This is a genomic window from Nocardia sp. CA-135953 (genome assembly GCF_050955735.1).
Lineage (GTDB): Bacteria > Actinomycetota > Actinomycetes > Mycobacteriales > Mycobacteriaceae > Nocardia.
The window spans coordinates 5,927,743-5,983,816 of the sequence record NZ_CP192082.1; the positions used below are offsets into that span (position 1 = coordinate 5,927,743).

The following is a 56,074-nucleotide window of genomic DNA, read 5'->3' on the forward strand; positions in this document are numbered from 1 at the left end:
TGCCTCCATCGACGAGGCGCTGCGGACACCCGGGCTCACGCCGCAGGCGCGCTGCAGGCTCCTCGTCGCACTGGTCCGCGAGATCGGCGGAGAGGTGCACGAACGAGCACGCGAGGCGGCCGAGGAAGCCGAAGCGCTGGCACGTGGACTGGGCGATCCCGGACTGCTCGGGCTGGCCCTGCAGGCGCGGACCTCGGTGTACGACACATCAATTCCGCTCGCCGATCGGGAACGGCTCGCCACCGAGTTGATCCGCCTCGGCGAGGACAACGATCTTCCCGCCTTCGCGCTGATCGGCCGCAACGCCGCATTCCAAGTTGCCGCGGCCCGTGGCGACGTAGACCGCGCGAACACCGAACTCGCGGCCGCGACCCTGCTGGCCGACCGCTACCAGTGGCGTCAGGCCCAAGCCGCGAACATCATGGGCCGCGCGACTATCGCCCACCTGACGGGGAATCTCGAAGCGGCGGAAGAGCATTATCAGCAGGCCCACGAATTGTTCGTGCGCCACAAAGTCTTCGATTCGGACGGCATCCAGCTGATCGCCCTCGTCACCATCCGTCTCACGCAAGGCCGGGTCGGCGAATTCGCACCGCTGCTCGCCGAAATGTTCGCCCAACTCGGAAGTTCGGGCAACGAGCTCGTCGCCGACCCGCTCGCGTTGGCGCTGCTGGCGACCGGTGACCGGCGCGGCGCACGAGCGGCGACGCTGGCGCGCCGCCCGCTGCGTACCGACTTCTTCCGCTCGCTGTTCCTCACCGTGCGCGGTATGGCCGTCGCGGGTCTCGAACAACGTGCCGAAGCAGCGCAGGTGTACCAGCAGCTGCGCACCTACACCGGCCAGATCGCCGGCGCAGACACCGGCGCGCACGCCGTGGGACCGGTCGACACCGTGCTCGGCGACCTCGCGGCGCTGCTCGGCAAGCCCGACCGGGCGGCCGAGCACTACGCCGCCGCGGAACGCATCGCCCGCCGCTGCGGATGCCGAGAGTGGATCACCGCCGTGCACAACCGCATCGGTTTACAAGTCGACTACTAGTCGCGCCCGGAAACTGGGGAGCAGATCACGCATCAGCCAGCAGAAGGAGCGCCACCATGCCGACCGACCGTCAGCTCAAGACGTTGAACACCATCCACCGCACGGTGATAAAGATCAGCGGCGGCATCCTCGGCACAACCTTCAAAGGCATGCCGACGCTCACGCTGACCACCATCGGCCGCAAGTCCGGCCGACCGCACACGGTCGTCCTCACCGCACCGATCATCGACGGCGACACGATCGTCATCGTCGCCTCCCGCGGCGGTGATCCCACCGACCCGGCATGGCTGCACAACCTGCGCGCGAACCCTGCGGTCCAGGTTTCACTCGCGCACGGTCCGAATCGGCCGATGACCGCTCGCGTCCTGTCACCGGCCGAGCGGGACAAACTGTGGCCCGACGTCATCGCCGCCCACCCCGGCTACGCCGACTATCAAAAACTGACAACCCGAACAATTCCTCTTGTCACCCTGAAGCCACTCGCCGATGAGATCGACGCACCATCGACCTGATAGCCGTCGCCCCATCCGTTCATCGGTTATGGCAATTACCACGATCGCTATGTGAACAGCAGGATGATCAAATACTCCGAACTCACCCGCGCACGGCTGGGTCTGATCGACCCCGACAATGGCACGATAATCGAGGCGGACGTTCCACTCGATGGGATCGTTGCGAAAGTCGACGAGACGCAGCGCGCCAGGCCGCGGAAAGAGCTGCCGCGGCCGCTCGCCGACACAGCCGCGGTGTGGCGGGAGCTGCTCGCTCCTCAACAGAATTCGGATGGTGCCCGGCCTCGCTGTCAGCGCGCTCCGCACGTCCCCGTCGGCGTGTATTGACAGGGGTTCTCGGTGCGGCCTCGGTACTGATCATGGCCGTCGCTGTTGGAGCGCGTTCCGTAGCCGTAGCCACTGTTGCGCTGACTGTGGTCATTACTGTTGGGATGTGTTCCCGCTCCGTAGCCGTGACCACCCCCGGGACTGTGCGAATCCCGCGGCCCGGCCGAGGCCGCGAAAAGGTGCGGCGAGGCGATCGTCACCAGCACCAGCGCGATGCTGAAAAGCGTCGCGACCACCACCCGACGCACCGTCCAGAACTTCGTCGCGATCTCCATGAGTCATCTTCCCCTCAATTAACGTACCGCTATATAACGACACATTATCCGATGGTACGTCGTATGGGAAGGAGTCGGCCCGGATTCGTGCACACCAAATCGCCCGCCAGCACCTCGAACAGACCTGATGACCTGCGACTATCAGCATTGCGGCGAGGCCTGATCGGTCAGACCGTCAGGACCATGCGGTACCGGGCCCGCCCCTGTTCCATTGCGGTGAATGCCTCGGCGGCTTGCTCCAGCGGCCACTGTTGGATACGTGTGCGCACGCCGGATCGGACCGCGAATTGCATCGTTTCCTCGATATCGCGGGCGGTGCCGGAGGCGTGGCCGGTAACGCTGAGCCCGCGGGTGATCAGCTGCATCGGGCTGATCGGCAGTGGCTCGGCGGAGACCCCGATGGTGATGAGCTCACCGCGCGGTAGTAGCGCGTCGACGGTTTCGCCCATGGCTTGTGCGTTGCCCACGGTCCCCAGGACAACGGACACGCCGCCGAGTCCCCGCAACGCCCGGCTGACCTCGCCTGCGGTCGAGTCGATGTAGTGGTGCGCACCGAGCGCGCGGGCGTCTTCGGCTTTGTCCGCGCCGCGAGCGATCGCGATGGTTTCGAAGCCCATCGCGTGAGCGAATTGCACGCCGAGGTGGCCCAGTCCGCCGACGCCCAAAATGGCGACGCGGTCGCCGGGTACCGCCCGGGTTTCGCGAAGCGCGTGGTAGGTGGTGACGCCGGCGCAACCCATCGGCGCGGCCTCGGCCAGGGAGAGCGCGTCAGGGATGCGGGCCAGCGCATTGGCCGGTACGGTCACCGACTCGGCATATCCGCCCGGGTACTGCCAGCTGGGAACCTGCATGTTCCGGCAGTGGATGAAGTCGCCGCTGCGGCATGGGACGCATTTGTTGCAATGCCCACCGAACCAGCCGACGGCGACGCGGTCACCGACGACGTAGTTGTCGACGCCTGCGCCGAGTTCGGCGATGGTGCCTGCGATCTCGTGCCCCGGTGTCAGCGGCCACGCCATGTCCGGAAATGCTCCGCCGACGAACGCACGGTCGGTACCACAGATCCCGCACGCCGAAACCGCGAGGCGCACATGGTCGCGCGGCGGTGCTTGCGTTTCGACATCGACAAGTTTCAACGCCGCACCGGCGGATTGCACGTGAACAGCCTGATGAGTAGACATCGGTATCCTCGCTTTCCCTGGAGAGCGGCGGCGTCGGGGACCTCACCAGAGCGGACCGAGGCAGCGGCGCCGGCAAAATTGTCGAACGGTAATCGGCCAACCCTTGATGCCATCTACACTGCTATCGCCTGCAACGACGGTGCCGGAAGCGCACTATCTGGTCGTGCCGCTGTGCAATGGCCGGCCGACGAGTCGTCATCCACATCCCGCGCTGCGTCGCACGCCACTGCAGAAGGCACCGGCCCAAAGCGATGCCGGTGGCAATTCTACGTCCGCCGGCCTTGCCGTCAGGTGACAATCGTCTTCGACACCGCCAGGCCGATGAACCAGCACGCGCGGTCAGTCACAATTCGGCCGCAATACCGCCGCGCCGTACCAGTGACAGATCAGCAACGCCAGCTCGACGGGAAATCACGCTGCCGCAGGACACCGTCGTACATGAACGAAATTCGCCGCGGGTGATTGTCACCGGAGGACAATGCCCACGGTAGTAAACCGGGGGTAACTCTCGCCTGGTCAGATATCAGGCTTGCAAGCCCTGAACCGGCTTGTGCGTGTGGGCTTCGATATCCGTTATGGCCGCGTGCAGCAGTTGGTGGGCCAGATCTTGCAGCGCGCGGGCACAAGCGAGTTCATCGCCGATGGCGGGGACGTTCTCGTCGGCGGGATTGGTGTGAGCGGAACCGGCCGAGGTCAATGGCTCGTCTCCGCGGCCGATCAGCTGGGCTTTTACTTTGGTCAGGCGGTCGAGTTCTTCGATGGCGATGGAGATGTTCCAAGTTTTCGACGGCATTCGCACTGCCCTCCAGTTTCAGCGGAGACTGTGTCGCTTCACCTCCAATATCGCATCATCATGGCTCGCGCACACCGTGCTCGGTTCGGCGAATTCGCCGACCATGCGAAGAAGGCTTGGGCGTCCGGTTCCCCACCAGACCTGTCGGCGTACCTGCCCTCGCTGACGGCCCATTCGCGGGCCGGATTGCGCCCGCGCTTTTTGCCTGGAAAACCACGTACGGAATACCGGAGCGATGGCAGAACTCCGCAGCGTAGGATTCACCTCGGGGCTTGTCGAAAGGCGAGGTCGGGATGCATGAAATGGCTATAACCCGGTACCTTGTCGACGCCGTCTGCGAGCATGCGCAAGGGCGCCTTGTGCACGACGTGACGGTCGAGGTCGGCGCGCTGTGCGCTGTGGTGCCCGAGTCCATGCGGTTCTGTTTCGAGCTTGCCACCGAGGGAACAATCGCCGAGGGAGCAAGGCTGGACCTGCGCATTGTCGAAGGGACGGCGCGTTGCCGGAACTGCGGGGCGCAATTCCTCCTGCCCGACCTCATCGTGCTATGCCGTTGCGGCAGCGCCGATGTCGAGATAACTGCGGGGCGGGAACTTCGAATCGTATCGATGGAGGTGAGTGAGCGATGTGCGCAACCTGCGGATGCGAGGGCGACGGGGTCGCTGTGATCACCGTCGGACATCAGGACCACGATCACCCGCACGATCATGGCCACCATGAGCATGGTCGCGGGCATGAACACGAACACCCCCACGAACACGCACTGACCACGCTGACCCTCGAACAGAAGGTGCTCGCCAAGAATGACGAGCTCGCCGCGGCGAACCGTGCGCGATTGCGTGAACGCGGGATCTTGGCGCTCAATATGACCAGTTCGCCCGGCGCGGGGAAAACGACCCTGATCGAGCGGACGATCCGCGAGCTCGACTCGGTTCCGGTGGCCGTCATCGAGGGCGATCAGGCGACCGTCCTGGACGCGCAGCGCATCGAGGCAACCGGCTGCAAGGTCGTGCAGGTGAATACCGGCGCCGGCTGCCATCTCGATGCGGACATGATGCGACGCGCTCTCGACGCGCTGGATCCGGCGCCGGGCAGCCTGCTGTTCGTGGAGAATGTGGGCAATCTCGTCTGTCCGGCATTGTTCGATCTCGGCGAGGCGGGCAAGGTCGTGATCATCTCGGCCACCGAGGGCACCGACAAGCCGTTGAAATATCCGCACATGTTTGCCGCGGCGGAGCTGGTGCTGATCAACAAAACCGATCTGCTGCCATATGTAGATTTCGATTCAGCGCGCTGCGTGGAGTACGCGCAGTCGGTGAATCCCGGCGTAAAAATCCTTCCGGTATCGGCGGCCACCGGCGATGGACTTTCTCTCTGGTACGACTGGCTCACCGCCCGGTTAACCGTCGGCATACCGATACCTTGAAAGCCCTCGGCTCTCAGACCTAGACTCATGTGATCAGAGTCATACGCGGACCAGTCGGCGTAGCTGCCCAGCGAAGTATCCGCGTGCCCCCGCTGCGGAAGGTGGCAGTCCGATGCCAACTCAGGAAGCAGTAAAAGCCGAAGACACCTTGATCCACGTCCTCTGGATCAATGCGGGACTCAGCTGTGACGGCGATTCGGTGGCCCTTACCGCCGCCTCCCAGCCGAGCATCGAAGAGATCGCACTCGGATCACTCCCGGGATTGCCGAAGATTGCCGTGCATTGGCCGCTCATCGATTTCGAATGCGGCCCGACCGGCGGCGCGGACGATTTCCTGGAGTGGTTCTTCAAGGGAGATCGGGGCGAACTCGATCCGTTCGTTCTGGTCGTCGAGGGGTCGATCCCCAACGAACAGTTGCACGAAGAGGGTTACTGGTGCGGCTTCGGCAATAATCCTGCGACCGGTCAGCCGATGACGACGAGCGAATGGCTCGATCGGCTGGCGCCCAAGGCGACCGCAGTGGTCGCCGCAGGCACTTGCGCGACATACGGCGGTATCCACGCGATGGCGGGAAACCCGACCGGCGCGATGGGTGTCCCGGACTATCTCGGCTGGGATTGGAAGAGCAAAGCGGGCATCCCGATCGTCTGCGTGCCCGGCTGCCCGATCCAGCCCGACAATCTGTCCGAAACCCTTACATATCTTCTCTATATGGCCACGGGCCAGGCGCCGATGATCCCGCTCGACGATGTGCTGCGCCCGAAGTGGTTGTTCGGCGCCACCGTGCACGAAGGTTGCGATCGAGCGGGCTATTACGAGCAGGGTGATTTCGCCGAAGAATATGGATCACCGAAATGCATTGTGAAGCTGGGCTGTTGGGGTCCGGTCGTCAAGTGCAACGTGCCCAAGCGCGGCTGGGTCAACGGCGTGGGCGGGTGCCCGAATGTGGGTGGCATCTGCATCGGCTGCACGATGCCGGGATTCCCGGACAAGTTCATGCCGTTCATGGACGAACCGCCGGGCGGCAAGATCTCCTCGACCGCTTCCGGGCTGTACGGATCGGTGATCCGCAGTCTTCGCCACATCACCGGCCGCACCGTCGACAAGGAACCGCGCTGGCGGCACAAGGGCGGGAAGCTCGAATCCGGCGCGACACGCACTTGGTAGGGAGATATTTCGATGACAGAGATCATTCCCGATCCGTCACTTCGCAAGATCGAACCCGACGCCCTGGTCGAGATGGCCTGGGATCCGATCACCCGTATCGTCGGCAGCCTCGGCATCTACACCAAGATCGACTTCAACAGTCGCGAGGTGGTCGAGTGCCACAGCACCTCGTCGATCTTCCGCGGCTATTCGATTTTCATGAAGGGCAAGGACCCGCGCGACGCGCACTTCATCACCAGCCGCATCTGCGGCATCTGCGGTGACAACCACGCGACCTGTTCGTGTTACTGCCAGAACATGGCCTACGGGGTCAAACCACCGCCCATCGGCGAGTGGATCGTCAACCTCGGCGAGGCCGCCGAGTACATGTTCGACCACAACATTTTCCAAGAAAACCTGGTCGGGGTGGACTTCTGCGAGAAGATGGTCGCCGAGACCAACCCGGGCGTGCTCGAACAAGCCGAGCGCACCGAGGCGCCGCACGCCGGTGACCACGGCTATCGCACCGTCGCCGACATCATGCGGGCGCTCAATCCGTTCACCGGCGAGTTCTATCGGGAGGCGCTGCAGGTCAGTCGGTACACGCGCGAAATGTTCTCCCTGATGGAGGGCAGGCACGTGCACCCGTCGACGCTGTATCCCGGTGGGGTCGGCACGGTCGCGACGATTCAGCTGATGACCGACTATATGTCGCGGCTGATGCGGTACGTGGAGTTCATGAAGAAGGTCGTGCCGATGCACGACGACCTGTTCGACTTCTTCTACGAGGCGCTGCCGGGCTACGAGCAGGTGGGTCTGCGTCGCACACTGCTCGGCTGCTGGGGATCGTTCCAGGATCCAGCGGTATGCAACTTCGACTACAAGGATATGGAGCAGTGGGGCCGGGGGATGTTCGTCACCCCCGGCGTCGTCGTGGACGGGAAGCTGATCACCACCTCGCTGGTCGATATCAATCTCGGCCTCCGGATCCTGTTGGGCAGTTCGTATTACGAGGACTGGACCGATCAGGAAATGTTCGTCACGACCGATCCGCTCGGCAATCCGGTCGACCGGCGTCACCCGTGGAATCAGCACACCAACCCGAGACCGCAGAAGCGCGACCTGGACGACAAGTACAGCTGGGTGATGTCCCCCCGCTGGTTCGATGGCAAGGACCATCTCGCACTCGACACCGGAGGTGGGCCCCTGGCTCGCCTGTGGACGACGGCGCTGGCCGGGCTGGTGGATAACGGTTACGTCAAATCCACCGGATCCACCGTGCAGATCAACCTGCCCAAGACCGCGTTGAAGGGCCCGGTCACCTTGGAATGGAAGATTCCGGCGCACGGCAGCAACACGATCGAACGCGACCGGGCGCGCACCTACTTCCAGGCCTACGCGGCGGCATGTGCGGTGCACTTCGCCGAGCAGGCGCTCGCTGAGATCCGAGCGGGCCATACCAAGACCTGGGAACACTTCGAGGTGCCCGACGAGGGCATCGGCTGTGGATTCACCGAGGCGGTGCGCGGTGTGCTGTCACACCACATGGTCATCCGGGACGGCAAGATCGCCAACTACCACCCGTATCCGCCGACGCCGTGGAACGCCAGTCCGCGTGACTCCTTCGGTACACCGGGGCCTTACGAGGACGCGGTCCAGGGCCAGCCGATCTTCGAGGAGAACGACCGGGAGCACTTCAAGGGCATCGACATCATGCGCACGGTGCGCAGTTTCGATCCGTGCCTGCCCTGCGGGGTGCACATGTATCTGGGCAACGGCGTCACGCTGGACAAGGTGCATTCACCTACCCAGGCGCTGACCGCGGAATGACAGGTCGCGCCGACGACGGGAGGCACAGCGTGGATAGTGGCCCGCGGCAGCGAGCCAGACCGATCGACGACAACCAGTGGCGTGGCGCGGGTGATCGGATCGACACCCTGCTGGATGCCTGTTCGGCAGGCGGCCCGGTGGCACGCGAGCGCGCCGAGCGTCTCGTGCGTGAGGTCGTCGACCTCTACGGCGCGGCACTGGGCAGGGTGATGGCCGGGCTCGACGAACGGACCGTCGACGAGCTGACCAGCGACGATCTGGTCGCGAGCCTGCTGTTGGTGCACGGCCTGCACCCGCACGACGTGCGAACGAGGGTGGCGACGGCGCTGGACAGCGTCCGCCCCTACCTCGGCTCGCACGGCGGCGATGTGACGCTCATCGATGTCGCCGACGGTGTCGTGCGGCTCGAGCTGTCCGGCAGCTGTCGCACGTGCCCTTCGTCGTCGGTGACGCTGGAACTCGCGGTGGAGGACGCGGTGCGTGCGGCCGCACCGGAAATCGAGGCCATCGAGGTGGTCGCCGCGACGGCAGAGCCGCAGGCGGGGGTGATACCGGCCGAGGCGCTGTTCGCGCGGGTACACACCGCTGATCCGCCCGCGGGCAGCTGGATCTCGGTCCCGGAGCTCGCGGACTTGGCGGCAGGCGAGGTCGGTGGGTTCACAGTGGCCGACGTGCCGGTGCTGGCCTGCCGGGTCGGCGCGGACCTGTTCGTCTATCGCGACCTCTGCGCAGCCTGTGGGCGTTCGATGGCGGGGGCCGCGCTGCACCGAAAGATGGGAGCTCCGGCCGACGCGGCGGTGCTGCGCTGTCCGGGGTGCCTGGCCCATTTCGACGTGGTGCACGCCGGAACGCGACTGGACGGCGAGGGGCATCTCGAGCCGCTGCCCGTGCTGGTGCGCTCCGGTGAGATCTCGGTTGCGGTGCCCGCGGAGGTCCGCGGATGAACCAGGGTCTGCGCGCACTGCGTCGCATCGCGACCGATCCGACCCCGCCCGCAGCGGCCGGAGAGCGGTGCGAAATGTGCGCCGAACCGGTCGGTGCACAGCACCGGCATGTGGTGGATATCGAAGGCAGGCAGCTGATGTGCGTATGCGTGGGCTGCTATCTGCTGTTCACCGATCAGCGGGCCGAACTGCGCTACCGGGCGGTGCCCGACCACTACGTCTCGTTCCCCGACTGTGCGATCGGTCAGGGCGAATGGGACGCCCTCGACATCCCGGTCGGCCTGGCGTTCTTCTTCGTCAATTCGGCGCTCGGACGCACTGTCGCGTTCTATCCGGGACCGGCCGGGGCCACCGAATCCGAACTGCCGCTGCGGGATTGGCAGTCGATGCTGGATCGCCATCCCGAACTCGACCGGCTCGCACCTGATGTCGAGGCCCTGCTGATCCGGATGCCCGAGCGCGGCGGTCCCGGCGCGGTCCTGCTGCTGCCGATCGATGCCTGCTACGAGTTCGTCGGACGGATGCGGATGCTGTGGCGCGGATTCGACGGCGGCATGGAGGCCAGGGGCTACATCGCGGAGTTCTTCACCACGATGTCGGCTCGGGCCCGGCCGGAGGTGGCGTGATGAGCCCGGCCTATGCGATGACCTTCGCGGTGCTCGAGGTGCGGCCGGAACCGTACGCGGTCGTCCCGAATCTGTCGGCGCGCATCGGCATCGCCGCGCTGGCCGAGGAGCCGGTGCACGCGATCGCGCTGCGCGCCCAGGTGCGCATCGAACCCTTCCGGCGCGGCTACTCCGACGCCGAAGGCGCGGGGCTACTCGACCTTTTCGGCCCGCGCGAACGCTGGCACGAAACACAGAAGTCGTTCACCTGGATGCACTGTGCCACCATGGTGCCCGGCTTCTCCGGCGGCGCCGAGGTGGAACTGCCGATGCCGTGCACCTACGACTTCGAGGTCACCGGATCGAAGTACCTGCACGCCCTGCGCGAGGGCACCGTGCCCCTGATCTTCCTGTTCAGCGGCACCGTATTCATCAGGGGGGAAACGGGTTTCGCGGTTCAGCAGGTGCCATGGGATCGCGAGGACAAATTCGACATGCCGGTCGCGGTATGGCGCGATCTCATGGACGCCCACTATCCGAACTCCGGCTGGGTGCGGTTACGCAGGGAGAACGTCGAAGCGCTGGCCGCCTACAAGTCGTCGCACGGATTGCTCGGATTCGACGACGCGGTCGCGAAACTTCTCACCGAGGAGTCCACGCCGTGAACGCCATGACCCGTGCCCGCGCCGTCGCCGACGCCGTGCTGTACGAGGGATATCTGCTGTACCCCTACCGGTCGGACGCCCGAAAGAACCAGTCCCGCTGGCAGTTCGGCGTGCTCGGCCCGCGCGGCGCGGTCGCGGCCGGACTCGGTGAGGACGATTCGCTGGCCGCCGAATGCCTCGTCCGCGCGTCCGGCGCCACGCAGATCACGCTCACCGCGCGGTTCCTGCAACTGCAGCGCCGAACTGTCGAACTGGACGGGACCGAGCGCGCCGAACTGATCGTCGACGGCCGCCGATGGGTCAGCTGGGACGAGGCCACTGAATGTGAAATACCCTGTGGCCCTTGGTCATTGATGGATGCGACGATGCCGATCGAAGTACCGGGCTGGCAGGCGGTCGAACCGATTCCGGGATCGACGGCGGGCACGGTGATGCGCACTCGAGCACCGATCGAGGGCACACTCGAATTGACCGTCGCCCCTGAGGGCGATTATCGACGCATCGGAATACGGTTGCGCAACAGCGGCGACGCGGCCACCAGTTCGGCCGACGCCACGGCCCGCTCGATGCTCGGCGCCCATGTGATCGCCGAACTCGACGACGGTGAGTTCGTCTCGCTGCTCGACCCCGAACCCGGCGCCGAGACCGCGGTCCAGCGCTGCACCCAGCACCGCTGTTTCCCGGTGCTGGCCGGACCGCCCGGCCACAACGGCGTTGTCCTGGTCTCGCCGATCATCCTCTACGACCATCCGGAGATCGCTGAGCAGAGCGCGGGCCAGCTGTTCGATTCCACCGAGATCGACGAAATCCTCACCCTGCGCGTGATGACGCTCACCGACGACGAAAAGGAACGGGCCCGCGCCACCGACCCGCGAGCGGCCGAGATCATCGACCGCTGTGCAGGGATGACGCCCGAAGCCATGCACGACCTGCACGGGCTGTGGCGCGAGCAAGGACCGCGCCTGGTACCCGAAGTGCCCGAAGGCATGAGCTGGTGGGATCCCGCGGCCGACGGCGCGGTGCGCCCGGATTCCGACGCGGTCCCGATCGCGGGGGTGCTGGTACGCAAGGGCAGCCGCGTTCGGCTGCGCCCGACGCGACGCGCCGACGCCCATGACCTGTTCTACGACGGCAGGGCGGCGCGCGTCACCTCGGTGCACGCCGACGTCGACGGCGAAACGCACGTCGGTGTGGTCATCGACGAAGATCCGGCGGCCGATCTGCACGAATGGTATGGCCGCTACTTGTATTTCGCTCCAGATGAGCTCGAACCGATTGTCAACGGCGACGAGTGAAAGGAATACGGTCATGCAAGCAGTAGGAGTGGTCTCCACCGCGGTGGTGGGAGTCATCGTCGTGGTCGGCGCGTATCTCGGCATACGGTCGATACCGGACCTCCGGCGTTATATGAAGATTCGCCACATGTGAGATGAGCGCTCGCGTGCTCATTGCCGGGATCGGCAATATCTTCCTCGGCGACGACGGATTCGGCCCCGAGGTGGTCGGTCGGCTGCCCACGGCGCGGGAGGAGAACCAGCGGATCGTCGACTACGGCATCCGCGGGTTGCATCTGGCCTACGACCTGCTCGAAGGGTGGGATGCGGTGGTGCTGGTGGACGCCCTGCCGAATACCGGCGAACCCGGACGCGTGCAGATCCTGCGTGCCGAACAGGAGTCGGGGGCGATGACGGCAATGGACGCGCACGCGATGAATCCCGAGGCGGTCTTCGCCGCGGTGCGCGCGCTCGGCGGTGTCGTGCCGCCGACCGTCGTCGTCGGTTGCCAGGTCGACTCGGTGGCCGAGGGAATCGGCCTCAGCCCTGCCGTCGCGGCGGCCGTCGACCCGGCGGCGGTCGAGGTCTCGCGCATCGCGGCGCAATTGCGCGCTGGACAGGAGGTGTGAGGATGTGCCTTGGCATTCCGGGGCGGGTCGTGGAGATTCCGGACGGCTACCACGAGCAGATCGCCGTGGTCGAGGTGTCCGGTGAGAAGCGCAAGGTCAATATCGGTCTGCTCGACGCGGATCAGCCTGCCGCGCCGGGTGATTGGGTGATCATCCACATGGGATTCGTCGTCGAGAAGACCGACGCCGATGGTGCGGAGCGAGCGATGGCCGGGCTGCGTCTGCTCGGCAGCGGAGAACAATCGTGACCGCCGACCGCGTTCGCCGCCGCCTGCTCGTGCGCGGCGTGGTGCAGGGCGTCGGGTTCCGGCCGTTCGTCTACACCACGGCCGTCGAGCTCGCGCTGACCGGCAGTGTCGCCAATGACACGGACGGCGTCGTCATCGAGATCGAGGGCGCCGAGGCGTCGGTGCGGGAGTTCATTCGCCGAGTGCACGACTCCCCGCCGCCGCTGGCCGCAGTCGTCTCGGTCGAGCAGAGCGCGGTCGATATCCGCGGCGGTACCGGATTCCGGATCGGGGACACCCGGCGCGGCGGCGCCGGACGCACCCTGGCCTCACCCGATGTGGCGATCTGTACGGACTGCGCGCGCGAACTGCGCGACCCCGCCGACCGCCGCTACCGCCACCCCTTCGTCAACTGCACCAACTGCGGGCCGCGATTCACCATCATCGCGGGGCTGCCCTACGACCGCGAGCGCACGTCCATGGCCGATTTCGCCATGTGCCCGCGCTGCGCACGCGAGTACGCCGACCCCGCCGATCGCAGGTTCCACGCCCAGCCCATCGCCTGCCCGGAGTGTGGGCCCACCCTGTCCTACGCCGGGTCAGGCGATTCGGCGCGACCACTCGCCGCGGCGCGCGAATTGCTGTGCGCCGGAGGCATTCTCGCGGTAAAAGGCATCGGCGGCTACCACCTCGCCTGCGACGCCGACAACGATGCGGCCGTGGCCGAATTGCGTCGCCGCAAGCGGCGCGGCAACAAGCCGTTCGCCGTCATGGTCGCCGACCTGAATGCCGCGGCGCGCATCGTGACCATCGACCCCACCGCTGCGGCCCTGCTGAGCGGTCCGCAGCGGCCGATCGTCCTGCTCCCGCGTGGCCAACGGCCCGTCGCCGACGCGGTCGCGCCAGGCAACCCCGACCTCGGCGTCATGCTCGCCTACACCCCGTTGCATCTGCTGCTGTTCGGCCTGCCCGGCGACCCGCCCGGCCCCGACGTGCTGGTCATGACCTCCGGCAATCTCGGCGGCGAACCGATCTGCTACGACGATGCCGACGCCCGCACCCGCCTGGCCGGGCTCGCCGACGCCTGGCTCGGCCACAACCGGCGCATTCTCGTCCCGTGCGACGACTCGGTGGTGCGTGTGGTGGACGGCGCCGAGCTGCCGGTGCGCCGTTCCCGCGGCTACGCGCCGCTCCCGCTGGCGCTGCCCATCCCGGTTCCGCCGACCCTGGCGGTCGGCGCCGACCTGAAGAACACCTGCGCCGTCGCCGACGACCGGTATGCCTGGCTCAGTCAGCACATCGGCGACATGGACGATCTGGCCACCTTGCAGGCATTCGACACGGCGCGATCCCACCTGGAGGAACTCACTTGCGTGCGCCCGACCCAGCTCGCCGCCGACGCGCACCCCGGCTACCGTTCCACCGCGTGGGCCCGGGCGAACGCGGCCGACCGACCGGTGCACACGGTGCAACACCATCACGCGCACCTGGCCGCGGTGATGGGCGAGCACGGGATCGATGCGAACGAGACGGTCCTCGGCATCGCCTTCGACGGCACCGGGTACGGACCCGATGGCGCGGTCTGGGGCGGTGAGGTGCTCGTCGCCGGATACAAGGGCTACCGGCGCATGGCGCATCTGTCCTATGTGCCCTTGGCGGGCGGCGACCTCAGCGTCCGCAAGCCGTATCGGATGGCCCTGTCGCATCTGCGCACCGCGGGCATCGAGTGGTTCCCCGGCATCGCCTCGGTCGACGCCTGCCCCGACGCCGAGCGGGCCGTGCTCGCGCACCAATTCGACACCGGTCTCGGCTGTGCGCCGACCTCGAGCATGGGCCGGCTGTTCGACGCGGTCGCCTCCCTGGCCGGGGTGCGGCACATCGTCGACTATGAGGCGCAGGCCGCGATCGAACTCGAGGGCCTGGCCCGCGGGGCCGGCCCGGCGGCGGGCCGATACCGATTCACTTGGCACGACGGCGATCCCGCCCGGATCGATCCTGCCCCGGTACTCGCCGAGGTCGTCGCCGACGCGGCAGGCGGCGTACCAGCTGCGGTCATCGGCGCCCGATTCCACGCCGCCGTCGCCGACCTCGTGCACGACATCGCACGGCGATTCACCGCGCCCGAGTCGGTGATCGCGCTGTCGGGCGGCGTGTTCCAGAACGCGCTGTTGTTGTCGAGCTGTACCCGTCTGCTGCGGCACGACGGATTCCGTGTCATCAGTCATCGCAGACTGCCACCGAACGACGGCGGGATCGCGTTCGGTCAGCTCCTGGTAGCCGGTGCGGTGTGAGTGAAGGAGACAAGCGATGTGTCTTGCGGTTCCCGGAAAGGTGCTCAGCGTCGACGAGCGCGACGGCACGCTGATGTCGGAGGTCGACTTCGGCGGCGTGCACAAAGACGTGTGCCTGCAATACATCCCGGACGTGGCGGTCGGCGATTACGTCGTGGTGCACGTCGGGTTCGCGATCCAACGCCTGGACGAAGAATCCGCATTGCGGACGCTGGCCGAGTTCGAACATCTCGGCGTACTGAAGGAGGAGTTCGGCGACGGTTTCGCGCTCGCGGCGAAGCAGGCCGGTGTCGACAACCCCGAAGCCCCACCACCCGGGGCGAACACCGACGCGACCGCGCCGGGCGCAACCGTCGACGACCAGGAGGCGAAGTCATGAAATACCTGGACGAATTCAGCAATCCCGAGCTGGCGCGGCACCTGCTCGACCGTATCCGCGCCACCACCAGCAAGCGCTGGTCGATCATGGAAGTGTGTGGCGGACAGACACATTCGATCATCCGCCACGGTATCGACCAGCTGTTGCCGGATCAGATCGAGATGATCCACGGGCCCGGTTGCCCGGTGTGCGTCACCCCGCTCGAGGTGATCGACAAGGCACTGGAGATCGCCGCACAGCCCGGGGTGATCTTCTGCTCCTTCGGCGACATGCTGCGGGTACCCGGCAGTCACAAGGATCTGTTCCGGGTCAAGAGTGAAGGCGGCGACGTGCGGGTGGTCTACTCGCCGCTGGATGCGCTGGAACTGGCCAAGAACAACCCGGATCGGCAGGTGGTGTTCTTCGGCATCGGATTCGAGACCACCGCGCCCGCCAACGCGATGACGGTGTACCAGGCCCAACGGCTCGGCATCGAGAATTTCTCGCTGCTGGTATCGCACGTGCTCGTCCCGCCCGCCATCGCGGCGATCATGGAGTCGCCCAGCTGCCGGGTGCAGGGATTCCTCGCCGCCGGGCACGTCTGCACGGTGATGGGCACCGGCGAATATCCGCCGCTAGCCGAGAAATACAAGGTTCCGATGGTGGTCACCGGATTCGAACCGCTGGACATCCTCGAAGGCATCCGGCGCACCGTGCTGCAGCTCGAGCAAGGACGCCACGAGGTCGAGAACGCCTATCCCCGCGCGGTCGCCGCGGCCGGCAATCCAGCCGCCAAGGCGATGCTCGAGGACGTCTTCGAGGTCACCGACCGGGCGTGGCGCGGCATCGGCGTGATCCCCCTCAGCGGCTGGCGGCTGTCGTCGCGTTACCGCGACTACGACGCCGAACAGCGTTTCTCCGTCGGCGATCTGCATACCGCCGAGTCTTCGGTGTGCCGGTCCGGTGAAGTGCTCCAAGGCTTGATCAAACCTCACGAATGCGCCGCATTCGGCAAGGAATGCACCCCGCGAAACCCGTTGGGTGCCACGATGGTTTCTTCCGAAGGCGCCTGTGCCGCGTACTACCTGTACCGGCGTCTCGATCTTCCCGCGGAGGTCGCCCATGCGTGACACCAACGGCAGTGGGGCAGCCGCATCTCCCCCGCTCGACATCGATGGCTGGGTCTGCCCCATGCCGCTGCGCGACGCGCCCAATATCGTGATGGGACACGGCGGCGGCGGTGCGATGTCGGGCGAGCTGATCGAGCACCTGTTCCTGCCCGCATTCGGCGCGGCCGCCGACACCGAGCTCGGCGATTCGGCGGTGCTCCCCCTCGGCGATGTGCGACTGGCGTTCTCCACCGATTCGTTCGTGGTCAAGCCGCTGGTGTTCCCGGGCGGCTCGATCGGTGACCTCGCCGTGAACGGCACGGTGAACGATCTGGCGATGTCCGGCGCCGAGCCGATGGTGCTCTCGACGGCGTTCATCCTCGAAGAGGGCACCGCGCTGGCCGAGATCGCCCGCATCGCCGAAGCCGTCGGCACCGCCGCGCTCGCGGCCGAGGTCCGGCTGGTCACCGGCGACACCAAGGTCGTCGACGCCGGGCACGGCGATGGCATCTTCATCAACACCGCAGGCATCGGACTGGTGCCCGAAGGCGTGGACATCCGGCCCAAGCGGGCACGGCCCGGCGATATGGTGCTGGTCAGCGGCGAGATCGGACTGCACGGAATCGCGGTACTGAGCTGCCGGGAAGGACTCGAGTTCGGCACGACACTGTGCAGCGATACCGCGCCACTGCACGGATTGGTCGCGGCCATGCTCGCCACCGGCGCCGATGTGCACGTGCTGCGCGATCCCACCCGCGGTGGCATGGGCGCCGCCCTCAACGAGATCGCCCGGGCCGCAGGTGTCGGCGTCGAACTCGACGAACGGGCGATACCGGTGCCTGTCGGGGTACGCGATGCCTGCGGTTTGCTCGGTCTCGACCCGCTGTATGTCGCCAACGAAGGCAAACTCGTCGCGTTCGTACCCCCCGCCGATGCCGATCGCGTCCTCGACGCCATGCACGCGCACCCCCTCGGCGCCCACGCGGCACTCGTGGGTCACTGCGTTGCCGAGCATCCGGGGATGGTGGTGGCCCGCACCGCCCTCGGCGGCACCCGTGTCGTCGACCTGCCCGCAGGAGAACAGCTACCGCGAATCTGTTGAACACGGCGGTGGCTCCGCCGGACGAGTGGGAAAGATGGGACCGTGGCGATGGCGACAATCACCACGAGGCTGCGAGATGCCCGGGCCGGATTAGACCGCGGCCAGCGTCGCAGCATCCTCGGCATGGCGGCGACGATCGTCATCCTGCACGTCGTGGGATGGGGGACGCTGCTTTTGCTGGTCGTGCCCGACCAGAACCTGGTGGACGGCGCGATATTCGGCGTCGGGCTCGGCGTCACGGCCTACACGCTGGGTATGCGACACGCCTTCGACGCCGACCATATCGCGGCGATCGACAACACCACCCGAAAACTGGTGGCGGACAAGCAGAAACCGATCACGGTCGGCTTCTGGTTCTCCTTGGGGCACTCCACGATCGTCTTCGTGCTCGTCGGGCTGCTGGCATCGGGGGTCACCGCGCTGGCGCGAAACCTGGAAGACCAGGACTCGCGATTGCAGCGGTGGACCGGGGTATTCGGGACATCGGTCTCGGGCACCTTCCTGATCCTCATCGGACTGCTGAACCTGGCCGCGCTGATCGGGATCTGGCAGGTCTTACGCGCTATGCGGCGCGGCGGCTACAGCGAAGCGCAACTCGAGCGCGCACTGGACTCGCGCGGCGTGCTGAACCGGATCTTGGCGCCGGTCATGCGCACGGTGCGCAAGCCGTGGCAGATGTATCCGGTGGGGCTGTTGTTCGGCCTCGGTTTCGACACCGTCACCGAAGTGGGCCTACTGGTGATCGCAGGCGGCGCGGCCGCGACCGGGCTGCCCTGGTACGCGATTCTCGTTCTGCCCGTGCTGTTCTCGGCGGGCATGTCGCTGTTCGACGCGCTGGACGGTTCGTTCATGAACTACGCCTACGGGTGGGCCTTCGCCGGACCGATCCGCAAGATCTACTACAACATGGTGGTCACCGGGCTCTCGGTCGCGGTGGCCCTGCTGATCGGTGTCCAGGAGCTCATCTCCATCCTTACCGAGAAACTCGAGGTCACCGGCGGGGTGCTCGCCTGGATCGGCGGCATCGACCTGGCCACGATGGGCTTCGTCATCGTCGGCCTCTTCGCGTTCACCTGGGCGGGCGCACTCGCGATCTGGCATTACGGTGACATCGAAAGCCGTTGGAGCGCAACGCTATCGGAGGAGCCGACCTGATGGACGGTGTGGAGATGTTCGCGCGCTACGCGTACGCGCCCAACCACCTCGGATACTGCGGGCCAGAGCACACCGCGGCGCTACGTGACCGCGATGGCGAACGCGTGCGGGTGCTGGCGCGCGGCTTCTCCGGCGCATGGCCGTACCTGCGGGCCATGTCGCGCCTGACCGGCGTCACCGATCCGCTCGACGAGCGACTGGTGGCGTCCTATTGGCTGGGTGGGGGGATCGGCGGCGAACTCGACGGTCCCGAATTCCTGGCCGAGTTGCTGGGACTCATCGCCCCGATCGCGGGTGTGTACTGGTCCCATCTGGGGCCCGCCCTCGCTCCGGAGGCGGCCGCGAACCACAGCTTCCACGTCTTCGGTGTCTACCCGTGGACCAGGCTGCTGCCCGTCGCCGGCGGCGACCAGCCCTTGGAAATCCTCGACAACTGCCGCATCACCGCCGCGACGGTACTGGATCGCCACCGCGACGACCTCACGGTCGGGATCAGCCGGTTGCACTGGGACGGCACACGCCTGTCACTGTCGGAAACGACACGGCGAACCATTCCGGTGTGGACCGACGGCTACGCCGCGCTCCCTGACGCGGAGCCGGGAGACGAAATCGCGTTGCACTGGGGACAACCGTGCGGGCGGTTGACCGCCGAGCAGGTCGACGACCTCACCGAAAGCACGGAACGTCAACTGCGCGTGACGAATCGACGTTTGGCGGCCACCGACGGCCAATAGCACAGCGGGTCAGTTCGGCTGAGGACTTTTCCGAAGGATGGTCATCACTCCGAGGCGGCATTCGGCGCGGTGATGATCTCGAGTACCGCTGCGACCAGTGGGCCGTCGGGGTCGCAGAGCGGCGGCAGCGCTCCGCGATTCGACAAGAGAGATCCGAGAGTGAGGTCTACCAGTTCGGCGCCGACCTGTGCGGCGGATCTGCGCCCTTCCGGCTCGAACCACGTCCACGCCCACTGCGCGGAACCGAAGATGAGCAGGCTCAGGATGCTGGTATCGACAGCACGGAACTCACCCGAGGCAATGCCCGCATCGACCACGTTGTGCAGGATTCCGATGTAAGCCCTGCGCAGCGTGCGCCCCTCGGAAGCTTCATCCTGCTGCGCGAACCGCGCGACCTCACGCTGGAATGCGACGGTCCGATTCCGATCGTGCACCTGATAGAGCATGGCCGCGTGCAACAGCCCGGCAAGCTGCTCGGCCGGCGTGGCGAACTTCGACACAATCCGCTCGGCCTCGTCGATCCGCTGCCGCATGTAGGAGGCATGCAGAGCTTCCAACAACCGCGCCTTCGTGCCGTAGTGGTGCACGATCAGGCCCTGAGAGATGCCCAATTCGCTTGCGACACCACTGAAGCTGGTTCCGTCGTAGCCCTTCTCGGCGACATGGCGCGTGAAAATATCGAGAATCGCACCCGACTTGCCCGGTCCCGTCGCACGCTCACCCACGGATCCCACCCCTCCTTCGGCCAAATTTCCGGAAAACTCCCAGCACCCGCCGACTGCTCCACCCGTCGTTGACTGAGTACGCAGTCAGTATTAGCATTATGCGCCGAGACGCAGCGCCGCACTCGCCGCATCCAACCATTCATCTCGAAGTAGTCGAGCAACAACCTATGATCCAGCACGCCCACACCGCCGAGGCCGTCATCGAACGAGCCTCCGAACAGTTCCATGACCGGCCTCCGCGATAGCGCCGCGCGCATCGCCCGAGGCCGAGACCACTACGTCGGCATCTGCCACAGATGGTGGTCAGCAGCGCGGTGAGCACTATGGACGCGGACATAGCGGCACCGGGGGACAGTGCGATCGATGCGGCATCGGTGCTTTCGCCGGATCAACTGTTGGCCGCGATCGCGGGCCGTCTCACCGAGCCGTTCCCGATGATCGCGTGGGCGAGAGAACTCGGCGATCTGCACGCCGCCCTGATTTCGGCGGTTTTGAATCCGCAACGGCATGCACCCGAAGTCACCGAGACGGCCCTGCATGCGGAAATCGCGAAGGTCATCGCCAAGATCAACTCTTGGGCCGCGTCCTACGTCCGTCACAGCCGATGCGCCCGCCGCCACACCCACACCTTCGGTGAGGTGATCAGTCATGTCGCGAAGACCTATGCCGAGGCATGGTGGACGGTGCTGCACGCCGACTGCGAGGAGCTCCGGCACTCGGCATGGGTCCATCTCAGCGAGGTCCGTGACGGCTACGAGCACCTCATCGGCGATATCCGGGCAGGTCGCGTCCAACTCCCACTCGGCTGGCGCGGCATCCGACACACCCGACAGACCGACACCGACGACGCGGCGCTCCAAGCCGAGGAGTAACAGGGCGGCCGAACATCGGCGCAGCGTGCGGGAATCGCAGTAACGTGCCGCCTGATCACCTCTGTCCGAGCAACACGACGCCGACAGCACGGTCCGAAGCGCTGGCGTGCGCAGAGAGGGATATCTGCCTCCGGTTGTCTGCTCAGGTCTCTCGCATTCGAACCCGGTAATGCATTTCGACAGCGGCGCCGGCCGGGCCGGCTCACGAGATCTCCCGTAGCGCCGCGACCGGGCAGGAGTCAACCCACCGGGGTATACGCGGGTTCCCAGGGTCAGCGCGAGAAGCTGATGTCGGGCAGCACCTTTCGCACCCAGCTGGTGACCACCAGGCCGCATGACCGGTCAGGCGCAATAGCACTGGCAACAGGACCGGTCGGATCATTACGACTTTCCTGTACACACCCGATCGGTCGGTCGTCGTGCCAGCCCACACGCTGATGGATCGTGGAGTGATCGTCCCGGACGAGTTGCGCGCCCGAATGGACGCGGTCCGGGAGCAGTTCAACCGGGAGTGACTCGACGGCTTCAGCCCAGCTGAGCAGACCCGGACCCGCAACACAACTCCACAGCAGCGGCACGATCCCACACCGGATTCGGTAGCCACGCACCAGTTTCGCCGTCGACAACCGCTCCCGACGGGATGTCGTGCGAACGACGGATATTCGGCGAACTGTCGGCTCGGCATCGTTGACAGCGGATGTTCGACAACGAACTGTGGGAGGAAAAATGTTGGGCAAGGCGGGAATTCGACATTCCGGTGCGCGGAGTGCGGTCGCGGCTGTGGTGCTGGCGGCGGCGGTGGTCCTCGCGGGTTCGGCGGGTGTGTCCGCGAATCCGGGAACGGGCAGTGCGGGGAGCAGCGACGGGGGCAGCAGTGGCGGGGGTAGTGGTAGCAGCGGCAGCAGTGGCGGCGGCCAGTCCGCACCGCCGCAGACGCAGCGCTGCAACCAATCGACCAAATCCGGCGGTGCGGGGGTCACCGACACGATGCATCAACTCGGCAGGAGCGGCCCGACATCGTTCGTGCTGGTCTATGAGACCTACAGCATCCCGGATCTGATCGAGGTGTTCTACGAAGGATCCCTGATCCGCAGCACGGGGTATGTCGGCGACAATATCAACGAAGGAACCGGGTCGGTGGTGGTCAATGTCCCGCCGGGAAGCGCGACGGCCGTGCTGGTTCGCGTCACCGGTCCGAATGGGACCGATTGGGACTACACCGTCAAATGCCCTACGTAACCCAGTGATCCGCGGATGGGGCGCGTCGCCACCCGCGCGCCCCATCCGCTCAGCAAGATCTTGCCCAGCACACCGTTCGGTTTGGCTGATTTTGCCCGGGGGGATCGAGCCCGAGCCATTCTGTGCCGATCGCCTCGAGTAGCCGCGTAACTACGCAGCAACCATGTTTCGATGGGTGGGAGAACATTTGCAGGACAAGGTGATTGCGCCGCAGGCAACGGTCGGGGACCGAACATCCTGTCCCCACCCGAGTTCGGCGAGAGGAAGCATCCGTGCTCACCTTCACTGGTCATACGCCCATGCCGCGAACAGCGCACAACTTCGTTCCGTCGCTCAGTCCGCGCGAGCGCGAAGTGCTGCGAGCCTGGATCCTCAGCGATTCCAAAACCGAAGTGTGCCAACAGCTCTACATCTCCGCGGGTACGGTCAACACCCACCTCGCACGCATCCGCGACAAGTACCATGCGGCCGGCCGACCGGCGTCGACCAAGGCCGCATTGCTGGCGCGCGCACTGCAGGACGGGCACATCGGCCTGAACGAGCTCTGAGCTATTCACCAGCAAGAATGATACAGATAGCAACTATTGCATAGTGCGCTGGTACAGTCTCGGACTCGTGACGGCCCGCTCTCGACCCGTAATGGACTGATCGCCGATGCCGAAGGCGTGGAAGCGAGTTCGGTGTCACGCGACCGTGTCACCAGCCGGATCCGGGTCACCTCCCCCGGCGGCGGACGTATCGTCTTCGCTCAACTCGGCTGGCCGGTTATCGAGTTACCCTGAACGGCACCGATATTCCGTTCACGACGGTGTCGGACACCTTCCTCGCAGTCGACATCCCGCGAATACCGACAACGCGGAATTGCTCCTGTCCTGGCGGCCACCCGAGTGGAAGATCAGCAGTGCGACGGCACTTGCCGGGCTGGCCGCCTTGCAATGTGCTCATGTCCGGCCCACGCGTCGATTCCCGAACGAAGTGCCCGGTCCCGATGAACCCGAGCGCGAGCCGGAACTGGTTGCCGCACGCGGCTGACTAGAGCGGATACGCCTGCAGCCCCTTGGCGGCCCCGCCCTCCTCCCCAGCGGTGGTGAACGCGGTCAGCGCTCGCACCAGCCTCTGCCGCTGAGCGGCGGGCATGGCTTGTACGACGCGGGCGATTTCCGCGCGACGGCGCGCGGTCACCTCGGCAACGACGTGACGCCCGTGCGCGGTGAGATCGACGATCTGCTCGCGACGAGACTGCGGATTGGGTTGCCGGGTAAGCAATTCCGCGGATACGAGTCGCTCGACCATCCTGGTCGCGGTCGAAGGCCGCACATCCAGTTGCTGCGCCAGGGTGGCCAGATTGCTCGGGCCTTGCGTTGCGAGGATCACCAGGGTACGGAACTGAGGCAGCGTGATCGTGTCGTCGACGTGCGCGATCGAGCGGGCCGAGATGGCCATGAGCAGGCGGGACGCGGTCAGCAATGCGTCGGTGACCTCGTCGACCGAGTCCGATGGTGTCGAGCGGGCTGACGTCGCCATCATTCTCCTCCGTCGGTGCGACGTAAGGACCTTACCCGCTAGCTCAATCTTGCTTATAGCAACTATTGCACAGTGCCATCATTGGAGTTGGATCGGACATACGCCCAGCCTCGCCGAACGGACCCCCGAACTGGCCACCCTGCGGGCCGCGGGCGGCTCGGTGTGCCGACTCACCGCCGCGCCGGCCATCGAAAATCTCACCGCCACACTGCTCGCGGTGCCGCTCGGGCGGCCGCGGGCATTGCCACCGCCTGGGTCGTCCTGCGCTCGTTCGCCAGCGATATTTTCGATATAGACCTCGTCATCGGCGCGATACCGCCACTGCTGGCGGTCGCCGCGGTAGTCGCCGCCGCGGCGCTGTCGCAGCTGCCCGCGGGCCGGCTCGTGCACGCATCGACGTCGCCCGAGTGGTCCGCGAGCGGGCACGGTAACCTGCGAGGCCGATGTTTCGATCAGCGAAGAAGATGGGCACCTCAGATGGCTGATTTCGCCGGGCGGTTGAACAAGCTATTCGAAACCGTGCATCCCCCGGGCCGCCGCTCGCATACCAACGCCGAAGTCGCCGCCGCGTTGACGAACTCCGGCCAACCGATCTCGAAACCCTATCTGTCCCAATTGCGTTCGGGACAGCGCGCCAACCCTTCCAACGAGACCATGGCCGCCCTCGCCAAGTTCTTCAAGGTCAAACCGGACTACTTCGTCAACGAAGTCTATGCCGCCAAAATCGACCACGACCTGGAACTGCTGTCTCAACTCCAGGGCTACCACCTGCGCCGACTATCGAGCCGGGCTTTCGACCTTTCCGAGGAGTCGCAGAATCTGCTCGCCACCATGGCGGAGAAGCTTCGGGCGAGCGAAGGACTACCGGTCGTCGCGCCGTCGGACACCGGTGACTCAGGAGCCGACCAGGCATAACGCGGTGCCCAGTGGTCGGCTCGATGGATAGTCGGCGAAGGTGCAGGCGACCAGACTCGATCTCAGATACCAGGCGTCGGTAGCGTTTTCAGGATCTAGTCCGGTCAATTCGGCGATTCTGACGAGGCGGCGGACGGCACTGGTCGAGACGCCGAGTCTGCGGACGGTCGGTTGCTGTCGAATCCTTTGCGATCACTGCTGTAACCGTCACCAGGCATGGTGATACCCCGCCCCCGAAACTATGAAACGAAATTATTTTAGGTCACACAAAAGGAGGGTGATCAGGAAAGCTCTCGCTGAGCTCAGAGAACAACGGGCCACCATCTTTGTGCAGCCTCCAGAACCCCACGGACACCAACTCGACAATATCGAGAAATTCGTGCTCGATCACGAACTTCACGAGAAATTCTGCCGTGCAGGTCTTCCAATCCGCGAACTTGAAAGCTACGCCCGGTTTAATGCCGTCGTAAATAGAAATATCTTTACAGTCGTTGTACCCCGACGGCATATCGGTCAGATCGCACCATCGTGCATCTAGATATCGGATGAACCATTCCCCGCTGAAACATACGAGCTGATCAACGAGATCGGCATTCTCTGAGAGGGTCACGGCTTCGATATCCGGAAACAGCTCCGCGATCACGTCGTTGATCTGAATCGCCTCGTCTGATTCGAAATCCCATGGTTCCGACGGCAGTGCGGGCAGTTCGGCACGGTTGAGAAGTTTCCGGACCTGGGCCGCCCTTCGCTGCGGTTCAACCCATGTAGCCCATGCGTTCGGCTTGACATCCACGACCAAATCCAGGCCCAATTGTTCATCATTCCCCACGCTGATACCCTCCGCTTCCGTCGCTTCTCATTTCCTCTGCGCTTCTCATTTCCTCTGTCCGAGTCAAGATTCCGCTGACGCTCATGGGATTCGGAACCCGCACGTCAGTGTCTCACCTCACGGTGACAGGTAAAGCCGCTCGCACGGCAGGCGCGGGTAGCCGCTGGTGTCGCCGAGATCGACCGCGACAGCATCGGCGTAGTGCTGCGCCTGGTGCTCTTGTATGAAGTTCAGCGCGGCGGTGAGGCATGCGGTGAAGTCGAATCGTGCACCGTGGAGGAACACGCTCAGGTGGACGTCTGGATCGTCAGGCAGCGGGGAAAGGCCGTGTGGCACAGGCGCTTGCAAGCTCACGATTCCTCCGTATCGCGGACACTGGTCGGCTCAATCGTGATCGCGTCGGCCTTGTCCAGCTCAGCGTTCGCGCCGGACACCCATCCGTCCTCGTCTACCAGCACAATCGAGCCATCCGCGTGCTGGTAGATCGGAGCACTGTCGGTGGGTGCTATGTCGAGCTTGAAATGGGTTTCCTCAGGGAAGAGCGCGAGCAGTTTCCGCACGCTCGGGGCTATTCAGCCCCACCATCTCAATTCAGCCCACCATCTCAATTCAGCTGAGCACCGACCCGGGCCATCGGCGGGGCCCAGCCGGGCCGCTGCGGGCTGCCTTGCCTCGGCGGTGTCGGCGTGTTCGTCGCTGTTCGTTTGGCCCCGCTCAATGCTTGGTCGGTGAGAACCGTTTCGGAGATGTGGCCACGAGCCACGCGGAGCAACTCTTGGTCGGCCGGATCAGCCAATACATCGTTGACGCTGCTCAAGATACGGTCCGCCTGCCTGCTTCCGATCTCCCCCAGCATGCGCTGGGCGGCGAGGGCGTCGTTCGCGAATGGACCACCGTGCAATGGGCGGCCCACCGTGAGCGTGCCACCACCAGAGACTGTTTGGAGATCCTGGGCCACGTCCTCGGTGGGTGTGCGCAGGTATGCAGCGACGAATCGGTCCTCGTCCCCGGTAAGGGTGACGCCTGCGGGCGCCGAGCGCCGATACCGGAATGCGGCGGCCTGCAAGGTGGCGAGATCCGCCGCGACTTCGCCGGTAGAACTGCCACCCTCGAGGAGTCGAAGCGACGAGTCCTGGACGCGTTGGACTGCGGCCACCACGCGGCCGAGATGGTTATTGCCGAGCGTCCAGCCCTTGGCGTTGTCATCGACGATCGACGACGAGCGAATGGCGTTGAACATGATGTCCTCGTCGGTGAATCCGGCGGCGAGCAATGCCGCCGGTGCATCGGTGATCTTCCCGCCGATATCCACCAGACCCTGTATCGCCGCGGCCGCACCGCGAACGGTATTGATGCCGCCATTCGGCGCGGCAAGCGCGGCCTCCCTGGCCGCCCTCCCGAACACCGGCCGGTGCACGTACGCCTGGGCGTAGTAGCCCTCGGGGCCACCCATTCCCGGCGCGCCCCAGAATCCCCATTGCCCCAATTGCGCCGCCCGCTCGGTGCGCGCGTGCGGTCGCAGCGGTGACCGGGTCCGGCCCCAGAGCCATTCGGTCGCAGGCGAATTGCTGACGGTGCTGAACGCGGCAAGAGCAGGCAGCATACCCATTCGCATGGAATGGCCCGCGCCGGCCGCGCCCATGCCGAGGGCCGTCGCGCTGCCACCCGAACCGCGTGCGCCACCACCGCTGCCCTGCACGGCCAGTGCGAACCGATTCGCGATCCACTCATTGCCGCGGTCCAGGCTTTTGCCGAGGCGTCTGAGCTGAAGGATCGCCACGATTTCGAAGATCGCGCCGATGATGAACACCACCATGACCTGATCACCGGCGAGCTTGAACAGGTCCCCCAGGATCAGCACATAGACGCCGAGAAAGATGGTGTAGGCGGTCATGCGTGCCGCGGCGACGAAGCTGTCGACGACATTGCGGATCAGGAAGGTCTGCGTGGGTCCGTACACGAATCCGCCTGCGGCGAAACCGAAGATCGACATCAATCCGTGGTAGATCGTGTCGAGTGCGGCCCGGATCACCTTGATCGCGAGCACGGCTCCGAAGGCGAGCAGGATCGCCCCGGCCAGCAGCAGCAACAAGCCGGTGCCGATCTGCTCGAAATTCGGATTCTCCATCGATTCCTTGGCCGAACTGTCCCCGCAGGCGCCGATCCCCTTTTTCACCCGGTCTTCGCTGCGCGCCGCGACACCTGCCGACCACGCGGCACGGCATGAGGCCTGCTCGTCGACCACATGCCCGAAGTTCCAGACCTGCAGCGGACGACGAGCGAAGTTGTCGGTCAGCGTGCCCTGCATGGTCGCGACCATGTGGTGCGGATCGACATTGTTGTCGCCGTTCAGCCCGGCCGCCACCGAAATGCCGAGATCGCGACCCTTCGCGAGCAGGCCGTCCGACGACAGCACATCGGCCAGGGGCTCGGCAAGGAATATCGGTCCAAGCAATCCGACCATGATCATGGTCACCACTTGCAGGGTGGCTTTGGAGTAGAGGCCGCGCACGACGAACCACGCGACGAAGAATGCGCCGATCGTCGCGGCGGTCACCAGCATGATCGGCGTCGCGATCTGTCCGGTCAGGCTGTGCGCCACACCGAGCAGTGCTTTCGAGAAGAGGTTCAGCCACTCGAAACTCAGCGCGTAACCGATCAGCCAGATCGCCGTGATCACAATGATTTTCCAGCCCGCGAATTCCAGGCCGATCACCAGGGATATCGCGGTATTTCCCGGACTCAGTACGCCGCCGTGGTCGGTGGCGAAGATATAGCCGGCGGCCTCGACGCCCGAGGAATCGGCGACATGAGTCCAGCCGAGTGCGGTACCTACCGACGATCCGGCGGACCGGGTACCGCTTTCGGGCGTAGCCGAGGCGGTAGCGCCGAGTAGACCAGGAAAGACGACCAGAACGAAGACAGTGAGCAGGACCCCGACTGTCCAGCGCCGCCGCCGCGTCGCGCGTATCCACGCACGACACCTTCGCAGCACTGCGGGCAACCGCCATCGGTCCGGATCCCAGTAATCCGATCTCCAGTTGTTCACGACCACAACCTGATTCGTTTCCGCGCACCCCCGAATCGCAGGCACGGCATGGCAAGACGAGCATCGAAGCGAACAAACCCTCGGAGCCGCTCAACAGTCTCCGGAAACGACAACTTCAAACGCTAACCACGCGCCGTGAACGACCACCCTCTGATCAGTGAACGGAACACTGCGAAAATATCGGAGCGCGTTGGCTTTTCGTCTCCATACCGACTGCGGCTGTTCACCGTTTGTTCGCCCTGCGCGGTCGCGGAACATTCGCGCTGCCCGACGCATTATCGGGCGCGGATGCCACCGTAACATTGCCTATGGCCATGCTCGATCGAGCGCTGAGTAACCACGAAAGTGGCTGTAGCCCACCGTTTTCCAGAAACAGCGAGCAAACCTACCGGTATGTCCCCACGCGGACTGCTAGTCCGATCGAGGAAGCGTGACGATTGCCCACCCATCGCTGCGACCGCGAGTACGTGCCATCGCGAAAATCATCGGATCTCCCGATGTATACCGACCCTCAAAGTGGATCAGGGTTGGCATAGCGAGACTTCGGTGCCTCGATGATCACTTCCGGTTCGGCCGAGGGCCCGAGCGGCGGACGCTCGGCAACTACCTCGAATTGGCCGGTGTGATGTTGGCGGATGCGAGCTATTCGCAACACTTTTCGGCGCGCGAGGAACCAGCCGCCGACCAAGGCCGGCCCCAGGAAGACGAGCATTGCGAGTACGGCGATCCGCTGGATCATATCGCCGGTGCAGACCATCAGGGCGACCACGGTGGCCAGGAAGAACAGGGTCGCCACATCGGTGTAGGGGGCGCCGGGTAGGCGGGAGGCCGGGCGCCAGGCCAAGCCGCGGCGCCATTCTCGCCAGAGTCGGAGGTGACAGAGCACAACCGCGGTCCACGACACGATTGTGCCGAGCGCGGACACGTTCAGCACGATCTCGAATGCCTTGTCCGGCACCACCGCATCGAGTCCGACGCCGACCAGGGCGATCGCGCCGGTAGCGAGAATGCCGACGTAGGGCACACCCGTCCGCGACATACGCGCCGCCATGCCGGGTGCGCTGCCGTTCATCGACATCGAACGCAGAATCCGGCCGGTCGAGTACAACCCGGCATTGAGGCTGGAGAACGCGGCGGTGAGCACGACCAGGTTCATGATCGAACCGGCAGCCGGCACACCGATTTTCGCGAAGAACGTGACGAACGGGCTTTCGCCCGCCCGAAAAACCGTATAGGGCAACAGCAGTCCGAGCAGGACCAGCGAACCGACGTAGAACAGTCCGATACGGGCGATCACGGAGTTGATCGATCGCGGCATGATCGTCTCCGGACGCTCCGCCTCACCCGCTGCGATGCCGACCAGTTCGACTGCGGCGTAGGCGAATACGACACCGGTGGTCACCGTTACCAGCGGCAACAGACCGGTCGGGAACAACCCGCCGTGCTGACTCAGCACCCCGACACCGGTCTGCGCACCCTGAATCTTGAAGCGACCGGCCAGAAAGATCGTGCCGACGATCAGAAAGCCCACCAGGGCAACGACTTTGATCAGCGCGACCCAGAACTCCAGTTCGCCGAACCAGCGCACGGAGATCAGATTGGTACTCACCACCGCGATCAGGGCGATGAGCGCGATCACCCAGTGCGGGACGACCTCGAACGCACCCCAGTAGTGCACATAGGTGGCGATCGCGGTGATATCGACGATCCCGGTCATGCACCAGTGGAAGAAGTAGGTCCACCCGACCGCGAAAGCCAGCTTCTCCCCGTAGAACTCCCGCGCATAGGAGACGAAGGATCCGGCGGAGGGACGATGCAGCACCAGTTCGCCGAGCGCGCGCAGGATGAAGAAGACGAATACGCCGCACACCGCATACACCAGGAACAATCCCGGTCCGGCGCTGGCGAGCCGCCCACCGGCACCGAGAAATAGCCCGGTGCCGATCACCCCGCCGATCGCGATCATCTGCACTTGGCGCGCGCGCAGCGATCTGCGATAGCCGACGTCCTCGGCATGCAGCGCATCTGCGAGCGCCGATAATTCAACTGGTCCCCGAACTGCGATCACGACCAGGCCTTCCAGTAAGGGAAGTCATGTCGCGGAAGAATGTACCGTTATTTAGCGGTACATTCAACGAGTTTGTTCGAAGATTCAACGGGTATTCTGGCGGCCCCATCGGCAAGATCCGGTCCGGGACTCCCCGCCGAGCGGGTTCGTGAGCTCGCAGCCGTCTCCGCGCGAGCTACCTTGCAGCCAGAACAGTCAGTCCCAACTCTGCACCGCGTCGTAGCGTCGGCGCATCTGGCGGCGACGGTAGAACACCTCGTCCACCGATAGCGTCGTGGTGGTTACGGGTGCCAGGCGGATGTTCAGGCCGAGTTCCCTGATGCGGTGCTCCAAATCGATGCGGCGCTCCGGTGGCAGGTTGGACCACATCGTTTCGAAGCGGCCGCGAACCGGGGCCTCGGCGCCGGCGATCAGGTCCAACAGCAGCGGCCAGTCGTGGGCGTCGGTGGCGATGCCGGGAAGTGCGGACACCATCGCATCGTTCATCTGCGCGAGCAGAGCTATCACCCGGCGCTGGATCCCGGCGTCGGCATGGGCCATCAGGCTGAAAAGTCCACGCCACAGGTCGGATTCGATGCGGCCCTCCAGGCTGCCGACGAGTCCGGCCAGCGCCGCGTCGTTCGCGATGATCGGATTCGCGGCCAGGGCCCCCAGTGCCCATTTACTCAGCCTGCCGATGAAGGTCAACAGCTCCGGTGCCGCACCGGCCCGGAGATAGCTCGCGATGAGATTGCCGATCATTTCGGTCGAGCCGATGCTGAACAGGACATCGCCGATCGACGCGGTCAGCTCGGCCTCACAGCGCGCGAATGTCGACAGCGCGGCCAACTGCAGCCCGGTAGACCCTATGAGCACGGTATGCAGCATGCGCGGGATCCGCTGCCGCGGCCCGGCCAGCAGTTGACGAATGATGGCGCTGACGCCTGCGGCGGAATAGGCATAGGCGGCGGAGAAGATCAGGCCCTCGTCATCGAGCACGCCCTGTTCGAAGGCCGCGACCAGTGTCGGTGTGGCGAAGGCGTCGAGGAACGGCCCGGCGGTGATGTAGTCCTTGCGGGCCAACATTTCGTTGAGGATGCGCACAACGGGTTCCGGCGGCGCCACCTCGGCGAGTTGGCCGACGGTGCGCGGATCCATATACGGCGCACAGTCGGCCACATACGCGGGCGCGAGCATGGCAACCGTCTCGGCCGCCTTCTTCGGGTGATCGACACCGACCGCACCCGCGGCCCGGCCCGTCATCATCGGCGGCACTAGGCGCTGCACCAGCGGCATCGAGATGCGCAGCGGAATGATCGGCACCAGTTTGCTGATCCGCTCGAACATCTCGTTGTGTTGGTCGAAGATCAGGCCCGCCAGCCGATCCTGGAGTTCGTGCAGATTCTCACTGCCCAACCGCTCCAGATGCGCGAGTTGCTCCACGGGAGCGTGCAAAGTCCGTGACAGCAGGACGATCTGGGCGCCGGTTACCAGATCACTCATCAGCCGAGCCGGCTCCCGAACATGATCTTTTTCGTCACCGCCCGGAACGGCCGAGGCAGTGCACCGACCATCTCGTCGATGGCCTCGATGAGCGCTGCGGTCTCGAGTTGTTTGGCCGCGCGGAACATCTCCAGCAGTTCCGCGGCCTCCTTTTCGGTGATCAGCCCGGTTGCCGCCAGCGGCCCGCGTAGTTCGTGTTCTAGGTCGGTCCTGGCGGTCATACGGCTACCCGTTTCTTCATCTATCGCAACGTCGATCACTCGTGAAAGCTCCGAGCATAGGTGCCTCGGCGACCCGGCGGGGCAGTGCGTAAAGAATTCGTTATCCAAAGATCTTCATAACTTTTTTGAAAGGGTTGACTTCCTTTTTATTTGTGCCGCAAGACAACTCGGGTTTTATTCTCAGTCACGGGAAGTTGCGCGATCGACTGTGCGCACACATCTGTTTGTATCCAGGCATGATGGATTGACGTCGGCGCACCCGGGTCCATTCCTGCCTCGGGAGCCGCACATGGCGACATCCGGCCTGACGCGCCGCTCGTTCCTCGGCGCGGCGGGCAGCGGTACCCTCGCGCTCACCACCGCCTGTTTACCACCGATGTCAGCGGACAGGCCGTCAAGATTCAGGCGCGGCCGGGCTTCCGGGCCGACCAGGGCGAAGGGACAAGCACGCCACGGACACACGAAGACCCCAGCCGTAGCTGGGGTCTCCCGTGGTCACGCCGACCGTTGTGCGAGTCGAAACCTCTGCACCCCGGCCTCGATTACCGAGCCTGCCACACTTGCCGGGAATCGTCGCGGCGAGCCCGGCACTCAGCGGAACACCGCCGCGCGCTTGCATCTGTAAGTCCGGTCGAATCACGCTCGACCAGGCGATTTCCTACGACCAAAGCCCCTCCGAGATAACGAAACGGCAACATCGTGATCATCCCGTGTCCAAACTGTTCGACTCGGAATGTAGGGCTCATGACGGAATCCCCAGCGGGTCTTGCAGCCGCCGGACCGTTTTCGTGTTCGCGAACGAGGACCGCCGGACTCGGACTACCGTGGCAGCAATGACCGATCGACCTGCTGGAGGCCCTTTGCGCAGCATCGCCCGCGTACTGCTCATCATCTCGGCACTCGTCGGCATGGCCACGGCGACCGTTCCCGCCGCATTCGGCGCACCGATCAGCGATGACGTCACTGCCGCGAAGCTCGATGAGCTGCTGGCGGTGCGGGCTGCCTCGCCGGGTGCGAGCAAGGGTGAGCTGATCGAGCGGTTGTCGGGACGCCTGCTCGGAACGCCTTATGGCGCGGATATGCTCATCGGCTCGTCGGACCAGCCCGAACAGCTCGTCATCGATCTGCGGCGGGTGGATTGCTTCACCTACCTCGACTATGTGGAGGCGCTCAGCAGGTCCACCGATCGCGACCAGTTCGTCGCGAATCTGATCGCGACCCGCTACACCGGCGGCCGCGTCGAGTTCCAGCAGCGCAAGCACTTCTTCAGCGATTGGTCGCATACCGCGCGCATCGCGGCCACCGATATCACCGGCACGTTGAGCCCGGCCGCGGTGACCGTCGCCAAGCACCTCAACGCGAAAGCCGGTGGCGGAACATATCTTCCGGGACTGCCGGTGGTCGATCGCGATATCACCTACATCCCTGGCGCCGCGGTAGACGAGAGCGTCATCGGTGGACTCCGCACCGGTGACTACATCGGCGCATACGCCGACCAGCCGGGACTCGATGTCACCCATGTCGGCATCTTCGTCATGACACCGAGCGGCCCGGTCTTCCGCAACGCGTCCTCACTCGCCGCCGACAACAAGGTGGTCGACTCCCCCTTCGCCGAGTACGTGCGCACGACGCCCGGCATCATGGTGCTCCGCGCGCTGTAATCGAACGGAGCCGGCCAACGCGACAGTGGGCGAGCGGGTTTCGGCGGCGACGGCGCGAATCCGTCGGATCACGGCGTGGTCGTCGATCGCCACACACGACTCGTGCGTTGCCCCGCATGGCACCGCCGAGTCGAATCGCCCGCCCCATGATCCGCTCTCGCGGTATGCCGTTCGTTCCGCCTCGCTTCTGCCGACCATCGGTGGCCGGCTCCGACCCCAACTGTGCTCGGGGTGGCACGGTCCTCGACAGAGCCGGGATGCCCTATATCCAGGGACGTTCGGTTCTACCGCACAGGTCAACTGGTCCGGGGCGTGATCAGCCCGAGGTCGGCATCGTAGCGGCGGTACAGCAGGTTCCCGCGGCGGCTGACGGGATCGATGAAGAAGAGGAATGGCAGGCCGACGGTACACAGGCGGTCGACGGCCGCGGTCTCGGACAACTCCGGAATCCTTGGATCGGCTGCTGATGGGTCGTCGCCCGGCGAACGGAGCAGCTCGACGCCTGCGGAATCGCCACGGTAGACGATCGCGTCAGCGCCGGTCTCGGCATCGACGAACAGGTGCGCGTCGTAGTCCATCGCGTCGAGCACCGCGGCCGCCGCGGCCGGTGTGCCCACCAGCAGCGAACAATTCTTGCGACGGGTGATCGTGCCATGCCCGGATGCCGCGAGTAGTCGCCGTATCGGCTCCCGCGCCGGCGCCGCCGCCCGTCGCTTTGTCGTCAACCGCTCGATCAGACGGTCCAGCCGCTGCACGACCGGCAGCACCATGCCCGCCCCTGGAGTGATCGTCTGCACGCGCGCCGGTGTACCGCGCACGCACAGATTCACCTGCACCAACTGCGGCCCACTCGGGCAGTTCGCGACGACGACCCGCACCCGGGCACCACTGTCGATCCCATTTCGGGTAAGCAATCGCCCGACCGCGCCGGCCACGCGTTCGAGTTCCAACTCCGCGATCGGTCCACGCGGAAATACGGCGATGTCGGGGAAGGCCGCAGTGGACCACTTCCCTGACGAACTCATGATGACCTCGCAATTGGATTGTTCGAGCTCCGACCCTCCGGACTCGATGGCAGCATCCGCGACGTCCACGACGGCAGGGCCGAAAGTCACTGCCACACCTGACCTTCGGCACCCGGTGCTCGGCCCGACCCGACGGGTGACCATCGACCTTCGAGAACCCCCGCCGCCCCCGCCCCGACATCCTCACCATGCAGTAACTCGATAATGCGCTGGTCGTGGGGCCTTCTCGACATCTGCCTCGCTGCCTACGCATGGCGTTCGACCGTCCAAATGCGCATGTCGGCGGGGCTACGCTGGAGGGAGCAGCGGAGGTGTTGCGATGACGAGTGTGTTCCTGGTCGACGACCATCAGATCGTGCGTCGCGGTGTGAAGGATCTGATCGACTCCGAGCCCGATCTCGAAGTCGTCGGCGAGGCGGGCACGGCTTCGCAGGCGTTGGCGCGCATCCCCGCGCTGCGCCCGCAGGTCGCGGTTCTGGACGTGCGCCTGCCCGATGGCAATGGCATCGAACTGTGTCGCGAACTGCTGAATCAGCATCCTGAGCTGCGGTGTCTGATACTCACCTCGTTCACCGACGAGCAGGCCATGCTCGATGCCATTCTGGCCGGGGCCAGCGGGTATGTGGTCAAGGACATCGACACGGTGGAGCTGGTCGAGGCCATTCGCGAGGTCGGCGCGGGTAAGTCGCTGCTCGACAATCGCGCGGCCGCTGCCCTCATGGCGAAGCTGCGCGAGGAGGCCGAGGCCAAGACGGGACCGCTGGCCGGTCTCAGCGAACAGGAACAGACGCTGCTGAATCTGCTGGGTGAGGGGCTGACGAATCGGCAGATCGCGAGCCGGATGTTCCTGGCGGAAAAAACCGTGAAGAACTACGTGTCCCGGTTGCTGACCAAACTCGGGGTCGAACGCCGCACCCAAGCAGCGGTGCTGGCCTCCAAACTCAACGCGCACACCATGCAGCAGAAGTGAGCGATTTGTGGTTTCGCTCGGCGTGACATGGGGTAAGAAGTCCGGGCAGAATACAAATCATGGCAGACGAGTCGACCGACTCCGGTCAGCCACCGGTGACGGAAACTTTGTCTCAACTGCGACTTCGTGAACTTCTCGGCGAAGTCCAGGACCGCATCGCCCAAATGGTCGGCGTCCGCGACCAGATGGACCGCCTGATCGAGGCCATGCTGGTCGTCACCGCCGGATTGGACCTGGACAACACGCTGCGCTCGATCGTGCACACCGCCATCGAGTTGGTCGACGCCGGATACGGCGCGCTCGGCGTGCGCGAAACCGATAACACCAGCAACGAGCTCGCCGAATTCGTCTACGAGGGCATCAACGACCGCACCCGGATCATGATCGGCGATCTGCCGCGCGGTCACGGAGTCCTCGGCCTGCTCTTCGAACAACCGAAACCCATTCGGCTGCGGGATCTTTCGAAGCATCCCTCGTCGGTCGGCTTCCCCGCCCACCACCCGCCGATGCACACCTTCCTCGGCGTACCGGTGAAGGTTCGCGACGAGATCTTCGGCAACCTGTACCTGACCGAGAAGGCCGGTGGGCAGGAATTCACCGACGACGACGAGGTCGTGGTGCGGGCGCTGGCCGCCGCCGCGGGTATCGCCATCGCCAACGCCCGCCTGTACGAACAGTCCCGAATCCGCCAGCAATGGCTGGAAGCCAACCGCGATGTGGCCACCGAACTACTCGCCGGCGGCGAATCGAACGAAGTGCTGGAGTTGGTCACCGACCGGGCACTGCAGCTGACCCAATCGGCGTGCAGCTTCCTCTCACTGCCCGAAGATCCGGATATTCCGCCCGACGAAGTGACCGATCTGGTCGTGGTCGCCGCGGCCGGTGTCGATGCGCAAAAGCTGACCGGACAGCGCATTCCGATAAACGAATCGCACTCGGGCATCGCATTTCGGGAGAACCGGGTCCTTTCGGTCGATCGGCTCCAATACAGCCTGCGGTTCGGCAACTCGACCGAATTCGGTCCGGCGCTGGTGCTGCCACTGCGGGCCGAACGGACGGTTATCGGTGTGCTCACGGTCCTGCGTCCACCAGCGGCCGGGCCGATCGACATCGCAGTGCAGGCGATGATGGCGGACTTCTCCGTCCAAGCCGCGCTGGCACTGCAACTTGCCCGAAGCCAGCGCCGCAGCCGCGAACTCGACGTGCTCTCCGACCGCGACCGGATCGCGCGTGACCTGCACGACCATGTCATCCAACGCCTGTTCGCGGTCGGTCTCTCGCTGCAGGGCACTGTCCAGCGGGTCCGCGTGCCCGAGGTCAGATCTCGGCTCACGGAAACCATTCAGGACGTCCAGTCGATCGTGCAGGAAATCCGGCATTCGATCTTCGATCTGCACGAGAGCACCACCGCGGATTCTCCGACGCTACGCAAACGGCTGCACGGCATCGTCGCCGACATGATCGGCGAAAGCGGGTTGCGCACCACGATTCGCCTCGCCGGTCCGGTCTCGGTGCTGACACCGCCGCTGTCGGAGGATGTCGAAGCGGTGCTGCGCGAGGCGGTGAGCAATGCGGTGCGGCACGCGTCGGCGACGGCGGTATCGGTGCGGCTCCGGGTGCGCGACGATGTCACCATCGAGGTGACCGATGACGGTGTCGGCGTGCCCGACGACCTGGCACGGATGAGCGGATTGGCGAATCTGGCGACACGCGCCGAGCAGGCGGGCGGCAGTTTCAGCGTGATCAAGGGCGAGCACGGGGGCACGACGTTGCGCTGGTCGGCACCGTTGCCCTGAACGTGTGAACCTGAACCATGTGAACCTGAACCGTGTCACCCAGGCGGGGCCGTCCGGGTGCTGCGCCATCCGAACACCATGCAGACATGAGCGGCCTTTGTGCCCTGCGGTTGGTGACCAATGCCAGGCGTGTGCGACCACCTCGAATTCCTAACCTACGGGTAGCCGCAATCTCGGAACCCGAAGGGACTTCCCATGACCGCCCAGCACCGCGATGAATCTCACCGGCTGGCGTCGGCCGAAGTAGTGGTCGGAACCGACGGCTCCGAGGCGGCAGATCTCGCCGTCCGCTGGGCCGCCGAGACCGCCTCCCAGCGGGGCAGGCGGCTGCGCATCGTGCACGGTCTCGACCTTGCGGCGGCGGGGTCGGTCTACGGGATGTACGACGTGATCATGCCCCCGGTGATCAACGCGATCCGCCGCGAAGGCGCGGACGTGCTGCGCGCCGCACGCCGACTCGCCCATCAGGTCGATCCGGGCCTGACCGTGGAAACCGAACTCTCCGAAGCCAATCCGGCACACCTGTTGATCGAGCTGTCCGAGGCGGCGCATCTGGTCGCGATCGGCACGGCGGGTTCCGGCGGCAGCCTGAACTATCTCGGATCGACGCTGCTCGCGGTCGCCAGCCATGGACGCGGTGCGATCGTGGTCGTGCGTCACACCGGCACCGAACAGCAGACTCGGCGGGTCGGCCCGGTTGTGCTCGGTATCGACGGCGGACCGGGAAGCACGGCCGCCGTCGGGGCCGCGTTCGCCGAAGCCAGCGAACGCAGAACCCGACTCGTCGCCGTCCACGCTTGGAGCGACCTGTATTTCGATCGCGTCGCCGGCCTCCCCTACGGTGTCTGCGATCACGACGCCGAGACCACCGGGCAGGCGATCCTGGCCGAGCAGCTCACCGGCTGGCAAGAGAAGTACCCGGACGTGCAGGTCGTCCGCAAGGTGTATCTGTCGGGTCCGCGGCAGGCACTGCGCGAATGGTCGCGATCGGCCCAACTGCTCGTGGTCGGCAGCCGAGGGCGCGGCGGATTCCGCGGACTGCTGCTCGGCTCCACCAGCGATGCACTGGTCCAGACCGCGCACTGCCCGGTCATGGTCGTCCGCCCCTGATAACCGGCCACCCCAGCCGGCGCTTCAGCAAGCTCCGGCACTGACCGGTCCGCAAGCGCGCGCAGTGAGTTCACAGGCTGCGTTAATCGGGACGCACGATGGTGTTCACATCCTGTTTACGATGTCGGGATGTTGATTCAGGACGCGCAGGAGAGATCGGTTGCACCCCCGGGGGAAGTGGGCACTGCGCGTCCGTGGCGAACTCGATTGATCTGGGGCAGTATCGCGGGCGCGGTCGCGGTGTTGATCGCTGGGCAGTTGATGGCCGTGCATATCAATGCGCTCGGGCCGCTGACCAGTCTTTCTTGGGACTACGTCGGGCGGCCCAAGTCGGCGACCACGCCGTGGGCCGGGTTTCTGCTGGCGCTGATCGGCGTCTCCTGGAATGTGCGGGTACGTGCGCTGGCGGCCGCGGTCGGCATCGATGTGGTCTTCGTGATCATTCGCGCGATCGAGGGGCGGTTGTTCACGGTCGGGAACGGTCCGACGATTGTGCTCACCGCGCTGGCGGTGATCGCCGCGGTGCGCTGGACCGGCGCGCGACGCGAAACCGCGCTGCGCACAATCGCTCTCGGTGCGCTGCTGATTCTGGCGACGAAGGTCGGCGAGATCTGGCTGGACATCACCGCATGGGCCTGCCCGACCGTCCTGGATCCCTATGCGGAACTGGCCGATCACGCGCTCGGCAATCCGTCGTGGCTCATCGGACAGGTACTCGGCGCGGCAGGACCGGTGCCGCTGGGTGTGGTGCGTTGGGTGTATTTCGAACTGCCGGTCGCGGCCATTGTGGTCGCGGCGTGGCAGCTGCGCGGCGTCACCGCGGGTATGTGGCCACGGCACTATCTGGTACGCACATTCCTGACGCTCGGTGTGGTCGGCCCGCTGTTCTATGTGGTCTTCCCGGTCGTCGGGCCGGTGCTCGCGTTCGGCCCGGAGGGCCACGGTTTCGAACTCGCCGATATCTGGCCGAATGTCGTTGCGGCACTGCCGTCCTCGGTCGATTCGATGCCCTTCGACGGCATCACACCGCGTAACTGCATGCCGTCACTGCATACGGCGTGGGCGCTGTCGCTGTTCATCCACTCCCGGCGCGGACCGCTCTGGTTGCGCTGGGGAGGTACGTTCTGGCTGGTCTGCACCCTCGTCGCGACGCTCGGTCTCGGTGCCCACTACGGCGTCGATCTCGTCGCGGGCGCGGCACTGTGCCTGACCGTCGAATCCGTGCTGCGCGATCCGGACCGGGACTGGGATCGCGGCCGCGCCCAGGTGGTGGCCTTCGGTATCGCGACCTTCGCGGGGGTGCTGCTGTGCGTGCGGTTCCTCGCGCTGCCGATGGCGAACTACCCGTTCCCGTTCGGCGTCGCGATTGTGGGCGTCTTCGCCGCGCTGGCATTCACCTTCCATCAGACCTGGTTCGCCGCTAATGACTCGGCAGCGCTCGAGCCGCTGAGTCCTGCGCAGCGTGCCGATGATGGCACCGCCCGGCCGTCGACCGTGCCAGACTGACGGCGTGAGTGAGCAGGAAGGCACCGAGAAGACCCGCCCACCGACTCGCGATCGCGGCGACGCGATCGGCAAGGGACTCATCTGGCTGGCCAAATGGTCACTGTGCATTGTGGCGATCGCGGCGGGCGCGTGGGTGCTCGGCACCGTCATCGCCGCGCTCTGGGTAGTGCTGCTGCCGATCGCGCTGGCGCTGATCGTCGCGACAATACTGTGGCCGCCGACCCGCTGGCTCACCGCGCACGGCTTTCGGCCCGGCGCCGCGGCAACGGTCACCCTGCTCGGATTCATCGGAGTCCTCGCCGGTGTCATCGCCCTGATCGTCCCGTCGGTCGTGGACCAGGCCCCGGAGCTGGCCGATAAATCCACCGAGGGTGTCAACAAGGTGCGCGATTGGCTGCACGGTCCGCCGCTGCGCATACGCGACGAACAGTTGCAAGCCGCGGTGGACGCGATCACGCAGCGGCTGAAGTCCAGTTCGGAACAGATCGCCTCGGGCGTCTTCACCGGCGTGACCACCGCGACCTCCACGCTGGTGACGCTGTTTCTGGTGCTGGTACTGGCGTTTTTCTTCGTCAAGGACGGTCCACGGCTGTTGCCGTGGGTGCATGCCGTGCTCGGCAGTCGCGGCGGCAGGCACCTCGAGGAGGTGCTGGATCGCATCTGGTCCACCCTCGGCGGATTCATCCGCGTACAGGCGCTGGTAAGTCTGATCGACGCGGTGTTCATCGGCGCCGGACTGGTGATCCTGCACGTCCCACTGGCATTCGTGCTGGCGGTGATCACCTTCATCGGCGGCTTCGTGCCGATGGTCGGCGCGTTCGTCGCCGGGGCGCTGGCGGTGCTCGTCGCGCTGGTGGGCAATGGCGTCACCACCGCGCTGATCGTGCTCGGCATCATCATCGCCGTCCAACAGTTGGAAGGCAATGTGCTGCAACCGGTCCTGCAGGCCCGCAGCATGAAATTGCATGCCGTGGTGGTCCTGGTCGCGATCACCGCGGGCGGCTCCCTCTACGGCATTGTCGGCGCCTTCCTCGCGGTACCGGTAGCGGCGGTCCTCGCCGTGGTAGCCCGCTACCTCGGCGAGCAGATCGACGTCGTCACCGCACCCCCCGACGAATCTCCCGAACCCGAGCCCGCGCCGGAATAACCGCATCCGGTGGTCGTGCTGTGAGCTATTCGGAGTACTTGTAGAAACCCTCTCCGGTGGCGATGCCGAGCTTGCCCTTGTCGATGTAGTTGGTCTTGAGCCAGGCCGCGAGCTGCTGTCCCTCTTCGCCGCCGTTGACCAGGATGTTGTAAGGGGTGGTCAGTCCGATGACGTCGAGCATCTGGAATGGGCCGACCGGTGCGCCGGTGCCGATCCGCCAGGTCTTGTCGACCGCCTCCGGTTCGGCGAATCCGCCCGCGCCGAGCGCCATGGCCGCATTGAGCAGCGGCACGAGCAGCGAATTGAGGACGTAACCCGCCTTCTCCTTGTGCAACTCGATCGGCTCCATGCCGATCCCGGCGGCGAACTCGACGACCGCCCGAAAGACCTGCGGATCGGTCTCGGGCGTACCCATCACCTCGGCGGTGTTGTGTCGCCACACCTGATTCGCGAAGTGCAGCGCGAGGAATTTGTCGGGGCGGCCGGTGTAGTCCTTGATATCGCTGGGCAGCAGGGTGGACGAATTGGTGGCGAAGATCGTCTTCGCCGGTGCGAGTTCGCCCAGCTGCCGGTAGGTCTGCTCCTTGATGGTGAGCACCTCGGGCACCGCCTCGATCACGAGGTCGGCATCCTGCACGGCCGCGGCCAGATCCGTCGTCGCGACGATGCCCGCCTCGGTCGTCTCGGCCTTGGTATCACCGCCCGGCACTTCGATGCGATAGGTCGCCGCGAGCTTGGCGAAACGGTCGCGAGCACCCGCGACGGTCTCGTCGCTGATGTCGTAGGCGATGACATCGAATCCGTGAAATGCGGTCTGGAATGCGATCTGCGATCCCAGTACCCCGGTTCCGAGGACGGTCACCTTGCGGATGGTCATCTGCTATCTCCTTGCTTCGGGGGCACGGTCCGCCCCGGATGTACGCGCCGAGGTGTCGGCAGCGTTCGAAGCCGGCCGCACCCTCGAAGAAACCTACGCGCTGTGCACAGATCCGTGGACCACCGATCTCGACCCCGAATTCGCTACTGCGCTAAGTGGATACGAGATTCCCTTCGATCTCGCCGAGCGGTGCGATCGCGGGCGGTGTGCTGGTCGGCCTGCTGGGCGTGGGCGCGGGTGCGGCGAGCGCCGATCCGGGCAGGATCAGCGTCCGGGTATCGAGCAGCAACAGCAGGGCCACGGTCAGCAGCGCGGGGATCAGCGCCAGGACCGGCAGCGGCATGATCAGCAGCCCCAGGCCATGGCTTCTGGTTCTTCGGCCAGTGGATTCCGCTGCCCTGATCTCGACTCGATGCGAAAGGCCCTGTGTCCGTTGGCATGGGGCCTTCGTCGGCTTGTCCGCCCACAGCGTAATGCCAGGCCGGATCGGCCAGCGCGGCCGTACGCTCTCCCTATGACCGAGCTGCACTCGATCCAGGGCGGACGCGACAACCGACCTCGCCACACCGAGGAACCGCTGTGGCGCGAGGTGCTCGGCGAACGGCTGCGCACGCTGCGGCGTGAGCAACGCGAGACCCTCGTCGAAACCGCAAGTCGCGCGGGTATTTCGCCGCAGTACCTCTCGGAGGTGGAGCGTGGCCGCAAGGAACCGTCGAGCGAGATGATCGCGGCGCTGGCCGGTGCGCTCGGCACCACCCTGTTCGGTCTCACCGAGCAGGTGGCCGACGAATTACGCACTCATCGTCGGCTCACCTCCGTCCGGCAGGGCACGCCGCGAGCCAGTGCTGGACCTACCCTCATGGCACTGGCCGCTTGATCAGTCGGCGCGGGCACCCAGCACGTTGTCGACCAGGCCGTAGTCGACGGCCGCCTGGGCGGTGAAGACGCGGTCGCGGTCGGTGTCGTGACGCAGTCGCTCAGCTGGTTGGCCAGTGTGCCGCGACAGGATCGACTCGATTTCGGCGCGCATTCGCACCAGCTCGTCGGCCTGCAGGATCAGATCGGGAATCGCTCCCTGACCGCGGGCGGCAGGCTGATGCAGGACGACCCGGGCGTGCGGCAGCAAGGAGCGGCGACCGGGTTCCCCACCGGCCAGCAGTACCGCGCCGACGGCGATGGCCTGGCCGACGCAGGTCGTCGCCACCGGGGCCTTGATGAATTGCATGGTGTCGTACACCGCGAGCATCGCGGACAGATCGCCGCCCTCGCAGTTGATGTACAGATTGATCTCCTGCTCCGGACTCTCCGATTCCAGGTGCAACAGCTGGGCGATGAGCGCATTGGCCACGCCGGAATCGATCGGGGTCCCGAGGTAGACGATCCGCTCGGCGAGCAGGTGGGAGTAGATATCGGTGATCCGCTCGCCGCCGCGCGGATGCTGAGCGATCACATTGGGAATGGTGTACGTCATGCCGAAATTCCGATCCGCTGGCGCTGGGGCACGATTTCCCCGAACGAGCCGACAATGTGGTCGATGAAGCCGTATTCCTTGGCCTGTGCCGCGCTGAACCAGCGGTCGTGCAGCGAATCCTCGTAGATGCGGTCGTACGGCTGGCCGGTGTCCCCCGCGATGATGCCGAGCACGGTCTCCACGGTGTAGCGCAGGTCATCGGCCTGCACCTCGACGTCGACGGCACTGCCGCCGATTCCGGCCGAGCCCTGATGCATCAGCACCCTGGCGTGCGGCAGGGCGAACCGCCGACCCGGCGTACCCGCCGACAGAAGGAATTGCCCTGCGCTGCAAGCCAATCCGAGTGCCAGGGTGGAGACCTCGCAGGGCACCAGCCGCATCACATCGCGAATGGCGAGCATTGCCGGAACCGAACCACCCGGGGAATGGATCCACAAAGAGATCCCGGAATCGGCATCCTCGGCCGCCGAGGTGAGCAGTTGCGTCATCAGCAACGTGCCGTTGTCGTCGTCGAGCGGTCCGTCCAGCACCAGAATCCGCCTGCTGAGCAGCTGCTCCCTGGCGCGCCAACTGAACAACGGTGTCTTGTCATCGTGAGCCATGACTCCACCGTGCCGCGCGCCTACCCGAAAATCTCGCCACGCTGCCGACAGCAGATCTGCTCAGAGCAGCGTCAGTCGTGCGAATGCGCGTGGATGCGCGCCTGCACCTCGGGCCGCCGCAGCGGCGGCACGTTCTTGGGCGGAACCTTCCGCTCGGGCAATTGTTCGAGCAGCCGCATGGTCGCGGCCGCGATATCGGCGACCGCGGCATCGACCGCAGGGCGCGTAGCTGCGGAAATACTGGAAAGCCCGCCGACCTTGCGGACGTACTGCAATGCCGCGGCATGCACTTCTTCCGGGGTGGCGGCGGGTTCGAGCCCACGCAGGGCAGTGATATTTCGGCACATATCCCGAGGCTAGCTCGGGTCGGCATGAGTTTTAAGGGGCGAGGCCCGCGCGCGCAGGTGCGAAACCGATGTGCCGATCGCACGGAACCGAGGTTTGCGCGCCACCTTTCTCCGATCAGGGAACAGATGCGCACAGTCGTTATGTCGTATCGAGTGGCCGGGTCTGACACTTTTCCGGTGTCGACGGTCGCGTGGTTGGCCGTGCTCGGTCCGCGCCATTGTGGGCCTCGTCCTCGTCGACGGTGCCGGGCAACCCCGCAATTCGTTTGGACCTTCACGTTCGAAGGTCGGCATGTAATGCCGATACCCGTTGGGGAGACGGCCGATCCGGTGCCGTAGAGCACCGTGGCGCGGTGCCTGAAATCCCAGCCGACAACCATTTTCGGCGTCCGTTTGCATCTGGTGATGCCGGGTAGTTGCCAAATATGGGCAGGCGTGACGGTTTGGCACCGTGGTGGATCGAGGCACCGGCAGCGGCGATTACCGGTGTGGTGCGCACCGGGGTATCGACGGCCGTCGGACTAGGCGTACAACTCGTCGAAGCGCCGTTTCATGCGGCGCAAGCCGTGGCCGATGCCGCCGCTTCGGTCGTCGATACCGCCGCCGCCGGAGTCGACGAATTGGCTCCCCAACCGGAGAGTCCGCTGGGCGATGACCTGCTCGATCTCGTCGACCCGCATGAGCGGCGGGCCAACCGTCGGGTCGCCCTGCGCGAGGACAAGGCGACGATCGAGGTGCGCGGACTGAGCTCCGAGCGCGGCGCTGCCCTGGCGCGGACATTGGACGAGCGGCTCGGCAAGTTGCGTGGTGTGCGGTGGTCGCATGTCAATGCGGTGACCGGTCGGGTGGTCGCCACGCTGCGCGAAGGCGCGACCGGATTGCCGGAACTGCTCGAGGTCATCGAGGGGATCGAGGCCGACAGCAATGTCGCCGAAATGGACTGGAGTCGCACCGTCGAGTACCCGGAGGACCGGGAACCGTTGCTGGCGGCGGGAATTCAGGTGGCGAGCGAGGTTTTCGCCATTGCGGTGTGCACGGTCGGCGCGCGGTTACCGTTCGGTGGGCCTGCGCGCGCGGTGCGGGCGGCGGCCACTTTCTTCGACACCCAACCACGACTGCGCACAATGCTCGAATCCCGATTCGGGCGCTCCCGCACCGATATGGCCCTCACCGTCGTCACCGCGATCGGAACGGCATTCGGCGAGAACGCCGCCGACGGCATTACGAATCTGCTGGCCGATACGGCCCAGCGCACCTTCCTGCTCGGTGAGGCCATCGCCCAGCGCTTGGAATGGCGCAACTGGGAGTCCGACCTGGTGTGCCGCGAACACCCCGACGTAACCGAACCCCTACCGCCCTACACCCGCCCCACCGGCCTGCCACCCGGCCCGATCGAGCGCGTCGGCGACGAAACAGCGGCCGGATCGCTGATCGGCACCGCCGCATTCGTCGGCCTCGGCCGCATAGGCGACGCCGCCGATGCCCTCGGCCTCGGCGCACCGAAAGCTGCCCGGGCCTCCCGCGAGGCCTTCGCCGCGAGCGTCGACATGGTCCTCGCGCGGGCAGGGGTACTCACACTGCATCGAGGTGCGTGGCGTCGTTTGGACCGGCTGACCACGCTGGTAATCGACGGCGAAGCTCTGCTCACCTCGCGACGGCTGGTACTCGACGTCGAGTCGGCCGATGCCGAATGGTCGACCGGGAAGGTCTGGAGCGCAGCACAGCGACTGATGTGGTCGTCGGAGGGTGACGATGAAGCCCCGACCGAGGACCGGGAGGCCGCGACACAGGGGGACGCGGGCGGCACGACCGGGAGGAACAACCAAGCCTCGAGTGAGGGCAACAAGAAAGCCGCCACCAACGGCCACAAGCGGGCCGCAACCGGAGGCAAGGCGCGAGCCACCACCGGGAGCGACGAACAAGCCGCCGCCCGGACTGACGGGGAGGCCACGCCCCGGGGCGCCGCAACCGACGGCCACAAGAAGGGCTCGGCCGAGGGCGACAAGCAGGACGCCACCGTGGACAACGCCGCGGGCGACAAGCAGGCCGTTACTGTGGGGGACGAAGAGAAAACAGAGGACCAGTCGCTGCAACTGGTGCATCCCAACTCTGGGGCTCGGGACCGGGGTGCCACCATTCGGCCGGTCTGGCGCGAATTGCGCGATGGGGACCGCACGATCGGGCGGGTGTTGCTCGGGCGGGAGCTCGATTCGAGCGCGCATGATGTGTTGACTGCGGCGCGGCGGGCCGGGTTGCGCGTGGTGCTTGTCGCGCATGAGGATGCGCACGAATTGCGTTCGCTTGCCGATGAATTCGTCTCGGCGACATCATCGGTGAGCAAGCTGGTCGAGCGACTGCAGCAGGACGGGCAGGTTGTCGGAGTGCTGAGCCCGCGCGCCCATAAGGCGTTGGCCCGAGCTGATGTGGCGCTCGGGTTGTTCACTGCCGATCACTGCGAACCGCCGTGGGCGGCGGACGCCATCTGCCGGGATCTGGGGCAGGTGCAGCGCGTACTCGCGACTGTCGCGCCCGCTCGGGAGGTCAGCGATCGTGGCCGCACCCTGGCCTTGTCGGCGTGTGCGCTCGGTGGGTTGCTGCTCGCCGTCACTCCGACCAGGAACGCCCGGACGACACCGATGGTCGCCGCACAGCTGACCGCCCTGATAACCGGGGCGCGCAAGGGCATCCGAGCCGCCGCGTCCGCACCGCCCGCCACAATCGCACCCCTATTACCTTGGCACGCACTGGAATCCAACGAAGTACTCGGACGCCTACCGCAACCTCCGGCGCTCGACGAGCGCGCGATTCCGGCCCGAGCCGAACAGAGCTTGCTCACAAGAACTTTCGCACCGATGACGACCTACGCCCGCCATCTGCGCCACGAACTGGATGATCCGCTGACACCGATCCTCAGCGTCGGCGCCGTCGCCACCGCCATACTCGGCGAGCCGTCCGATGCCATACTTCTCGCCTCCGTGCTGACCGTGAATGCGGTGATCTCGGCTGGTCAGCGCCAGCGTGCCGAGAGCGAATTGCAGGACCTGCTCGAAGGCGAACAACTCACCGGTCGCCTGATCGACCGCGATGCGATCGACGAGGCCGACCCGACCACAGAATCCGTGCCCGCGGACGCTCTCGCCATCGGCGACATCCTGGTCGTCCGCGCGGGCGATGTGGTGCCCGCCGATGCCCGATTACTGCGCGTGGACGAACTCGAAATGGATGAGTCCGGTCTGACCGGCGAATCGGTGACGGTCGAAAAGAATCTCGCCGCCACACCCGGCGTGGCACTCGGCGAACGCACCTGCATGATCTTCGCGGGCAGCACCGTCGTGAACGGGTCGGGTCTGGCAGTCGTGGTCGCGGTCGGCCCCGACACCCAAGCCGGTCGCGCGGCCGCGGGCGCGGTGCCGCCGGACAAGGGCGGCGTACAGGCCCAACTGCGGCAGCTCACCAATCATGCCCTACCGCTCACCCTTTCGGGCGGGGCCCTGGTCACCGCGCTGGGCAGCCTACGCGGCCGGATGCTGCGCGATGCGATCTCCGACGGCGTCGCCGTCGCGGTGGCCGCGGTGCCGGAGGGATTGCCCCTGGTCGCCACCGTGGCACAGCTGGCGGCCGCGCGTCGGCTGTCGCGCTACGGCGTGCTGGTCCGCGCCAGCCGCACCGTCGAGGCACTCGGCCGCGTCGACACCCTGTGCTTCGACAAGACCGGCACCCTCACCGAGGGACGGCTGCGGCTCACCATGCTGGCCGACCTGGACAACCAGTGGTCACCAGACGACGAATCCGACGATGCGCGCCGACTGCTGCGCGCCGCCGCCCGCGCCTGCCCGGATCCGGACGCCGGACCGGTGCTGCACGCCACCGACCGCGCCGTACTGGATGCCGCCGAAAACCTCGGCGACGATGCGCACCCGTGGGATCAGATCGAGGAGATCCCATTCGAATCCAATCGTGGCTACGCCGCGGTGCTCGGCCAAACGACGCGCAAGCTGCGCCTGATCGTGAAGGGCGCGCCCGAAGTCGTACTCCCCCGCTGCACCAAAGCACTTACCGCGGAACAGATCTCCGAAGACGTGCACAAGCGCGCGCGGGCGGTCATCGATGATCTCGCCGAACAGGGCCTGCGCGTACTCGTCGTCGCCCGCCGCGACCTCTCCGACGAGCCCGATGATGTCGAACGTGCCGTGGACGAACTCACGCTGCTCGGCTTCATCGGCATCGCCGACACCCCGCGACCCCAGACGCTGCCGCTGGTAACAGCCTTGCAGGACAACGATATCGGCGTGCGGATGATCACCGGCGATCATCCGGTCACGGCGGCGGCGGTGGCCCGCCAACTCGGCATCACCGTGGATACCGTCACCACCGGCGCCGATCTGGATCGGCTCGACGATACCGAGCAAGCCGAGCTCATCGAACGCAGCACCGTCTTCGCCAGGGTCGATCCGGAGCAGAAAGTGCGCATCGTGGCCGCGCTGCGTCGCAACGGACACGTAGTCGGCATGACCGGCGACGGCAGCAATGACGCCGCCGCGATCCGCAGCGCGGACATCGGAATCGGTTTGGCCGCACGCGGATCCGCGGCCGCCCGCAATGCGGCGGATCTGGTGCTCACCGATCCGGATCCGTTCGCCCTGCTGCACGCCCTGGTAGAAGGACGCGGCATGTGGCAGCGCATTACCGACGCGGTGGGCGTGCTGGTCGGGGGCAATGCCGGCGAGATCGCCTTCACCGTCTACGGCACGGTGGTCGGCGGACAGGCGCCACTGGGCACCAGGCAATTCCTGCTGGTGAACATGCTCACCGATATGTTTCCCGCACTGGCCCTGGCTCTTTCACCGGACCGCGACAGCCCGGATCCGCACGATGTGGAGCACGGTGCCGAGCAGCGCGCACGGCAATTGGCGGAGATTCCGCCTGCCCATCTCGGTCCCGACCTCACCCGCACGATCGCAGTACGCGGCGTTGCCACGGCGGCGGGTGCATGCACGGCGTGGACGCTCGGCCGCTACACCGGAACCCGACGCCGCGCGGCCACCATCGGACTGGTCGCGCTCATCGGTACCCAACTAGGCCAGACACTCGTCTCCGGCCACCGCAGTCCCCTGGTCTGGGTCACCACCGCAGCCAGCGGCGTGGTTCTCGGCGCGGTCGTCATGGTCCCGGGGCTGTCCGCTTATTTCGGTTGCACGCCACTGGGTCCCGTCGGCTGGACCATCGCCACAACCTCCGCCGCCGCAGCGACCGCGGGCTCGACCGTCCTTCCGCGCCTACTGCCCGGCACTCACGAAGGCTGACCTCGCCGGGCTACCGCGTCCACTACAACCACCCACTGGCAATCAGTCCGGCAACAGCTGCCGTGCCGAAGACCAGCCAAGCGGCGTAATCGCCCACCAGCCGACGACTTCCGCCGCCGCCGCGATGCGTCCACTCATCGGTCGTCGTCTCGACGCCAGTCCCGCACCGCATCGCGCGCCCGGTCGAATACCGCCAGCGGCGGGCCGGCCAGCAGATTCGCCAGCGCGGATTCCCCGGTCTTCGGATGCGGCCGGGTCGGTGCGACCGCTTCGGCGGCCCGCACCGAACCCGCCATTCGCTCCAACTGATGCACCGAAAATTGTTGGCGCAAAAGGGCGAATTCCTCGTTCTCCTCGCGGTTGGCATGGTCGATCACCGCATCGGCGAATTCGGCCAGCTTGCCATCGAAGTCCGGGTGATCGACACCGAGGTTGTATAGGTCGGCGAGCGCACGCTTGGCGTGGTTCTCCTCGTCCGTGCGGTCTCCGACCATCTTGTCCGCCCCGAAACGGGCACGGGCGGCGACGGGATGCACGGCCTCCTCTTCGGCGCTCTCGTGCACCGCGAGCAACCGGACCAGTTCCTTGAACAGCTCCGCCTTATTGCCCTGCCCGGATTCCAGTTGGGCGAAAAGCTCTTTGATCTGCTTGTGCTGTGCCGTCAGCAGATCGACGACGTCCTCGGTCGATGGCAAGGTCATGACGAACTCCGATGCGGCACGAATTCCTGCGCCTTGGTCTTGACGCCCTGCCACATCAGATGCCAGCCATCCGGATCGCCGCGCATAACCGCCTCCGCGGTGTCCTTCATCTGCTCATAGGTCGCATGCGGCGGAATCGGCGGCACCTCGGGATCGCAGCGCACATCGATCAGCACCGGCCGATCCGCGCTCAGCGCCAGGCTCCATGCGTCGGCGAGCTGATCCGGATCGTCGATCGCGACCGACGGCAAACCCATACAGCGCGCGAGATCGGCGTAGGAGGTCTCCGGAAGTATCTGCGACTCTTCGAATTTCGGTGCGCCACCCATGGAACGCAGCTCCCAGGTGACCTGATTCAGATCATTGTTGTGGAAGACGCACACGATCAGCCGGGGATCACTCCACTGCCGGTAATAGCGTGCGATGGTGAGCAGTTCGGCCATTCCGTTCATCTGCATGGCGCCGTCGCCGACCAATGCGATCGCCGGTCGTTCCGGATGCGCGAACTTGGCGCCGATGGCATAGGGCACGCCGGGCCCCATGGTCGCCAGGGTGCCCGAGAGCGAGCCGCGCGTACCGATGCGGAATCGCAGGCAGCGGGCATACCAGTTGGTGGACGAGCCGGAGTCCGCGGTGACGATCGCATTATCCGGAAGCTGTTTCGACAGTTCCCAAACCACGCGCATCGGATTGACCGGTTTGGCCTGCAACATCGCCTGCCGCTCGACCGTCTCCCACCAGCGGACCACATCCTGCTCGATCTTCTCCCGCCAGGATCGGTCCTCCTTGCGGCGCAGTAGCGGAACGAGTTCGGCCAGTGTGGCTTTCGCGTCACCGACCAGATTCACCTCGGTCGGATAGCGCATGCCGATCAAGGTGCCGTCGATATCGATCTGCACGGCACGCGCCTGACCGAACTCCGGCATGAACTGGGTGTAGGGGAAATTCGACCCGACGATGACCAAAGTGTCGCAGTCGCGCATCATCTCATAACTCGGCCTGCTGCCGAGCAGCCCGATCGGCCCGGTGACGAACGGCAGATCATCCGGCAGCACATCCTTGCCGAGCAGTGCCTTCGCCACACCCGCACCGGTGAGTTCCGCGAGTTCGACCACCTCGCGCGCGGCCGAGCGTGCGCCCTGGCCGACGAGCACCGCGACCTTGGATCCGGCCTCGATGATCTCGGCGGCGCGTTCGATCTCGTTGTATGGCGCGACCACCGTCGCGGTCAGCGCATGCGGTGGGCTGGACGGCACCTGCTTGAACTCGTGTTCGGGCGGCTCGTAGGGCTCTTCCTGCAGATCGGCGGGGATGATCACCGCGGTGGGCGCATGCCGGGTCATCGCCGTTCGGAACGCCCGGTCCAGCGCGTTGGGCAATTGGCTCGAGACATTTACCTCGACCAGATAGTCGCTCGCAACATCCTTGAACAGACTCTGCAGGTCGACTTCCTGCTGATAGCTGCCACCCATGGCGCTGCGCGCGGTCTGACCGACGATCGCCACGACCGGGACATGGTCTAGTTTGGCGTCGTAGAGGCCGTTCAGCAGATGGATCGCACCGGGTCCCGAGGTGGCCGTGCAGACGCCGACCTTCCCACTGAACTTGGCGAACCCGGTGGCTTGGAAGGCCGCCATCTCTTCGTGCCTGGCCTGCACGAACTGTGGTTTGTTGTTCGCGCGACCGAAAGCGGCGACAAGGCCGTTGATGCCGTCGCCGGGGTATCCGAACACTTGGTCGACGCCCCACTCGCGTAGTCGCTGCAGGACGTAGTCACCAACCTGTTGCTTCATGAGGATCTCCTGTTGGTATCCGGGTTGGTCAGACCGGTGATACCCAGCGAATGGGCGGACAATCAGCGGGTGTGCCGCGCACCGGAGTGGGTAGCCGCACTGTGCCTGGACACGACGTCTCGATAGCCTGCGCCGAAGACGAACTCATGCCGGCCATCCGCAAGCGCGAGCCCGGAACCCTGGTCCTGGCAGACGGTTTCAGCTGCCGAACCCGAATCGAGCACCTGGATCCGCAAGCCCGGCCTCGGCACGCGGCACAAATCCTCGCCGAGGCGATCCGCGACAACGGAATCAGTCGGTGTCGAACAGCCGATCGGCGGGCGCGAGTTGGCCGATGGTGTTCGAGATCTGGGCGACCAGAGCCCAGGGGCGCTGGGCATCGGTGGTGGCCTTGCCGCTGGTGAGGATCGCACCGGAGAGTCCGCGGGTGGGATCGGCCCAGCCGTATTGGGTCGTCAGGCCGCTGCGGCCGAAGTGCGACTGGGTGTTACGCCCGAACTTCGAGCGACGAGCGCCGAGTTCGAAGCCCGCGGTGCTGACTCGTCCGGCCAGACCGGGTAGGCGACGTGCCGGGCGGATCGCTTCGCGGAGGGTGTCGGGCTCGACGATTCGGACGCCGTCGAGTTCGCCACCACGAGTGAGGATTTCGTAGAAGCGGGACAGCTCGTAGGCGGTGGTGACGATATTTCCCGACGGCAGTTCGGCGGTGAGGAAATCCCGATTCGCGGATTTGGCGGTCGCACCGTCCATCCGGCCGCCGAGGGCCTTGCGCGCCAAAAGTATCGACATGCGCGACGGTGGCGGGCCGGTCTTCACGCTTGGCACGACCTTGTCGACGTCCTCGGGCCGGACCCCGAAGTTGTTCCAGCGGAAGCCCAACGGTTCGAGCACCTGTTCGGCGAGATGTTCGCGCATCCGCTTCCCGGTGGCCCGCCGCACCAGCAGCCGTTGGATCAAACCGCTGGTCAATGCGTGGTAGACCCGGAACCGCCCCCGCGGCCAACTCGGCACCAGATCAGCCAACCCCTGTACGGCCAACTCCTCGTCGAGCACCAGCTCGACGCCCTTGTGCGGCGGCGTAATGAACGGCACTCCGGCCGAATGCGACAGCACATCGCCGATGGTGATCGCATCCTTGCCGTGCGCCGCGAACTCCGGAATGTATTCGCACACTGGATCATTCAGCGCGAACGCACCCTGTTCGATGAGCATGAACATCAGCGTCGCGGCCACACCCTTGGCCGTGGAGAACCCGCAGAACAGCGTCTCCGGCGTCGCGAGCACCTGCTCCGCATCCGGACCGTCTTTCGGTGCATTCCCCCAGCCGTGCCCGATCGCCCGATTCAGCACGATTTTTCCATTGCGCCGCAGACAGGTCTGAATCGCGGGCGTCGTCCCCATCCGGTACCACGCCTGCACCGACGCCCACAGCGCCGCGACGTCGTCGTCGGTCAACCCGGCATCGGCCGGATCGTCCTCGTGCCCGACCGTCGTCACCGCGTCCAGATCATCGGCGACGGTCACCAACGTGCCAGGAGCCACCTTCACCCGGCCAGCATATCGACGCTGGTCTTCCCCCGATCGAGCCCACGCCCTGGTTTCCCGAAACGAGCCGGGGTACTCGACGGACAGGAGGTGTGACATGCCGAAGGAATGGAGCAATAAGCAGGAACGGCAGTACGAGCACATCGAGGACTCGGCGGAGGATCGGGGCGAGAGCGAGCAGCGGGCGAAGGAAATCGCTGCGCGGACGGTCAACAAGAATCGCGCTCGAGCCGGGCAGTCGAAGACCGCAAGCCGTTCCTCGATAAAGGACAAGTCGCCACAGCAGCGCGGTGGGCAACGCTCGGGCCGCGGTGGTCCGAAGGGTCCGACCCGCGACCAGCTGTACAACGAGGCCAAGAAGCGCAATATCAAAGGCCGCTCGAAGATGAGCAAGGGCCAGCTCGAGCGGGCATTGGGTAGGGGCTGAGGATATGGCCGCGCCGGGCGCCGACCGGCTCAACGAGGACAGCCGCAAGGCGGTTTCGGTGGCGGTCGGCGCGATCGCCGAACGCCGGCGTCGACCGGATGCGGGCATCGACTTCGGCGCGCACGGCGTTCGATGACCGTGCGCACCGGCGCAATACACAGGCGTGGTTGAGCCGGGGGCTCGAGACATTGGCCAGCGGGTTGCGTCGGCATTAGGCGATTAGCCGACCGAACCGCGGGTATGGCGCACATATGGTCCCGACGATCGACCAACTGCTGCACGCGCTCACCCGGGCGGTGAACACGCTGGCGGATGCCGGTATCCGCTTCGCGGTCGCGGGGGGTTGCGCGGTGTACGCGCGCGGCGGGCCCGCCTCGGAGCACGACGTCGACATCTTCATCAAACCCGCCGACCTGTCGCAGGCCCGCGGTGTGCTGGCTCGCGGCGGATTGCGGGTCGCCGATCCGCCCGAGGACTGGCTGACCAAGGTCTATGACGGCGGCGTCCTCATCGACCTGATCTACCGGCCGAACAACCGTGCCGTCACCGACGAATTGCTCGATCGCGCCGACATGATGCGTGTCGGCCCGACAATGGCGCCGGTGATCAGCGCGACCGACCTGATGATCGACAAATTACTGGTCTTCGATGCGCACCGACTCGACCTGAGCCCATTGCTGACGATCGCACGCGATCTGCGCGAACAAGTGGATTGGGAGCGGGTGCGCAAGGAAACCGACATTTCGCCCTACGCCCGGGCCTTCCTCGGATTGCTGGACGATCTCGGAGTAATCGAACCGAAACGGGTGGTGTGAATGGATCGACCGCAATATCTGGTCGCGCACCTACGCCGGGCGCTGGCCGAGGATCCGCGCACCGCCGAGCTCGGGGTGCAGGTGACGATCCGCGGCGATGTCGTCGTCCTCGGCGGCGAGGTGAGCAGTATCGAACGCAAGCTGCAGATGGAAAAGGTAGTGCGCGAACAGCTTCCGCGCGCCCACATCCACAACGACGTGCACGTCACGCCGCCCTGCGCACCGGGAGCCGCCGAGGCGCTGGCGGACTGAGACCGGAAGGAGTGTGGCATGCGGATCGCGGCAATCGGTGACATCCATCTCGGCGCCGAGTCGGGCGGCGAACTCCGCCCGGCACTCGCGGAACTGCACGACCGCGCCGATGTGCTGCTGCTGGCCGGTGACCTCACGCGGCACGGCACGATCGAGGAAGGCCGCGTCGTCGCCGCGGA

Annotated in this window: 60 protein-coding genes (2 of these 60 running past the window's edge); 37 read left to right on the forward strand and 23 right to left on the reverse strand. The window is 65.7% G+C overall.

From position 1 onward, the window contains the following. Both ACQPXH_RS27070 and ACQPXH_RS27075 read left to right on the forward strand, forming a co-directional pair. Positions 1–1,039, forward strand: the 3' portion of a protein-coding gene (locus ACQPXH_RS27070; RefSeq protein WP_433599291.1) for a BTAD domain-containing putative transcriptional regulator. It extends 2,246 nt beyond the left edge of the window; the window shows 1,039 of its 3,285 coding nt (coding positions 2,247–3,285); its start codon lies beyond the left edge, outside the window; it ends in the stop codon at positions 1,037–1,039. 56 nt (positions 1,040–1,095) lie between these two features. Continuing rightward, entirely contained in the window at positions 1,096–1,551 is a 456-nt protein-coding gene (locus ACQPXH_RS27075; protein ID WP_433599292.1) for a nitroreductase/quinone reductase family protein, read from the forward strand. Positions 1,552–1,841: 290 nt separating this feature from the next. Here the strand turns inward: ACQPXH_RS27075 and ACQPXH_RS27080 are convergent, their stop codons facing one another. From ACQPXH_RS27080 to ACQPXH_RS27090, 3 genes are all read right to left on the reverse strand, one after another. After that, positions 1,842–2,153, reverse strand: a complete 312-nt coding sequence (locus ACQPXH_RS27080) for a hypothetical protein (RefSeq protein WP_433599293.1) — start codon at positions 2,151–2,153, stop codon at positions 1,842–1,844. Positions 2,154–2,320: 167 nt separating this feature from the next. Further along, positions 2,321–3,334, reverse strand: coding sequence for an alcohol dehydrogenase catalytic domain-containing protein (locus ACQPXH_RS27085; protein ID WP_433599294.1), 1,014 nt, complete (start codon positions 3,332–3,334; stop codon positions 2,321–2,323). Between the two features lie 523 nt (positions 3,335–3,857). Next, positions 3,858–4,127: a DUF1876 domain-containing protein gene (locus ACQPXH_RS27090; RefSeq protein WP_433599295.1), complete on the reverse strand. Its 270-nt coding sequence runs from the start codon at positions 4,125–4,127 to the stop codon at positions 3,858–3,860. A 293-nt stretch (positions 4,128–4,420) separates the two neighbouring features. On the opposite strand from ACQPXH_RS27090, the gene ACQPXH_RS27095 reads away from it, so the two are divergent. The 17 genes from ACQPXH_RS27095 to ACQPXH_RS27175 all read left to right on the forward strand — a co-directional run bounded on the left by ACQPXH_RS27095 (position 4,421) and on the right by ACQPXH_RS27175 (position 19,623). Further along, entirely contained in the window at positions 4,421–4,795 is a 375-nt protein-coding gene (locus ACQPXH_RS27095) for a hydrogenase maturation nickel metallochaperone HypA (RefSeq protein WP_433603594.1), read from the forward strand. Then, complete coding sequence (hypB, locus tag ACQPXH_RS27100; protein ID WP_433599296.1) at positions 4,753–5,553, forward strand: hydrogenase nickel incorporation protein HypB; 801 nt, start codon at positions 4,753–4,755, stop codon at positions 5,551–5,553. Before ACQPXH_RS27095 ends, hypB begins: the two co-directional genes overlap by 43 nt. Positions 5,554–5,665: 112 nt before the next feature. Continuing rightward, positions 5,666–6,721, forward strand: a complete 1,056-nt coding sequence (locus ACQPXH_RS27105; protein ID WP_433599297.1) for a hydrogenase expression protein HypE — start codon at positions 5,666–5,668, stop codon at positions 6,719–6,721. A 12-nt stretch (positions 6,722–6,733) separates the two neighbouring features. After that, complete coding sequence (locus tag ACQPXH_RS27110) at positions 6,734–8,530, forward strand: nickel-dependent hydrogenase large subunit (RefSeq protein ID WP_433599298.1); 1,797 nt, start codon at positions 6,734–6,736, stop codon at positions 8,528–8,530. A 29-nt stretch (positions 8,531–8,559) separates the two neighbouring features. Further along, entirely contained in the window at positions 8,560–9,474 is a 915-nt protein-coding gene (locus ACQPXH_RS27115; RefSeq protein ID WP_433599299.1) for a NifU family protein, read from the forward strand. Next, on the forward strand, positions 9,471–10,100 hold the full coding sequence (locus ACQPXH_RS27120; protein ID WP_433599300.1) for a DUF5947 family protein: 630 nt from the start codon (positions 9,471–9,473) through the stop codon (positions 10,098–10,100). Before ACQPXH_RS27115 ends, ACQPXH_RS27120 begins: the two co-directional genes overlap by 4 nt. Beyond that, complete coding sequence (locus ACQPXH_RS27125; RefSeq protein ID WP_433599301.1) at positions 10,100–10,744, forward strand: DUF6084 family protein; 645 nt, start codon at positions 10,100–10,102, stop codon at positions 10,742–10,744. Before ACQPXH_RS27120 ends, ACQPXH_RS27125 begins: the two co-directional genes overlap by 1 nt. A 5-nt stretch (positions 10,745–10,749) precedes the next feature. Continuing rightward, positions 10,750–12,039, forward strand: a complete 1,290-nt coding sequence (locus ACQPXH_RS27130) for a hypothetical protein (protein WP_433603595.1) — start codon at positions 10,750–10,752, stop codon at positions 12,037–12,039. Between the two features lie 13 nt (positions 12,040–12,052). Continuing rightward, positions 12,053–12,172, forward strand: a complete 120-nt coding sequence (locus ACQPXH_RS27135) for a DUF6893 family small protein (RefSeq protein ID WP_433599302.1) — start codon at positions 12,053–12,055, stop codon at positions 12,170–12,172. A gap of 1 nt (position 12,173) precedes the next feature. Beyond that, positions 12,174–12,647, forward strand: a complete 474-nt coding sequence (locus tag ACQPXH_RS27140; RefSeq protein ID WP_433599303.1) for a hydrogenase maturation protease — start codon at positions 12,174–12,176, stop codon at positions 12,645–12,647. A gap of 2 nt (positions 12,648–12,649) precedes the next feature. Then, positions 12,650–12,895, forward strand: coding sequence for a HypC/HybG/HupF family hydrogenase formation chaperone (locus ACQPXH_RS27145; RefSeq protein WP_433599304.1), 246 nt, complete (start codon positions 12,650–12,652; stop codon positions 12,893–12,895). After that, a complete protein-coding gene (hypF, locus tag ACQPXH_RS27150) occupies positions 12,892–15,165 on the forward strand; it encodes a carbamoyltransferase HypF (protein ID WP_433599305.1) in 2,274 nt (757 codons plus the stop codon). The genes ACQPXH_RS27145 and hypF overlap by 4 nt, the downstream gene beginning before the upstream one ends. A gap of 16 nt (positions 15,166–15,181) precedes the next feature. Further along, positions 15,182–15,544 (forward strand): HypC/HybG/HupF family hydrogenase formation chaperone, encoded by a 363-nt coding sequence (locus ACQPXH_RS27155; RefSeq protein WP_433599306.1) that lies wholly within the window; start codon positions 15,182–15,184, stop codon positions 15,542–15,544. After that, positions 15,541–16,653, forward strand: a complete 1,113-nt coding sequence (gene hypD, locus ACQPXH_RS27160) for a hydrogenase formation protein HypD (RefSeq protein WP_433599307.1) — start codon at positions 15,541–15,543, stop codon at positions 16,651–16,653. The genes ACQPXH_RS27155 and hypD overlap by 4 nt, the downstream gene beginning before the upstream one ends. Further along, positions 16,646–17,734 carry a hydrogenase expression/formation protein HypE gene (gene hypE, locus ACQPXH_RS27165; protein WP_433599308.1) on the forward strand — a complete coding sequence of 363 codons (1,089 nt, stop codon included), beginning with the start codon at positions 16,646–16,648 and terminating at the stop codon, positions 17,732–17,734. Before hypD ends, hypE begins: the two co-directional genes overlap by 8 nt. A gap of 48 nt (positions 17,735–17,782) precedes the next feature. Continuing rightward, positions 17,783–18,889 (forward strand): HoxN/HupN/NixA family nickel/cobalt transporter, encoded by a 1,107-nt coding sequence (locus tag ACQPXH_RS27170; protein ID WP_433603596.1) that lies wholly within the window; start codon positions 17,783–17,785, stop codon positions 18,887–18,889. After that, positions 18,889–19,623 carry a DUF6390 family protein gene (locus ACQPXH_RS27175; protein WP_433599309.1) on the forward strand — a complete coding sequence of 245 codons (735 nt, stop codon included), beginning with the start codon at positions 18,889–18,891 and terminating at the stop codon, positions 19,621–19,623. Before ACQPXH_RS27170 ends, ACQPXH_RS27175 begins: the two co-directional genes overlap by 1 nt. Before the next feature lie 44 nt (positions 19,624–19,667). Here ACQPXH_RS27175 and ACQPXH_RS27180 read toward each other — a convergent pair whose 3' ends face one another. After that, the gene (locus ACQPXH_RS27180; protein WP_433599310.1) at positions 19,668–20,348 is read right to left on the reverse strand and encodes a TetR/AcrR family transcriptional regulator; all 681 of its coding nucleotides are present in this window, start codon (positions 20,346–20,348) and stop codon (positions 19,668–19,670) included. Positions 20,349–20,671: 323 nt separating this feature from the next. Here ACQPXH_RS27180 and ACQPXH_RS27185 point away from each other — a divergent pair, with 323 nt between their 5' ends. From ACQPXH_RS27185 to ACQPXH_RS27195, 3 genes are all read left to right on the forward strand, one after another. Beyond that, on the forward strand, positions 20,672–21,220 hold the full coding sequence (locus ACQPXH_RS27185) for a hypothetical protein (RefSeq protein WP_433599311.1): 549 nt from the start codon (positions 20,672–20,674) through the stop codon (positions 21,218–21,220). Between the two features lie 726 nt (positions 21,221–21,946). Continuing rightward, complete coding sequence (locus tag ACQPXH_RS27190) at positions 21,947–22,459, forward strand: hypothetical protein (protein WP_433599312.1); 513 nt, start codon at positions 21,947–21,949, stop codon at positions 22,457–22,459. A 272-nt stretch (positions 22,460–22,731) separates the two neighbouring features. Beyond that, positions 22,732–23,007, forward strand: a complete 276-nt coding sequence (locus ACQPXH_RS27195) for a response regulator transcription factor (RefSeq protein ID WP_433599313.1) — start codon at positions 22,732–22,734, stop codon at positions 23,005–23,007. 484 nt (positions 23,008–23,491) lie between these two features. Here ACQPXH_RS27195 and ACQPXH_RS27200 read toward each other — a convergent pair whose 3' ends face one another. Then, positions 23,492–23,986: a MarR family winged helix-turn-helix transcriptional regulator gene (locus ACQPXH_RS27200; RefSeq protein WP_433599314.1), complete on the reverse strand. Its 495-nt coding sequence runs from the start codon at positions 23,984–23,986 to the stop codon at positions 23,492–23,494. A gap of 75 nt (positions 23,987–24,061) precedes the next feature. Beyond that, complete coding sequence (locus ACQPXH_RS27205) at positions 24,062–24,373, reverse strand: hypothetical protein (RefSeq protein WP_433599315.1); 312 nt, start codon at positions 24,371–24,373, stop codon at positions 24,062–24,064. Between the two features lie 87 nt (positions 24,374–24,460). Between ACQPXH_RS27205 and ACQPXH_RS27210 the strand changes: the two genes are divergently transcribed. Continuing rightward, positions 24,461–24,898 carry a helix-turn-helix domain-containing protein gene (locus ACQPXH_RS27210; RefSeq protein WP_433599316.1) on the forward strand — a complete coding sequence of 146 codons (438 nt, stop codon included), beginning with the start codon at positions 24,461–24,463 and terminating at the stop codon, positions 24,896–24,898. A gap of 262 nt (positions 24,899–25,160) precedes the next feature. Here the strand turns inward: ACQPXH_RS27210 and ACQPXH_RS27215 are convergent, their stop codons facing one another. The 7 genes from ACQPXH_RS27215 to ACQPXH_RS27245 form a co-directional block, all read right to left on the reverse strand. Then, positions 25,161–25,727, reverse strand: coding sequence for a hypothetical protein (locus ACQPXH_RS27215; protein WP_433599317.1), 567 nt, complete (start codon positions 25,725–25,727; stop codon positions 25,161–25,163). 117 nt (positions 25,728–25,844) lie between these two features. Continuing rightward, positions 25,845–26,081, reverse strand: coding sequence for a hypothetical protein (locus ACQPXH_RS27220; protein ID WP_433599318.1), 237 nt, complete (start codon positions 26,079–26,081; stop codon positions 25,845–25,847). Beyond that, positions 26,078–26,287, reverse strand: coding sequence for a hypothetical protein (locus ACQPXH_RS27225; protein WP_433599319.1), 210 nt, complete (start codon positions 26,285–26,287; stop codon positions 26,078–26,080). Before ACQPXH_RS27225 ends, ACQPXH_RS27220 begins: the two co-directional genes overlap by 4 nt. Before the next feature lie 44 nt (positions 26,288–26,331). Then, a complete protein-coding gene (locus ACQPXH_RS27230) occupies positions 26,332–28,776 on the reverse strand; it encodes a hypothetical protein (RefSeq protein ID WP_433599320.1) in 2,445 nt (814 codons plus the stop codon). A gap of 511 nt (positions 28,777–29,287) precedes the next feature. Continuing rightward, complete coding sequence (locus ACQPXH_RS27235; protein WP_433599321.1) at positions 29,288–30,844, reverse strand: amino acid permease; 1,557 nt, start codon at positions 30,842–30,844, stop codon at positions 29,288–29,290. A 195-nt stretch (positions 30,845–31,039) separates the two neighbouring features. Further along, positions 31,040–32,326 carry a hypothetical protein gene (locus tag ACQPXH_RS27240; RefSeq protein WP_433599322.1) on the reverse strand — a complete coding sequence of 429 codons (1,287 nt, stop codon included), beginning with the start codon at positions 32,324–32,326 and terminating at the stop codon, positions 31,040–31,042. Further along, positions 32,326–32,547: a hypothetical protein gene (locus ACQPXH_RS27245; RefSeq protein WP_433599323.1), complete on the reverse strand. Its 222-nt coding sequence runs from the start codon at positions 32,545–32,547 to the stop codon at positions 32,326–32,328. Before ACQPXH_RS27245 ends, ACQPXH_RS27240 begins: the two co-directional genes overlap by 1 nt. Positions 32,548–32,836: 289 nt before the next feature. On the opposite strand from ACQPXH_RS27245, the gene ACQPXH_RS27250 reads away from it, so the two are divergent. Beyond that, positions 32,837–33,172 carry a twin-arginine translocation signal domain-containing protein gene (locus ACQPXH_RS27250; RefSeq protein WP_433599324.1) on the forward strand — a complete coding sequence of 112 codons (336 nt, stop codon included), beginning with the start codon at positions 32,837–32,839 and terminating at the stop codon, positions 33,170–33,172. Between the two features lie 208 nt (positions 33,173–33,380). Next, entirely contained in the window at positions 33,381–34,208 is an 828-nt protein-coding gene (locus ACQPXH_RS27255; protein ID WP_433599325.1) for a DUF1460 domain-containing protein, read from the forward strand. 296 nt (positions 34,209–34,504) lie between these two features. Here ACQPXH_RS27255 and ACQPXH_RS27260 read toward each other — a convergent pair whose 3' ends face one another. Beyond that, the gene (locus ACQPXH_RS27260) at positions 34,505–35,233 is read right to left on the reverse strand and encodes a sigma 54 modulation/S30EA ribosomal C-terminal domain-containing protein (RefSeq protein ID WP_433599326.1); all 729 of its coding nucleotides are present in this window, start codon (positions 35,231–35,233) and stop codon (positions 34,505–34,507) included. Positions 35,234–35,552: 319 nt separating this feature from the next. On the opposite strand from ACQPXH_RS27260, the gene ACQPXH_RS27265 reads away from it, so the two are divergent. The 5 genes from ACQPXH_RS27265 (at position 35,553) to ACQPXH_RS27285 (ending at position 41,762) form a co-directional block, all read left to right on the forward strand. Then, positions 35,553–36,203, forward strand: a complete 651-nt coding sequence (locus tag ACQPXH_RS27265) for a response regulator (RefSeq protein WP_433599327.1) — start codon at positions 35,553–35,555, stop codon at positions 36,201–36,203. 59 nt (positions 36,204–36,262) lie between these two features. Further along, positions 36,263–37,999 (forward strand): sensor histidine kinase, encoded by a 1,737-nt coding sequence (locus ACQPXH_RS27270; protein ID WP_433599328.1) that lies wholly within the window; start codon positions 36,263–36,265, stop codon positions 37,997–37,999. Between the two features lie 195 nt (positions 38,000–38,194). After that, a complete protein-coding gene (locus tag ACQPXH_RS27275) occupies positions 38,195–39,109 on the forward strand; it encodes a universal stress protein (RefSeq protein WP_433599329.1) in 915 nt (304 codons plus the stop codon). Between the two features lie 129 nt (positions 39,110–39,238). After that, complete coding sequence (locus ACQPXH_RS27280; RefSeq protein ID WP_433599330.1) at positions 39,239–40,615, forward strand: DUF5933 domain-containing protein; 1,377 nt, start codon at positions 39,239–39,241, stop codon at positions 40,613–40,615. Further along, entirely contained in the window at positions 40,581–41,762 is a 1,182-nt protein-coding gene (locus ACQPXH_RS27285; RefSeq protein WP_433603597.1) for an AI-2E family transporter, read from the forward strand. Before ACQPXH_RS27280 ends, ACQPXH_RS27285 begins: the two co-directional genes overlap by 35 nt. A gap of 25 nt (positions 41,763–41,787) precedes the next feature. Here the strand turns inward: ACQPXH_RS27285 and ACQPXH_RS27290 are convergent, their stop codons facing one another. Beyond that, positions 41,788–42,639 carry a 3-hydroxyacyl-CoA dehydrogenase gene (locus tag ACQPXH_RS27290; protein ID WP_433599331.1) on the reverse strand — a complete coding sequence of 284 codons (852 nt, stop codon included), beginning with the start codon at positions 42,637–42,639 and terminating at the stop codon, positions 41,788–41,790. A 151-nt stretch (positions 42,640–42,790) separates the two neighbouring features. Next, on the reverse strand, positions 42,791–42,982 hold the full coding sequence (locus ACQPXH_RS27295) for a hypothetical protein (protein ID WP_433599332.1): 192 nt from the start codon (positions 42,980–42,982) through the stop codon (positions 42,791–42,793). A 171-nt stretch (positions 42,983–43,153) separates the two neighbouring features. Here ACQPXH_RS27295 and ACQPXH_RS27300 point away from each other — a divergent pair, with 171 nt between their 5' ends. Further along, positions 43,154–43,516 (forward strand): helix-turn-helix domain-containing protein, encoded by a 363-nt coding sequence (locus tag ACQPXH_RS27300; protein ID WP_433599333.1) that lies wholly within the window; start codon positions 43,154–43,156, stop codon positions 43,514–43,516. On the opposite strand, the gene ACQPXH_RS27305 is transcribed toward ACQPXH_RS27300, so the two are convergent. From ACQPXH_RS27305 to ACQPXH_RS27315, 3 genes are all read right to left on the reverse strand, one after another. Next, positions 43,517–44,110 (reverse strand): ClpP family protease, encoded by a 594-nt coding sequence (locus ACQPXH_RS27305; RefSeq protein WP_063043076.1) that lies wholly within the window; start codon positions 44,108–44,110, stop codon positions 43,517–43,519. Further along, positions 44,107–44,712, reverse strand: coding sequence for a ClpP family protease (locus tag ACQPXH_RS27310; protein ID WP_433599334.1), 606 nt, complete (start codon positions 44,710–44,712; stop codon positions 44,107–44,109). The genes ACQPXH_RS27305 and ACQPXH_RS27310 overlap by 4 nt, the downstream gene beginning before the upstream one ends. A gap of 71 nt (positions 44,713–44,783) precedes the next feature. Further along, positions 44,784–45,059 carry a DUF2277 domain-containing protein gene (locus ACQPXH_RS27315; protein ID WP_063043074.1) on the reverse strand — a complete coding sequence of 92 codons (276 nt, stop codon included), beginning with the start codon at positions 45,057–45,059 and terminating at the stop codon, positions 44,784–44,786. Positions 45,060–45,484: 425 nt separating this feature from the next. On the opposite strand from ACQPXH_RS27315, the gene ACQPXH_RS27320 reads away from it, so the two are divergent. After that, entirely contained in the window at positions 45,485–50,362 is a 4,878-nt protein-coding gene (locus tag ACQPXH_RS27320; RefSeq protein WP_433599335.1) for an HAD-IC family P-type ATPase, read from the forward strand. 134 nt (positions 50,363–50,496) lie between these two features. Here the strand turns inward: ACQPXH_RS27320 and ACQPXH_RS27325 are convergent, their stop codons facing one another. The 4 genes from ACQPXH_RS27325 to ACQPXH_RS27340 form a co-directional block, all read right to left on the reverse strand. Then, positions 50,497–51,063: a hemerythrin domain-containing protein gene (locus ACQPXH_RS27325; RefSeq protein ID WP_433599336.1), complete on the reverse strand. Its 567-nt coding sequence runs from the start codon at positions 51,061–51,063 to the stop codon at positions 50,497–50,499. Continuing rightward, a complete protein-coding gene (locus ACQPXH_RS27330; protein ID WP_433599337.1) occupies positions 51,060–52,856 on the reverse strand; it encodes a thiamine pyrophosphate-requiring protein in 1,797 nt (598 codons plus the stop codon). Before ACQPXH_RS27330 ends, ACQPXH_RS27325 begins: the two co-directional genes overlap by 4 nt. 62 nt (positions 52,857–52,918) lie before the next feature. Further along, positions 52,919–53,107 carry a hypothetical protein gene (locus ACQPXH_RS27335; protein ID WP_433599338.1) on the reverse strand — a complete coding sequence of 63 codons (189 nt, stop codon included), beginning with the start codon at positions 53,105–53,107 and terminating at the stop codon, positions 52,919–52,921. A 40-nt stretch (positions 53,108–53,147) separates the two neighbouring features. Next, complete coding sequence (locus tag ACQPXH_RS27340; protein ID WP_433599339.1) at positions 53,148–54,404, reverse strand: serine hydrolase domain-containing protein; 1,257 nt, start codon at positions 54,402–54,404, stop codon at positions 53,148–53,150. A gap of 94 nt (positions 54,405–54,498) precedes the next feature. Here ACQPXH_RS27340 and ACQPXH_RS27345 point away from each other — a divergent pair, with 94 nt between their 5' ends. The 5 genes from ACQPXH_RS27345 to ACQPXH_RS27365 all read left to right on the forward strand — a co-directional run. Continuing rightward, entirely contained in the window at positions 54,499–54,828 is a 330-nt protein-coding gene (locus ACQPXH_RS27345; protein ID WP_433599340.1) for a plasmid stabilization protein, read from the forward strand. 4 nt (positions 54,829–54,832) lie between these two features. Further along, positions 54,833–54,964 (forward strand): hypothetical protein, encoded by a 132-nt coding sequence (locus ACQPXH_RS27350; protein WP_433599341.1) that lies wholly within the window; start codon positions 54,833–54,835, stop codon positions 54,962–54,964. Between the two features lie 115 nt (positions 54,965–55,079). Next, positions 55,080–55,643: a nucleotidyltransferase family protein gene (locus ACQPXH_RS27355; RefSeq protein WP_433599342.1), complete on the forward strand. Its 564-nt coding sequence runs from the start codon at positions 55,080–55,082 to the stop codon at positions 55,641–55,643. Further along, complete coding sequence (locus ACQPXH_RS27360) at positions 55,644–55,895, forward strand: BON domain-containing protein (protein WP_063043059.1); 252 nt, start codon at positions 55,644–55,646, stop codon at positions 55,893–55,895. A gap of 18 nt (positions 55,896–55,913) precedes the next feature. After that, positions 55,914–56,074, forward strand: partial view of a metallophosphoesterase family protein gene (locus ACQPXH_RS27365; protein ID WP_433599343.1) — the 5' portion only. Its footprint extends 562 nt past the window's final position; only the first 161 of its 723 coding nucleotides appear in the window; it begins with the start codon at positions 55,914–55,916; the stop codon falls past the right edge of the window.

Coding starts and splice junctions, on each gene's coding strand:
- ACQPXH_RS27075 (WP_433599292.1), top strand. CDS start 1,096: ATGCCGACCGACCGTCAGCTCAAGACGTTGAACACCATCCACCGCACG.
- ACQPXH_RS27080 (WP_433599293.1), bottom strand. CDS start 2,153: ATGGAGATCGCGACGAAGTTCTGGACGGTGCGTCGGGTGGTGGTCGCG.
- ACQPXH_RS27085 (WP_433599294.1), bottom strand. CDS start 3,334: ATGTCTACTCATCAGGCTGTTCACGTGCAATCCGCCGGTGCGGCGTTG.
- ACQPXH_RS27090 (WP_433599295.1), bottom strand. CDS start 4,127: ATGCCGTCGAAAACTTGGAACATCTCCATCGCCATCGAAGAACTCGAC.
- ACQPXH_RS27095 (WP_433603594.1), top strand. CDS start 4,421: ATGCATGAAATGGCTATAACCCGGTACCTTGTCGACGCCGTCTGCGAG.
- hypB (WP_433599296.1), top strand. CDS start 4,753: ATGTGCGCAACCTGCGGATGCGAGGGCGACGGGGTCGCTGTGATCACC.
- ACQPXH_RS27105 (WP_433599297.1), top strand. CDS start 5,666: ATGCCAACTCAGGAAGCAGTAAAAGCCGAAGACACCTTGATCCACGTC.
- ACQPXH_RS27110 (WP_433599298.1), top strand. CDS start 6,734: ATGACAGAGATCATTCCCGATCCGTCACTTCGCAAGATCGAACCCGAC.
- ACQPXH_RS27120 (WP_433599300.1), top strand. CDS start 9,471: ATGAACCAGGGTCTGCGCGCACTGCGTCGCATCGCGACCGATCCGACC.
- ACQPXH_RS27125 (WP_433599301.1), top strand. CDS start 10,100: ATGAGCCCGGCCTATGCGATGACCTTCGCGGTGCTCGAGGTGCGGCCG.
- ACQPXH_RS27130 (WP_433603595.1), top strand. CDS start 10,750: ATGACCCGTGCCCGCGCCGTCGCCGACGCCGTGCTGTACGAGGGATAT.
- ACQPXH_RS27135 (WP_433599302.1), top strand. CDS start 12,053: ATGCAAGCAGTAGGAGTGGTCTCCACCGCGGTGGTGGGAGTCATCGTC.
- ACQPXH_RS27140 (WP_433599303.1), top strand. CDS start 12,174: ATGAGCGCTCGCGTGCTCATTGCCGGGATCGGCAATATCTTCCTCGGC.
- ACQPXH_RS27145 (WP_433599304.1), top strand. CDS start 12,650: ATGTGCCTTGGCATTCCGGGGCGGGTCGTGGAGATTCCGGACGGCTAC.
- ACQPXH_RS27155 (WP_433599306.1), top strand. CDS start 15,182: ATGTGTCTTGCGGTTCCCGGAAAGGTGCTCAGCGTCGACGAGCGCGAC.
- hypD (WP_433599307.1), top strand. CDS start 15,541: ATGAAATACCTGGACGAATTCAGCAATCCCGAGCTGGCGCGGCACCTG.
- hypE (WP_433599308.1), top strand. CDS start 16,646: ATGCGTGACACCAACGGCAGTGGGGCAGCCGCATCTCCCCCGCTCGAC.
- ACQPXH_RS27170 (WP_433603596.1), top strand. CDS start 17,783: ATGGCGACAATCACCACGAGGCTGCGAGATGCCCGGGCCGGATTAGAC.
- ACQPXH_RS27175 (WP_433599309.1), top strand. CDS start 18,889: ATGGACGGTGTGGAGATGTTCGCGCGCTACGCGTACGCGCCCAACCAC.
- ACQPXH_RS27185 (WP_433599311.1), top strand. CDS start 20,672: ATGGACGCGGACATAGCGGCACCGGGGGACAGTGCGATCGATGCGGCA.
- ACQPXH_RS27190 (WP_433599312.1), top strand. CDS start 21,947: ATGTTGGGCAAGGCGGGAATTCGACATTCCGGTGCGCGGAGTGCGGTC.
- ACQPXH_RS27200 (WP_433599314.1), bottom strand. CDS start 23,986: ATGATGGCGACGTCAGCCCGCTCGACACCATCGGACTCGGTCGACGAG.
- ACQPXH_RS27210 (WP_433599316.1), top strand. CDS start 24,461: ATGGCTGATTTCGCCGGGCGGTTGAACAAGCTATTCGAAACCGTGCAT.
- ACQPXH_RS27240 (WP_433599322.1), bottom strand. CDS start 32,326: ATGAGTGATCTGGTAACCGGCGCCCAGATCGTCCTGCTGTCACGGACT.
- ACQPXH_RS27245 (WP_433599323.1), bottom strand. CDS start 32,547: ATGACCGCCAGGACCGACCTAGAACACGAACTACGCGGGCCGCTGGCG.
- ACQPXH_RS27250 (WP_433599324.1), top strand. CDS start 32,837: ATGGCGACATCCGGCCTGACGCGCCGCTCGTTCCTCGGCGCGGCGGGC.
- ACQPXH_RS27255 (WP_433599325.1), top strand. CDS start 33,381: ATGACCGATCGACCTGCTGGAGGCCCTTTGCGCAGCATCGCCCGCGTA.
- ACQPXH_RS27260 (WP_433599326.1), bottom strand. CDS start 35,233: ATGAGTTCGTCAGGGAAGTGGTCCACTGCGGCCTTCCCCGACATCGCC.
- ACQPXH_RS27265 (WP_433599327.1), top strand. CDS start 35,553: ATGACGAGTGTGTTCCTGGTCGACGACCATCAGATCGTGCGTCGCGGT.
- ACQPXH_RS27270 (WP_433599328.1), top strand. CDS start 36,263: ATGGCAGACGAGTCGACCGACTCCGGTCAGCCACCGGTGACGGAAACT.
- ACQPXH_RS27275 (WP_433599329.1), top strand. CDS start 38,195: ATGACCGCCCAGCACCGCGATGAATCTCACCGGCTGGCGTCGGCCGAA.
- ACQPXH_RS27280 (WP_433599330.1), top strand. CDS start 39,239: ATGTTGATTCAGGACGCGCAGGAGAGATCGGTTGCACCCCCGGGGGAA.
- ACQPXH_RS27285 (WP_433603597.1), top strand. CDS start 40,581: ATGGCACCGCCCGGCCGTCGACCGTGCCAGACTGACGGCGTGAGTGAG.
- ACQPXH_RS27290 (WP_433599331.1), bottom strand. CDS start 42,639: ATGACCATCCGCAAGGTGACCGTCCTCGGAACCGGGGTACTGGGATCG.
- ACQPXH_RS27295 (WP_433599332.1), bottom strand. CDS start 42,982: ATGCCGCTGCCGGTCCTGGCGCTGATCCCCGCGCTGCTGACCGTGGCC.
- ACQPXH_RS27300 (WP_433599333.1), top strand. CDS start 43,154: ATGACCGAGCTGCACTCGATCCAGGGCGGACGCGACAACCGACCTCGC.
- ACQPXH_RS27305 (WP_063043076.1), bottom strand. CDS start 44,110: ATGACGTACACCATTCCCAATGTGATCGCTCAGCATCCGCGCGGCGGC.
- ACQPXH_RS27310 (WP_433599334.1), bottom strand. CDS start 44,712: ATGGCTCACGATGACAAGACACCGTTGTTCAGTTGGCGCGCCAGGGAG.
- ACQPXH_RS27315 (WP_063043074.1), bottom strand. CDS start 45,059: ATGTGCCGAAATATCACTGCCCTGCGTGGGCTCGAACCCGCCGCCACC.
- ACQPXH_RS27320 (WP_433599335.1), top strand. CDS start 45,485: ATGGGCAGGCGTGACGGTTTGGCACCGTGGTGGATCGAGGCACCGGCA.
- ACQPXH_RS27325 (WP_433599336.1), bottom strand. CDS start 51,063: ATGACCTTGCCATCGACCGAGGACGTCGTCGATCTGCTGACGGCACAG.
- ACQPXH_RS27330 (WP_433599337.1), bottom strand. CDS start 52,856: ATGAAGCAACAGGTTGGTGACTACGTCCTGCAGCGACTACGCGAGTGG.
- ACQPXH_RS27345 (WP_433599340.1), top strand. CDS start 54,499: ATGCCGAAGGAATGGAGCAATAAGCAGGAACGGCAGTACGAGCACATC.
- ACQPXH_RS27350 (WP_433599341.1), top strand. CDS start 54,833: ATGGCCGCGCCGGGCGCCGACCGGCTCAACGAGGACAGCCGCAAGGCG.
- ACQPXH_RS27355 (WP_433599342.1), top strand. CDS start 55,080: ATGGTCCCGACGATCGACCAACTGCTGCACGCGCTCACCCGGGCGGTG.
- ACQPXH_RS27360 (WP_063043059.1), top strand. CDS start 55,644: ATGGATCGACCGCAATATCTGGTCGCGCACCTACGCCGGGCGCTGGCC.